The sequence below is a fragment of the Streptomyces sp. NPDC059567 genome (genome assembly GCF_042735655.1).
GTDB lineage: Bacteria > Actinomycetota > Actinomycetes > Streptomycetales > Streptomycetaceae > Streptomyces.
Window position 1 is genome coordinate 1 of record NZ_JBHWBS010000058.1, and the last position, 44,932, is coordinate 44,932.

Here is a 44,932-nt window from a genome sequence, read left to right on the forward strand (position 1 = left end):
GGCCGGGCGGGGGGGGGCGCGGACCGCGCCCCCGCCCGCCCCGCCACGATCCGCGGGGCGGGCCCGATGTCCTGTTCCTCCCCGCGACGGTGGGACCACCGCCGCAGCGTCTCGCCGAGCAGCGCCGACTTGCCGGCGCCGGGCGCGCCCGTGACGGCCAGTACGGAGGCCGCGGCGGGGTCGGCGCACCACGAGGCGACGGTCCGCAGGTCCGCTGCCCGGCCGGTGAAGTCGTGGACCACTTCGAGGAACCCCACCTTGTCCGGAGCCGGCATGAGTGGCGGTGCGTCGGGCGCCTCGTCGAAGCGGTGCTGCTGCCGGCGCAGGTCGGCCACCGTGGTCGCGCCGGCGAGCGGAACCCTGTCGCGCAGGACGAGCCGGAGCTCGGCGCTCGTCTCGCCGCCGACGAGCTCGGCGTGGACACGGTGGCGCATGAAGTGGCCCTGCAGGTCGCGGAGGGTGAAGACCTCGTCGAGCGAGGTCTTCGTGTCCAGGTACCGCTCCAGAACCTTGCGGAACGTGCCGAGATAGCCCTGCGCCTCCGGCTTTCCGGTGGCTATCAGCAGCAACGAGCGCGTCCGCGGCTGCTTGGAGCCGTTGAACATGCGGGCCACGTCATGCGCGAAGTTCTCCGAGTTGCATGCCTCCACCATCACCATCGCCCAGTGGCTCTCGTCCTGCTCGCGCCTGCGCTGCTCGGCGTGGACGTAGTGCGCGACCATCTCCGGAGTCACCCGGGCGTCGCCGCGCTCCTTGGAGCCCGGTACGAGCAGCACGGCACCCAACGTCGCCGCGCGGCCGTGGCCGAACCACAGCAGCGCGGACGGTCGGGACTCGTCGTCGCCACGACGCTCCCCGGCCCAGTGCGCGAGCGCCTCGTCGGCGTCGGTCAGGGACTCCACCGCGCGGCCGGCGAAGACGGGGGCTATGGTCTCCCCGCCCATGCGCCGCAGCACGGCAGCGGTCCGCTCGGCCTCGCCGACCGTGTCCTCGTCCGGGAGGCCGGCCACCGGCCCCACCGGAATCAGATGTACGTCGAACGAGTCCGCGACATCGGCCTCCATGTCGTCGAATTCCGAGGCCATGGCGTCAGAGGTGCCGCTCCGATGCCACCACGAGCACGAGCCGTGTCACCGGCTCGCTGCCGCCCACCACCTCGATCTCGTACAGCCCCGGCCTGGTGGCCACACAGGTCGCCGCCAGCCTCCCGTCCTGCCCGGGCACCGGCTTCAACTCCGGGTACAGGACCTCGTCGAGCCCGCTGACCTCCCTGGCGGTGCAGTGGAGGTCGAAGACGCCGTCCCAGCCGGACACCTCGATGGTGATCGGGGACCCGGGCTCGACCCATTCCGGTACGTCCAGATCGAACGTGCCGTTCCCGAGCATGGCCCCGAGCTCGTCGGGATGACGCAGCCCGCGCAGCATCCCGCGCGCCAGATCGACGACGGTGCGACTACGGGCGAGGGCGCCGTGCTCCTGGTAGACCGAGATGGCCTTCTCGCGGGTGCCAGGAAGATGCGCGGCGAACTGGTACACCGTGCCGTCGCCCTCGCGGTTCTCGCGCCGGGGCCGGCCATCGGGGTGGAACAGGACACGGTCGTCGGCCGGATCCCGTTCGAGGATCGAGTCCTGGCCGACGACGGCGTCCGCCTCCATGCGGTAGCTCTGCGGCGTGCGCTTGCCGAGGCCGACCACCATGCTGTGCTCGGGCAGGGTGATGCCCTGCCTGCTCTGCCGCCACCGCAGGGTCTCCTCGACAAGCTCGCGCCGGCCGCCCAGCGCCACGAGGTCGTCGGCGGTCGGCACCCGCGAGTCGAGGCCCAGGTCGAGCGCCCGGTAGGACGGGAGCAGGTCGTACACCCCGGGCATCGTCCGGGTGGCGTCCCGCAGGGTGGTACGGGGCAGCGGAAGCGGCGCGCCCTTGCCGGAGTTGAGCATGACGGCCGCCTTCACGGAACCGCTGAAGGGGGTGCCGACGGTCATGACCGCGCGGATGTCGGGCCGGAGATCGCCGCGGTGGAGAAGTTCACGCACGAGGAGCCCGCCCATGGAGTGGGCGACGAAGACGATACGGGCCGGTCCGGCCTCGGGATGGCCGCCGAGGTAGTGGCGGTGGGCGGCGTGCTCACGCCAGGCTTCGAGGTGCCGACGGGCCGCGGTCGCGAGCAGCCCCCCGTTGTGTTCGACCGAGAGCCGCCAGTCGTACGGGAACGCGAGCACCGCGCTGCGGTGCAAGGCCTCGTGGCGTAACTCGCTGACCAGGTGGTTGTAGGGCTGTGCCTGGCCGAGCCCGGGCATCGACTCGGCGATGTTCAGCACGCCGGTCGGCTCGACCCGCCCCGTACGCCCCGTGCGCTCCTCGTCCGAGACGGCGAGCTCGCGCAGCCGCCGGGCGTGCATGCGCGCGGTGTACTCGAAGAGCCGCCGGACGCCCCACAGTTGCTTACCGCTCTCGACATCCTTGAGCGCACTCCCCATGATGCCGGGCACGATGATCACGGCATCGTGCAGCAGCCGCTCGGGAATCCTCTGACCGCTCACGCTCCACGCCCCCCTCGAAGCCGCCGCCCCATACCGCTCCCCCTCGCGTCACTCCGTCGTGGTGGGCCACGAGGCTAGCAGAGGGGAATCGAAGGTCACCGTGGCTTGCGGCGCAGGCCACGAGCCCTTTGAAGCACGGCAGTTGCGTCCTTGCGCCCCTGTGCGCCCCCCCGTCGTGGAAGGGGGTGCGACGGAGGGCGCATCGGACCCCGCGGCGGCGAGCGACCCCTCGACCGCTCGTCGCCACTGCCGCGCCCGGTTCTCCGGCGCGCCGGCTTCTCAGTCCGCCTGCGCCGCCGCGGCGAGTGCGCGGATGGCGGTCAGATCGGCGTACAGGTTGTTGCCCGGGCACTCGGTCGGATAGCCGTCGCGGTGGCCGGAGATTCGGTTCAGGACGACCTTCTGGCCCTTCGCGAACTTCCCGTTGTCGACGGTCGAGGTCAGCTCGGCCGTGCCGGTGGCGCCGTAGCCGGCGAGGCCGAGCTTCCAGGCGGCCAGGCCAGCGACGGCCCGGAGGACGGGCTGCGGGGTGGGTACCTCGTTGTAGTTGCCGATGACGGCGACACCGGCGGTGTCCGTGTTGAGGCCGTAGGTCTGCGCGCCGACGATCGGCTCGTCGATGCCGCCCGCGCGGCCCTCGAAGACGGTGCCGCACTTGTCGACCAGGAAGTGGTAGCCGATGTCGTTCCAGCCCTGGCCCTGCACGTGGTAGAGGAAGATCGCGCGGATGATGTCCGCGGACTGCGCGCACGCGTAGTCGTTGGTGCCAGCCGTGTGGTGCGTGAACATCACCTTCGTGTCCGACGTGTACTTCGCCGGGCTCAGGACCAGCGACTCGTCCGCGCCCCACCCCGAGCGCGGGACGACGGCGGGCTCCGACGCGGCGGCCACGGTCACGGCCGCGCCCGCGTACGACGTCGTGGCGGCCGCGTCGCGCTCCGGGTCCACCAGCTCCACCCGCAGTCCGGTGGGCAGCTCCGACCCCGCCCCGTCCCGGCCCGTCACCCTGACCTGCACACCGTCGGACGGCCCCGTCCACAGCGGCTGCGTTCCCGCGCGCGACCCGGCGGCCTCGGTGTCCGTGCCGACCTCGGGCGTCCGCACATCGAGTTCCAGCTCGCGCCAGCCCGACCAGACACCGGTGACGATGTCGCGGGTACGGACCTGCGCCGTGCCGCGGAGCTCGGCCCGTGAGTCCGCCCAGGTGACGCCGACCATGCTGAACGGTGCCGTGCGCCGAGCCGGCAGTGCGCGCTGGGCGGGATCGGAGCCGTGCAGCGCGATGCTCCGGAGGTCGTGCGGGATGTGCGCCGCCGCCGGCACCGCCGGGGAGGTGACACCGAGGGCCGCGAGGGTCACGGCGGTCGCCGCCGCGACCCGGGCGGTGCGGCGGAGGAGGTGGGGGTTGTTCACGGGGCTCCTTCAGAGGCTGTGGGCGCTGCGGAGGTGGGGAGTTCACTGCTGCACGTGGTCCGGCCGAAGGCACCGGTGGCGGTGGCACGTTGGCCATGCGTGCCACCTGTGGCCAGGGGTCGGGGAAGCCCCGTTTCTTCCGCGCTTTCGGGCGCATTCGGCCCTGCCGGTTCTTTGGCCGTCGGTATGGCCGCGCTTTGCACACCATCAGATTCGACAAACGCCAGGCTAACGAAATAGGTGGGTATGGCGGCCTCAATCGCCTCGGGCGGGTCAGCAAAATACTCTGAATGCGTGAGCGATTGACGAGGCATCAGCTCTGCGACGAAGAATCCCTCCGCGGCCCGAGCTGCCCGTACGTTCCCTTGGGGCGAAACGTCTCGGGCGCGCGGAGGGAATTCCCGCATTCGAGACGTGCGAGGAATACGAGTCGGGCTCGTTCCGGGGAGTAGCCCGTCGCAAGAGTCCGGAACTTCGGCGCCCCCGGAATACGCCCGTACGGTCCCCGAGGCCATCCGGCGATCATGCGGGAGTTCCCCGGCGGGGGGCTCACAGCTCCTGATCGCCTCCGGTGCGGGCCGTGTAACGCCGTCGGGGCGCAGCCGGTCACGGTCGGGCAACAGGGGCTTCATAAGGTTGGCTGCCACGGGCCCGACCCGCGGGTTGTCGAGGCGGCTCCGCGCCGGGGCCGTCGATCGACGATCTGAGGGAGCGTTCCTGTGGCGGAGACGAAGGCTGCGAGCGAGAGGGTGCGGACGGTCTGCTCGTACTGCGGCGTCGGCTGCGGGATCGTGCTGGACATCGCCGAGGGCGCCGACGGCCGACGTACGGTCGCCAAGGCCTCCGGCGACAAGCAGCATCCGGCCAACGGCGGACGGCTGTGCACCAAGGGCGCGACCCACGCGGACATGCTGGCCGCTCCCGGCCGGCTGACCACGGCGCGGATCCGCGCCGACCGGGGCGCCGAGCCCGAGGCCGTGGACGTGGATGCGGCCGTCACCCGGACCGCCACGGCCCTTCGGGCGATCCTCGACGCACACGGCCCCGACGCACTCGCCCTCTACGTCTCCGGCCAGATGTCGCTGGAGGCGCAGTACCTGGCCAACAAGCTGGCCAAGGGGTTCATACGGACCAGCCGGATCGAGTCCAACTCCCGCCTGTGCATGGCGAGCGCCGGAACCGGCTACAAGCTGTCGCTGGGCGCCGACGGTCCGCCCGGCTCGTACGAGGACTTCGATCGGGCGGACGTCTTCCTCGTCATCGGCGCCAACATGGCCGACTGCCATCCGATCCTCTTCCTGAGGATGATGGACCGCGTCAAGTCCGCCGGAGCCAAGCTGATCGTGGTCGACCCCCGGCGCAACGCCACCGCGGACAAGGCCGACCTGTTCCTGCGGATCCGTCCGGGCACCGACCTCGCTCTGCTCAACGGCCTGCTGCACCTTCTGGTCGAAGGCGGCCGGACCGACCCGGACTTCATCGCCGAGTACACCGAGGGCTGGGAGGAGATGCCCGGCTTCCTCGCGGACTACCCGCCCGCGAAGGTCGCCGAGATCACCGGCATACCGGAGGCCGACATCCGGCGGGCCGCGCAGTGGATCGGCGCGGCCGGGGAGTGGACGAGCTGCTGGACCATGGGACTCAACCAGTCCACCCACGGAACCTGGAACACCAACGCCCTCGTCAACCTGCACCTGGCCACCGGCGCGATCTGCCGCCCCGGCAGCGGCCCGTTCTCCCTCACCGGCCAGCCGAACGCCATGGGCGGCCGCGAGATGGGTTACATGGGGCCGGGCCTGCCGGGACAGCGGTCGGTGCTGGTCGAGGAGGAACGCCGTTACGTCGAGGACCTCTGGGGAGTGCCGGAGGGCACCCTGCGCACCGAGGCCGGCCGCGGCACCGTCGAGATGTTCGAGCAGATGGCGGCCGGAGAGATCAAGGCATGCTGGATCATCTGCACGAACCCGGTCGCCTCGGTCGCCAACCGGCGCACCGTGATCGAGGCCCTGGAGTCGGCCGAACTGGTCATCACCCAGGACGTGTTCGCCGAGACCGAGACCAACGCGTACGCCGACATCTCGCTCCCCGCCACCCTCTGGGCGGAGTCCGACGGGGTGATGATCAACTCCGAGCGCAACCTCACCCTCGTCCAGGGCGCCGTCGATCCGCCCGGGCAGGCGCTGCCGGACTGGCAGCTCATCGCCCGTGTCGCCTGCGAGATGGGCTTCGCCGACGCGTTCACCTACGCGTCCGCGGAGGAGGTCTTCGAGGAGCTCCGGCGGGCCTGGAACCCCGCGACCGGATGGGATCTGCGCGGTGTCACCTACGAGCGGCTGCGCCGTGCTCCGGTGCAGTGGCCCGCGGCGACCGTGGACGGGCCGGACCGCAATCCGATCCGTTACGTGAACGACGGCGTCAGCCGGCCCCTGGTCGAGCGCCCGGACGGCAGCCGGCCCCGTCTGGTCTTCCCGACCGCGTCCGGGCGGGCGTCGTTCTTCGCCCGCCCGCACCTGCCCGCCGCCGAACTCCCGGACGACGACTACCCCTTCGTCCTCAACACCGGGCGTCTGCAGCACCAGTGGCACACCATGACCAGGACCGGAAGGATCGCGAAACTCAACAAGCTCGACCCCGGCCCCTTCGTCGAACTCCACCCTCAGGACGCCGGCGCACTCGGCATCGTGGACGGCGACGGCGTCGAGGTGGCCTCGCGGCGCGGCCGGGCGGTGCTGCCCGCGGTCGTCACCGACAGGGTCCGGCCCGGCGACTGCTTCGCGCCGTTCCACTGGAACGACCTGTTCGGCGAGTACCTCAGCGTCAACGCCGTCACCAACGACGCCGTCGATCCGCTCTCCTTCCAACCCGAGTTCAAGGCCTGCGCGGTGACCCTGACCAAGACGACGGCACCGCGCCCCGCGCCGGGCCCGGAAGCCGCCCGGCCGATCACCGGCGGTCGGCAGGACGCCGCGACCGAAGGGCATGCGCAAGGGGCCGTGACGACCCTGGCGCACACGGAGACGGCCTCGGCGGCGTCACCGCTCTCCGCCATCGCCGGTCTGCTCGGTCTGACCGACCTGACTCCTCCGGACCTCGCGGACCACGAGCGCCGCTACCTGGCCGGATTCCTGGCCGGAGTCGCCGCCGCCCCGCCCGGCACGGCCGTGCCGACGCTCCCCGCCGACGCCCCGTTCGAGCCGCCGAACGCCCTGTGGGTCGAGGGACTCCTGGCCGGAGTGTTCTCCCGGTCTCCGGGATCGTCGACGGTGCTGCCGGGGGATCAGGCGCCGACCACCACCGCGGGCGCGCGCACCCGGCGGACCGTCGTCCTGTGGGCGTCCCAGACGGGCAACGCGGAGGCGTACGCCACCACCATCGGCGGGCGCCTTGCCGACGCAGGCCGCCCGGTGGCCGTCCACAGCATGGCGGACCACGCTCCCGCGGCTCTGTCGTCCGGCACGGACGTGCTGGTGGTCACGAGCACGTTCGGAGACGGCGACGCCCCGGACAACGGGTCCGGCTTCTGGCAGGCCCTGAGCGCCGCCGACGCGGCACCCCTGCGGGACGTCCGGTACGCGGTGCTCGCCTTCGGCGACTCCGCCTACGACGACTTCTGCGGCCACGGCCGCCGCCTCGACGAGCGCCTCGCCGAGCTCGGAGCCGTACGCCTCCTGCCACGCGTCGACTGCGAGCCGGACTACGACGAGCCCGCCGGGCAGTGGCTCGACCGGGTGATCCACGCCCTCGCGACCCCCGCGGAGCCGGTGGTCGCGGCGTCGATCGCCGTCGTGGAGCGGGCGACGCCCGCGCCGCAGCCGAGCAAGGCCGACCCGTATCCCGCCCGGCTGTCCGGCAACCGGCTGCTCAGCCTGCCCGGAGCGGGCAAGGAGGTCCGCCGGTTCACCTTCGACCTGGGCGAGAGCGGGGTGGAGTACGAGGCGGGCGACGCCCTCGGCGTCTGGCCGGTCAACTGTCCTGAGCTGGTGGCGGAGTGGCTTGCCGTCACCGGTCTGTCCCCGGACGCCGAGGTCGTGCTGCCGGGCTCGGAGCCGATGCCGTTCGCGCAGGCCCTCCACCGCCATCTGGACATCACCCGCATCACGGCCGACCTGCTGCGGCTGGCCACCGAACGCACCGGCGACCGGGTGCTCAGGCAGTTGACGCGCCCGGACAACAAGGACGGCCTCGCGCGGTGGACGTGGGGTCGGCAGGCCGTCGACGTCATCGCCGAGTTCCCGGTCCGGCTCAGCGCCCAGGAGTGGACGGAACGGCTCAAGCGGCTGCAGCCGCGGCTCTACTCGATCTCCTCCAGCCCCCTCGCCGACCCGCGCGAGGTCGGCCTCACCGTCTCGGTGCTGCGCTACGAGGGGTTGTCGGGCCGGCGGCGCAAGGGAGTCGCGTCGACCTTCCTCGCCGATGCCGAACCCGGTGGCGAGGTACCCCTGTTCGTCCAGCGCTCGGCGCACTTCCGCCCGCCGGCGGACCCGGCCACGCCCGCGATCATGGTGGGCCCGGGCACCGGAATAGCCCCGTTCATGGGCTTCCTGGAACAGCGCCGGGCCCTCGGCCACCACGGCGCCAACTGGCTCTTCTTCGGCGAACAGCACCAGGCCACCGACTTCTACTACCGGCGGGAGCTGGCGGAGTTCCACCGGCAGGGCACGCTGAGCCGCCTCGATCTGGCCTTCTCCCGCGATCAGCGGGCCAAGATCTACGTCCAGGACAGGATGCGCGAGCACGGTGCCCACCTGTGGTCCTGGCTCCAGGACGGCGCTCACTTCTACGTCTGCGGCGACGCGAGCCGGATGGCCAAGGACGTCGACCGCGCCCTGCGCGAGATCGCCATCACCCAGGGCGGGCTGGGCGAGGACGAGGCCGCCGCGTATGTGAAGCAGCTCGCCGCCGACCAGCGCTACGGCCGTGACGTGTACTGACGGGGTCAGGTGCGGTCGATGTGCACGCTGGTCGACTTCACGCGGGCGGTGGCCTGCATGCCGACCTCGAGTCCCAGCTCCTCGACGGCCTCCCTGGTCAACAGGGACACCAGCCGGTGGGGACCCGCCTGGATCTCCACCTGCGCGGCGACGTCACCGAGCTTGACCGCGGTGACGATGCCGGGGAAGGCGTTGCGCGCCGAGGTGTACGAGGCGTCCTCGTCGCCGCTTCCGCCCTGGCCGACCTCGATGGAGAAGGCGGCCAGGTCGCGGCCGTCGATGAGACGGCGCCCGCTGTCGTCGCGATGGGTGGCGACCCGGCCGGCGTCGGCCCAGCGGCGGGCGGTGTCGGGGCTGACGCCGAGCAGACGCGCCGCCTGCCCGATGGTGTAGGACTGCATGGGCGCCACCCTAGGAGGCTTTGCCGGCGTCTGACGGATCCGAAGCCGAACCGTGCCCCGCACGTCGGCACGTGCGGGGGCGACAGCCGCGTCTCAGGACGTCGCGTCCGGTACGCGGCACGTGCCGATCCAGACGCTGGTGACGGCGCTGATGTACCGGGCGCCGCAGTGGTCGGACGGCACGACCAGCTGACAGCCCGCCTCGTCGAGCTCCGTCCCGTCCATGCGGGTGGCGAGCAGGATCGGGAGCGCCCCGAAATCGGTGTCGAACTCCGCCCACGCGAGCACGGCGTGGTGTCCGTCCCCGCCGGTGAACGCCACCAGGAACCTGGCGCGCTCCTTGCGGCGGCGGGGATCGAACGACGGCTCCACCGCTTCCAGCACCTCCCGCAGGAGCGGGCCGCGGAAGTGGTGCTCCTGCGGGCCGCTGGTCGCGCAGTCGAACGTCACCGTCGCCTCGTGCTGACCCCAGCGGCGCCGCAGGTCCGCGACGCTCAGGGTGAGCGGGCGGGCCACCTCCCCGTGGATGGTGAAGCGGCCCGTGCGGACGGGGTCGGTTCGGGGCGGCGCGGTGACGCTGCTCATGGGGCTCCCCTTCGGACGGTCGGTGCGGCGGCTGACGCCAGTGATACCCGTCCAGCTGTTGCGGAACCACACCTGCTCCCGAATCTGCCCGTATCGCCTCGCATTTGTGAGCAAGGTACGAAGAGCGCCTTGGGCTATTCCGTTCCATCGTCCGACGACGTGCACGGCGCAGCGCTCCGCGCCCGGTGACGGTCGAGTGCGCGCCAGACGCGGTCACGGGTGACGGGCAGCTCGGTGAACCGGATGCCGGTGGCGTCCCGCAGGGCGTTCGCGAACGCGGGTGCGACCGGGTTGAACGGGCTCTCGCTCATCGACTTGGCCCCGAGCGGGCCGATCGCGTCGGACGTCTCCATGAAGTGGACCTCCGTGCGGGGCACATCGGCGTACTGGGGGAGCCGGTAGCGACGGAAGGCGGCCGTCGTCACCTCGCCGCGCTCGTCCACCCGCACGGTCTCGAAGAGCGTCGCCCCGAGCGCCTGGGCGACGCCGCCCTCGACCTGGCCGCGGCACTGCATCGGGTTCATGACCTTGCCCGCGTCCGCCGCGTGGACGCTGCGCAGGATCCTCATCTCGCCGGTGTCCGGGTCGACGGCCAGCCGGAACCACTGCGCGTTGAAGGCGACCGAGCGCGGCGAGCCGCCCCAGTGCCCGTCTGCCGCCAGCTCCTCCAGCCTGCCCTTGTCGTAGGCGGCCTCGTACAGCTCCTTCAGGCTGACGATCCGGCCCGCGCAGTCGAGGGCCTCGGCCTCCAGCCTGCACAGGTGCCGCGCCACGCCCGTGTGCCGGGCCGCGAAGGTCCGCAGGCGCTCAGCGAGCGAGTCGGCCGCCAGCATCACGGCCTTGCCCGCCACCACCGTGCCGGCCGAGCCGAACGCGCCGGTGTCGTGGCGGACCACGTCCGTGTCCGACTGGCGGACCACGATCCGGTCGACCGTGGTGTTCAGCGCGCCCGCGGTGATCTGCTTGTGGACGGTGGTCGTGCCGTTGCCGAACTCCGCCGTGCCCACCGCGATGTCGTACGTGCCGTCGCGCAGCAGGCTGACCCGGGCATCGGCGAAGTGGCCGCCCGGCGGGCCGGTCGCGATCATCGCGACCGCCGTGCCCGTCCCGGTGAGCCAGCCCTCGGGGACGTCCTCGTGGCTGCGGTCCTCGGCGATCGCCTCGCGGACCACGTCCATGCACTGCTTCATCCCGTACGAGGCGATGAAGAGGTCCTCCTCGTGACCGATCGGGGTCACCATGGGGTCGCCGGCGCCGATGACGTTCTTCTCGCGCAGGACGAGCGGGTCCATGCCGAGCCGCACGGCGAGCTCGTCCATCACCGATTCGAGGGCGAAGAGGACCTGTCCCAGGCCGTAGCCGCGGAACGCGCCCGCCGGTACGCCATTGGTGTAGACGGAGTACGCCTCCACCTCCTTGTTCGGCGCCTTGTAGACGGCGAAGGACTCGCCGACGCTGTGGAACATGACGGCCGGGCCGTGGTTGCCGTAGGCGCCGGTGTTCGAAAGCACGCGGATGCGCAGCGCGGTGAGGGTGCCGTCGGCCTTGGCGCCCACCTTGATGGTGATCTTGAAGGGGTGGCGGGTGGTGGCACCGTGGAACTGCTCGGCCCGGGTGAACTCGAGTTTCACCGGGCGCCGCAGCTTCAGCGCGGCGAGGACCACGATGTCCTCGGTGAGCATCTCCTGCTTGCCGCCGAACCCGCCGCCCACGCGGCCCGCGACGACGCGGACCTCGTCCTCGTTCAGGTCGTAGAGGGCGCACAGCGCCCGCCGGGTCAGGAAAGGCGCCTGCGTGGAGGAGCGGACGGTGATGCGCTCGCCCTCGCCGTCCTCCTTGGGCTCGAAGTACGCGACGCTGCCGTGGGTCTCCAGGCTGGCGTGCTGCACGCGCTGGGTCAGATACGTCTCCTCGTAGAGGACGTCGGCCTCCGCGTAGCCCTCCGCCATGTTCCCGATCGTGCCGTGCACCTCGCCGCACACGTTGCTCTCGGGACGGGCGATCCGCGACTCCGGGCCCTTGGCGTGGATGACCGGGGCGCCCGGGAGCATGGCCTCCTCCGGGTCGATGACGTACGGCAGTTCCTCGTACGTGACGACCACCCGGCGGCAGCCCTCCTCGGCCGCCTGCTCGCTGTCGGCGACGACGGCCGCCACGCGCTGGCCGACGAAGCGGACGACATCGTCCAGGACGCGGGTGTCCTCCGGGTCCTCGGTCGGGTGCTCGTGACGGGCGGAGGAGTACAGCCGGTCGGGGGCGTCGTGGTGGGTGAGGACGGCCTGCACGCCCGGGACCCGGAGCGCCTCGGAGGTGTCGATGGAGACGATCCGGGCGTGCGGGTGCGGGGAGCGCAGCAGCTTCATGTGGAGCAGCCCGGGCACCTCGACGTCGAAGGTGTAGCGGGCGGTGCCGGTCACCACCTGGGGGCCGGCCGGTGCGCCGAGGCTCCTGCCCACGGCCTTTCCCGCACAGGGGCGTTCGGTGTGCTTCACCCCGCGTACGGCGTCCTCGATGGCGCGGTAGCCGGTGCAGCGGCAGACGTTGCCCTTGAAGGCGCGCGGCAGGTCGTCGAGCTTGCCGTCGTCGTGCTCGGTGCCCTCCTCGGCCTGGAGGGCGGCGGTGGTCATCAGGAAGCCGGCGGTGCAGAAGCCGCACTGGAAGCCCTGGGCGTCGAGGAACCGCTGCTGCACCGGGTGGAGTTCGCCGCCCTCCTCGGCGAGGCCCTCGACGGTGGTGACCGACCGGCCCTCGGCCCGTACCGCCGGATAGACGCAGCTGTGTACGGGCTCGCCGTCCACATGCACGGTGCAGGCGCCGCAGTCCCCGGCGTCGCAGCCCTTCTTCACCCCGAACCAGCCGCGCTCGCGCAGATACGTACGCAGGCACTGGCCGGCGCGCGGCTCGTCGTCGAAGGGTTCCTGGTTGACCTGGACACGGAAGCTCATCGTGCCGACTCCTGGGTGAGTTCGCGGCGGATCTCCTCCGCGAAGCGAAGGGCCATGTGCCGCCGCCACTCGGGCAGCCCGTGGATGTCGTCGAACCATTCCTGATCGGCGACGGCCGAGTCGATCGAACTCCGGAGGGCCTGCGCGGTCGGGGGGAGCGGAAACCAGAAGCGGAACGGCCTGGTCGTGGCGGCGGTGACGGTGACGGCCAGCGATCCGTCCCGTGGGTCGAGCGTGCCGATGACCAGCGCTCCGGAGCGCCCAAGCCCGTAGAGCGACGCCTGGCGGAACGCCGTCCGGCAGTTCAGGGCGTCGGCCGGAATCGTGATCGACCGCAGCAGTTCGCCCTCGGCGAGGTCCTTGCGCCCGGCGCCCGTGACGAAGTCCGTCACCTTACTGCGGCGCAGTGAACCGCCCTGGCCCAGCAGCAGGCATTCGCCGTCGAGTCCCGCCGTCAGCGAGATCATCGGCCCGGCCGGCAGGCCGTTGCACAGGTTGCCGCCGACCGTCGCCATGTTCCAGATCTTGAACGAGGCGAGAAACGCCCGGCATGACTGCTCGACGAGGAATGCCGCGGGGGCCGGGAGCGTACGGGCGTACCGGTACAGCCGTGCGACCGTGCAGGTGGCCGCTATCTCCAAGGACCCGTCCGGATGCCGTACGAGCGGTTCCCAGCCCATGCGGCTCAGGTCGATCAGCCGGCGGATGTGCGGCTGCGGCTCCGAGAAGAGATAGGTACCGCCGCCGAGCCAGGCGTCCCCCGGCCGCCAGGTCTCGCGACGGCGAGCGTCGCGTACGTCGAGCACCGTGTTCAGATCCATGTCTCCCCATGCCCTTTCGGCCACTTGCTTCCCGCCAGTGAAACCCGCGCGGTGGGGCGTAAACGACTGGTTGCGCACACGGAAAGCACCATCCGGACACGCCGGGGATTGGTTGATCAACCAAGAGGCATTTTCCTGAATCGCCTTAGCATTTACGATGCAGGAACACATTCTCGCCTTGTGAATGTGAGGTACTCGGATCGACCTGGTTCGCGCAGGGAGGCAGCGCATGCATGTCGGACACCTCCTCCAACTGGACAGCCTTCGCCTCGCCCTGGTCTGGGGCGACGAGGGCCTTCTCGGTCACGAGATCAGCGGAGTGACAGCCACCGACCTGGAGGACCCCACCCGCTTCCTCCAGCCGGGCGAGATCGTCCTGAGCGGGCTCGTGTGGTGGAACCAGGACGACAGCCGCGCCAGGACCGACCGGTTCGTCGCCGCACTGCGCTCCGCCGGCGCCGCCGCGCTGCTGGCCGGCGAGGAGACGCACGGCACGGTCCCCGCCGATCTCGTCGCCGCCTGCGAGGCGCACCGGATCCCGCTGCTCGCGGTGCCGTCGCGGACGACCTTCCGGGCCGTGACCGAGGCCGTGTACCTGCGGCAGTGGGGCGATCTCAGCCGCCGCCCCACCCTCCACCACGCCCTTCCGGAGAACGTGCGCAACGACCTGAGCCGCGTGCTCGAACGAGGGCCCACACCGGCGGAGCTCCTGGACCGCGCCTTCGCGCACCTCGGAACACCCCCCTGCCATCTGCTGACCAGCAGTGGCCGCACCGTCGCGCGGACCGCCTCCGCCCCCGAACTGACGGCCCACCAGGCCGCGAGCAGCCTCCACGACACGACGGGCACGACCCTGCGGGCCGGGACGGGCGGCACTCCGTACGACGCCTGGCACCTCTACCTCCCGGCTCCCGCCGAGACCCCGCCGCGCGTCCTGCACGAGATCGCCGAGGTCATGGCCCAGTACCGGGACCACCACGACCGCCGGCAGAGGGCGCGGCGAGAGACGGCCGACGCGCTCGTCCGTCTGATCGACACGCCCGCACCCGACACCACCGCCGTGGACGGCGCACTGCGCACCTGCGGCCTTCCGTCCCGGGACACGCGGTACCGCGTACTGGTCGCCTCGACCGACGACGCCGACGGCGGCGCGACCGCGGCCGACGCGCTCACCGAGGCACTGAGCCACCTTCCTTCCGCCTTCGCGGTCGGTACGGGCCGCGGTGGCGAAGCCATTGGTGTCCTCGAAGCCACCGCGGACGACGGGACCAGCGGCCGACTGGCGGAGATCTGGCCCCTCCTCGCCGCCTGCCATCCGCAGGGGGCGGTCGCGCCGCGCGTCGGCGTCAGCGCGCCCGTACCGCACGCCGACGGTCTGCGGCGAGCCCTCGACCAGGCACGCTACGCCTCCGCCGCCGCCGGGTCCGGAGCCGAGGGGCGGACGCGGGTCAGGGGCATGGAGGAACTGTCCACCGTCGAAGCGCTGTTGGCCGGGGTCCCCGCGGATGTCAAAGCCGTGTACACCACCACGACCCTGGGCCCGCTTCTGGACAGCACCAGCGCCTCCCACCGCGTCCTCCTGGAGACCCTGGAGGTGTTCCTCGGCCTCAACTGCTCCTGGGCGCGGACGGCCGAGACCCTCAACGTGCACGTGAACACGGTCCACTACCGGATCCAGCGCATCGAGGCCCTCACCGGACGGGACCTCTCACGCCTCGACCACAAACTCGATCTCCGTGCGGCGCTCCTGTGCCGCCGACCGCCGGTGTCGGGCGAGGTCCAGCGCGCGCGGTGAGAACGGCTCAGCCCGCGGCGGGTGTCAGGGACGGGTCGGAGAAGAACTCCGAGGGAGAGGTCACCCCGGCGACAACCCGGGCAAAGCCGTCCATGGTCTCCTGCCGCCCGGCGATGGCGCCGAACATCCGCTGCATCTCCGGAGTCGGCGGCTCGAGGCGGGCGAAGTCGGCGGTGAACTCGTACATCTCGCGGACGCGGCCGTCGCGGGCCTCCTGGTAGTCCCGCATGGCCTCCTCGAAGGGGCGCTGTCCGGTGAGGGCCTCGTCGACGGCCCGGGCGCACAGTTCCGCGTCCTGGAAGGCGTCCTGGATGCCCTGAGCGGTGATGAAGTCCTTGAGGTAGCCGGCGTCCCCCACCAGGGCCCAGCCCGGTCCGTACGGTGTGCGGAAGTAGTTCGGGACCGCGGTCCCGACGAAGCGTTCCACTCGGGTGGCCGACGCGATCCGTTCGGCCAGGGAGGGCGCCAGGGCGACGGTGGCCAGGTACTCGCCCTCGGAGTCGGTCCGGTTCGCCTCGAATTCGCTCATGGGCCAGCCGCAGATGAGCAGGGTCAGGCCGTCGTGGGTGGGCCAGCCGGCGAACCCTCGGTTGGGCCGCAGGAACGCCTCGAACCTGTCGAAGCCGAGCCCCGACCAGTAGGTGTAGTAGCTGGCCTGCAGCTTCGGCTTCTCGGCGTACGAGGCGGCTCCGACGCTGCGCGCGACGAGCGAGTGGGCGCCGTCCGCGCCGATCACCAGCCGGGCGTGCTCCGTCACCCGGGGGCTGTCGTGTTCGCGTCCCCGGATCCCGGTCACGGTGTCGTCCGCGCTTTCGCCCCCGTTCACCAGTTCCTCGACGGAGAACCCCTCGCGTAGCTCGGCGCCCGCCTCCACGGCGGCATCCACGAGGATCTTGTCCAGGACCGTGCGGCGCGGCGCGTACGAGCCGGAGAACCCGTACCCGGCCGGGGAACCGGCCAGGGTGAGCGGCCCGAGGTCGAAGGAGTACGTGGTGATCATCGGCAGGTCGCCGGCGGTCACCCGGCCCAGCAGGCCCCAGCGGTCCAGCGCCGCCAGGCCCGGCGGATGGATCAGATGCGTGGAGACGGTGTCGCTCGGGAAATGGGCCCGGTCCAGCAGGAGGACCCGGTGGCCCCGTCGTGCCAGCAGCATCGCGGTCGGCGCACCGGCGCAGCGCGCTCCGACCACGATGGCGTCGTAGGTCTTCTCGGGCATGGCGTCACCTGACGGTCGCTGTACTTCCACGCTATCCCCGCGCCCCGTCCGGCGCGTCCGGAAGGCGGCGGGCCACGGACGCGGCCGCGCGCAACGCCGGACGGCTGACGGGTGCGCCCGCGGGCGACCCTCAGCTCCCTGAGCACCCTCTCCCCACGCCGCTTCCACACTGCTCGCCGACCGGCTCGCCGGCGGGGAGATCCACGACGACCTCGCCGCGGTAGGGCGGGAGCGGCCGCGGTTCGCTCCCTCACTCCTCAAGGCTCCGACACTGCGCGTTGTCCGGGTGGTCGATCGGATCGCGGATCATCTCAACACCCGCGCGGGCTAAGGTCCGACGAGAACTGTGTGACGTCGCCCCCGGGCAACGGAACTTTCGGAGAAAGCGAGACACGGGCATGAACGTCAGCGCGCACATGGAAGCCGTCTACACGGAAGTCTGCCGGCGTAACCCCGGCGAGGCGGAGTTCCACCAGGCGGCGGCCGAGGTCCTCGACTCCCTGGCACCGGCGGTCGAGCGGCACCCCGAGTACGTCGACACCGGGCTCCTGGAAAGGCTCTGCGAGCCGGAGCGGCAGCTCATCTTCCGCGTTCCCTGGGTCGACGACCAGGGCGCCGTGCACGTGAACCGAGGCTTCCGGGTGGAGTTCAACAGCGCCCTCGGGCCGTACAAGGGAGGGCTGCGCTTCCACCCGAGCGTCAACCTCGGCATCGTGAAGTTCCTCGGATTCGAGCAGATCTTCAAGAACGCGCTGACCGGGATGGCGATCGGCGGCGGCAAGGGCGGCTCCGACTTCGACCCCAAGGCCCGCTCGGACGCCGAGATCATGCGGTTCTGCCAGTCCTTCATGACCGAACTCCACCGCCACCTGGGCGAGCACACCGACGTTCCCGCCGGAGACATCGGCGTGGGCGGGCGGGAGATCGGCTACCTCTTCGGCCAGTACAAGCGGATCACCAACCGCTACGAGTCCGGCGTCCTCACCGGCAAGCCGGTCGGCTGGGGCGGCTCTCACGTCCGCACCGAGGCCACCGGCTACGGCGCGGTCTACTTCGCCCAGGAGATGCTCGCCACGCGCGGCCACGGCTTCGACGGGCGCCGGGTCGTGGTCTCCGGATCCGGGAACGTGGCCGTGTACGCGGCGGAGAAGGTGCGGGCTCTGGGCGGCCGGGTGGTGGCCTGCAGCGACTCCTCCGGATACCTCGTCGACGAGGAAGGCATCGACCTGGAGCTGCTCAAGGACGTCAAGGAGGTGCGCCGCGCCCGGATCTCCGCCTACGCGGAGGCGAAGCCGACCGCGCGGTTCTCGGCCCGCGGCACGGTGTACGACGTGCCGTGCGACATCGCCCTGCCCTGCGCGACCCAGAACGAGCTGGGCCGTGACGACGCCGTGGCCCTGGTCAAGAACGGGGTGCTCGCCGTCGCCGAGGGCGCGAACATGCCCTGTACCCCCGAGGCGGTGAAGGTGTTCCGCGAGGCCGGGGTCCTCTTCGGCCCCGGGAAGGCCGCGAACGCGGGCGGCGTGGCCACCTCGGCGCTCGAGATGCAGCAGAACGCGGCCCGCGACAGCTGGACCTTCGAGCAGACCGAGTCCCGGCTCGCCATGGTCATGCGCGACGTCCACACCCAGTGCCGCGCCACCGCCGAGGCGTACGGCGGCAACTCCGAGGACTACGTGCTCGGCGCCAATGTGGCCGGGTTCCTGAGGGTGGCTCAGGCCATGACCGCCCAGGGCATCATCTGACGGCAGCGGCCTCCGGGCAGTCCGCCCTTGAGACGCTTCTGAGACAGTCCGCCTGCGTGCGCCGCACCGGCGCGCGCAGGCGGGCCGTCACACGAGGTCCCCGGTGCTCTCCTTCGCGGGGAGGGCCTGTTCCGCCCAGATGACCTTTCCCTCGCGGTTGTGCCGCGCGCCCCAGCGCTCCGTGAGCTGGGCGACCAGCAGCAGGCCGCGCCCGCCCTCGTCGAAGGTCCGGGCACGGCGCAGGTGCGGAGCGGTGCTGCTGGCGTCGGATACCTCGCAGGTGAGCGTGGACTGGAGGATCAGCCGCAGCTTGACGGGGCCCTTGCCGTAGCGGATCGCGTTGGTCACCAGTTCGCTGACGACGAGTTCCGTGACGAAGGACAGCTCGTCCAGCCCCCACGCGGTCAGCTTCTCGGCTGCGAAGCCGCGGGCCTCGGCGACGGCCGCGGGGTCGGGCGGGATGTCCAGCGTGGCCACCTGGCCGGGGTCGAGCGCCCGCGTTCGCGCCACCAGAAGGGCGACGTCGTCGGAAGGGTGGCTGGGCAACAGCGCGGCCAGTACACGGTCGCAGATCTCGTCCGGCGACTCCGGCGACTCCACGGACTCCGCCGACTTCGACGCCGACTCCGACGCCTCGGCGAGGATGTCGCACAGCATCGTGCGCGCGGTGTCCACGTCACGCGTACGGCTCGCGATGAGGCCGTCGGTGTACAGAGCCAGAAGACTGCCCTCCGGCAGTTCGAACTGGGTGGTTTCGAAGGGGAGTCCGCCCAGGCCGAGGGGCGGACCGATCGGCATGTCCGGGAAGGCGACGGCGCGGGAGGCCGGGGCCTCGGCGCCGGAGGTCGGGGGAGTCACCACGGCCGGTAGCACATGTCCGGCGCTGGCCAGGGAGCACAGCCGCGAGACGGGGTCGTAGACCGCGTACAGGCAGGTGGCGCTGGTCTCGCCCGCCTCCTGCGCCTCCTCGCGCTGAAGCCGGATGACCACGTCGTCCAGATGCGTGAGCAGTTCGTCGGGCATCAGATCGATGTCGGCGAAGGCGCGGACGGCCGTGCGCAGGCGGCCCATGGTGGCGGCGGCGTGGAGGCCGCGGCCGACGACATCGCCCACGACGAGGGCGACGCGGGCTCCGGACAGCGGAATGACGTCGTACCAGTCACCGCCCACACCCGCGCGGGATCCGCTGGGCAGGTAGCGGGAGGCCGTCTCCACGGCCGACTGTTCCACCGCGCGCTGCGGCAGCAGGCTGCGCTGGAGGGTGAGGGCGGTCGAACGCTCGTGGGTGTACCGGCGGGCGTTGTCGATGTACACCGCCGCCCTGGAGGCGATCTCCTGAGCCAGGAGGAGATCGTCGTCGTCGAAGGGGGCCACGGTGCGATGGCGGAAGAACTCGGCGAGGCCCAGGGTGTGTCCCCGCGCGTGCAGGGGCACCAGCAGCACCGAGTGGAAGCCATGGACGCGCAGGGCGTCTCTCTGGTCCTCGGACGGTGCCAGCCACACGGGGACGTCGGAGGCGGCGATGCGGTGCAGGAGGGACTGCCTGTCGGCCAGCGCGCGCGCCGGGTGCGATCCCGGCGGGTAGGTGTGCCGGTCACCTGTGGCGACAGCGGAGTCCGGGCAGCCGTCGAGGACGGACCGCTGGGCGATGCGGCACAGCACCGGAGCGTCCGGTGACGGATACGCGGACTCGTCGCGGAGGACGGAGTCGAGGAGGTCCACGGCGACGAGGTCGGCGAAGCCCTCGGTACCGACGTCCGCCAGTTCCTGACAGGTACGGGCGGTGTCGAGCGTGGTCCCGATCCGCGTGCTCGCCTCGTTGGTCAGGATGAGCCGGCGCTGGAGCAGCCGGTCGTGCTCTGCCTGGTAGGCGGCGACGACTTGCTCGGAGCCTTGGTCGACGTACTCGAAACCCATCGACATCAGTCTGGTCCAGGCGGCGTTGATCAGCTCCCAGTCGTCGGTGAGACGGGTGGCCGTCTCCTGCGCCAGCTGCAACAGGGCGACGTGGCCGAGCCGGTAGGCGCGCAGGAGCTTGCTGACCGGTACCCCGCTCCGGGCGAACCTGCCGGCGACCTCCAGGGCAGCGGAAGGTGTCCTGGCCCGGGCCACGTCGAGGCCGTTCTCCAGGACATCCAGAAACATGGTGACGTGCCCGGTCGTTTCCTCCAGGGCCACGGAGGCGACGTCCTCGTACTCCCACAGCTCGGGAAGCTCGCTGCGTATCCGTCGCAGCAGCACGTCGGCCGACTGGTTCGCCCGTGGCCTGAGCTCCTGAGCCAGACGACGAAGAAATACATCGACATCTGTCGCCATACCGGAAACGTACCGAAGGACCGGGGCCCCCGCCCCTCAGAGGACCCTGACAGTTCCGCCGCGAAAGCTTTCCGAACACGAACTCGATGCGGGATCGAATCTCGCTGACGCGGCCTGTGGCGACGACGACCTGAGCGAACCCCGCCCCGCGCAGCCGGGCCGGGCGTGGAGGCGGCCGCTCGGGGGTGTGGCCGGCCCCGCGTCGGCGTGCTCGTACGGGTCGGCGGGACATCCGCCGTACGCTGCGGCTGTCCGAGGGCCCCTTCGAAAGCGCGGATGCTCTTGCTTGCCGTCACCATCATCGCGGGCATTCTCTTCACCTGGTGCGTCCTGTCGCACCGGCTCGCGCGATGGAGCATCACCGCACCGATCGCCATGATGGTGGCGGGCATCGCCCTCACCAGCGGCTCGGACCCGCCGCTCGTCTTCGACTTCGGCGACATGGAGGGCTTCGAGCATGCGGTGGAGGTCGTCCTCGCCCTCCTGCTCTTCGTGGACGCGACCGAGGTTCCCGAGGGAGTCATCCGCCGGGAGAGGAACGTCGTCGCCCGCCTCCTGGGCGGCGCGCTGCCGCTCACCCTGGCCGCCGCCTTCCTGACCGCGCTCGCCTTCTTCCCCGACCAGCCCGGATGGGTGCTCGCGGCGCTGGCGACCGTCGTCGTCCCGCTCGACCTGGCGCCCACCGCGGCCGTGGTGCGGGACAAGCGCATCCCGGCACGCCTGCGGGAAGTCCTCAACGTCGAAGGCGGCTTGAACGACGGAATCGTCTCCCCGGTGTTCCTGCTCTGCGTCGCCGCCGCCGTCGAGTCCCACACGGAGAGCGACGACTACGCCGAGGCCGTCCTCGACGCCGTCGGGGCGGCGGGCTGGGCCGTCGGGGCCGGCTCGCTCGTCGGCTATCTGGCCGGGTGGCTGCTGCGCCGGTCCTGGGCCAGGGGCTGGACGCAGCCTGCCGCGACGAGGCTCGCGGTGCTGAGCGTGCCCGTCGCCGCGTACACCCTCTCCTCGTTCCTGGACGGCAACGGCTTCGTCGCCTCCTTCGTCGCAGGGGTCTGCATCGCACCCGTGATGCGGCATCTGCCGAAGGACGCGGTGGTGATGACCGACGACCTGGTCACCCTGCTGACGCTCGCCCTGTGGTTCCTCTTCGGCCAGATCGTCAACGACGAGTTCTGGGACGGCTTCCACCTCTCCGTCATCCTCTACGCCCTCCTCGCCGTCACCCTGGTGCGCACGGTGCCGGTGATGCTCGCGCTGATCGGAACGGATCTGTCCCCGACCGACCGGCTCTTCCTGGGGTGGATGGGGCCCAGAGGTGTGACCTCGGTGGTCTTCGGCCTCCTCGCCGCGATCCAGCTGCCCGCCGCCGGAGGCGGTGACTTCATCTCCCGGGTGATGGTGATCACCGTCATGGTCAGCATCGTGCTGCACGGCGTGAGCGCCGAGCCCATCGGCCGCCTCTACGCCCGCCGGCGCGCCAGGCCCCAGGGGTGAAGTCCCCTCTTCGGGAACCCACGGCCGTCGTGGAGCGTCACACAGGGCGAGGGCGATCATCGCCGACGCATGCACCACTCACGGAAGAGAGCCGCCCATGCAGTCGAGTGAAGACACCACCTTCGAGACCAGCCTCCCCGACGGCCGGCGCATGACGCTGTCCCTGCCCCCGCTCGACGCCCCCGGGGCCACGGGGGGCGTCGACGGCCTGCGTCCCGTCCGTGCCATGTACGAGGGGCGCGGCGAGGAGCCGCACGACCTCCCTCCCGTCCCGGACCTGCGTGCGCTGAACCTCGCGGTCCTCGGCATGGGAGCCTGAGCCCGCTCGCGGACATGGCTCCCATGCGGGGGAGCAGTCGCTACTTCCAGATCTCGGCGACCCATTCGGGGTGGTCGACGAACGGGTTCCGGTTCTTCTGGATGCCGAAGATCTTGTCGTTGCGGGACTTCTCGAACGCGTCCGGCGGGTCCGTGTCGTTCCACTGCTTGAGGACCGGGAGGCGGCCCATCGCCGGCGCGGAGCCGTTGTCGACCTGATCGTTGGGTTCGAGGTCGGGGAAGCCGTCGCCACCGTCGTAGCGCACGGCCATGTAGAGGATCATGCGGGCGACATCGCCCTTGACCTCGTCCCGGGGTTCGAACGAATCACCGTCGGAGAGGCTGCCGGGGGCCTCGTCGACCGGGGCGCCCCCGTTGTCGAAGTCGAGGTTTCCCCTGGTCGAGTTGACGGTGACGTCCTCGGGGCGCAGGTGGTGAATGTCGGTGCCCGGGCCTGTGGACGTGCCGAAGTCGCCGTGCGACTTGGCCCAGACGTGCTCGCGGTTCCAGTCGTTCGCGTCGCCGCCGTTGGTGTCCTTGGCCTGCGAGCGCCCGGAGTAGAGCAGGACGACGTTGTCCGGGTTCTCCGGGTCCTCGTCGGTCGTCTTCAGCGCGTCCCAGACCTCGCCGTAGGAGAGTTTGGTCTGCTCGCTGATGATCGTGTGGAGGGCGTTCTTCAGCTCGGCGCCGGTCTTGCCGAGCGCTCCTTCGTAGTACGTGTCGTCCAGCGGCGCGGTCGCCGGGGCGGACGGGCCGGCGCCGGACGGGGAGGGCTGGGCGCCGGAGGCGTAGGCCGCGGTGGAGACGGCGACCGCGGCGATCGCGGCGATGCTCAGGACGGGACGCCGCCAAGGGCGCTGCCTGTGGTGAGCGGACATGTGTGGGGGGTGTCCTCTCGCTCGGCGGGCACGGCGCCTCGTTCCGGCGATCGGCAGGCCCGGACGTGGTGCCCGACAGACGGATCACGGTGGGTGGTTCAGCGAGAGCTTGGCATGTCCCGACCATCAACGCGTGGACACGGCGCACCCGTCCTGTGATGACACCGTGGAGAGCGTCGGCTTCGCGCGGAGTGTCCGGTGCCGCGCCGAGGGCGGGGTGCTCGACCGTGAAACCCGATCGGGCACCCCGCCGTTCGGGCCCTCGGCTACGGGGCGTCCACCAGGATCCGGCCGTCGGTGCGGACGAGGGAGGCGGCGCCGTTGGCGTACGCGGACTCCACCCGGGACCGCTCGGTCGCGTTCGGGACCGCGTTCACACAGCTCGTACCGGCGCTCGAACCCGACATCAGCTGTGAGCACGGGCCGGGCTTGGTGTCGGGCAGGCCCAGGCTGTGGCCGAGTTCATGGGCGGCTATGCGGGTCTTGTCGTACCCCTGGGCCACCGCCTGGCTCCCGAGTTCGACGCGGACCTGCCTGCCCGGGCGGACGGGACCGAGCGTGGCCTGCGGCCATCCGGTGGTGGCCACGATGACGATCTCGGCGCGGGTGCCCGGTGCGGCCTCGACGAGCCTCACGTTGGCCACGTTCGCGTTCCATGAGGCGACTCCGGCGGTGATCGCCGCCTCCCAGCCGCCGGCCCGGCTGTCGTCGTAACGAAGTGTCACCACCGCCGACGCCCTCGCCGTCGACGGTGTCGGGGTGGGCGCGGCGGTCGCCGCCGTCGCCGTGGCCAGGATGACGGCCGCGGCGGTGGTTCCCGCCTTCAGCCATGTGCAGAGCGGCATTGCTGCTCCTTCACTCGTGGGGGCTCGGAACCGTCGCGGAACCGAGAGTGCGGGAAGAGCGGCGCTGGTGACTGGTCGACCGGGGTGGTCGGTTGCCGATCCTCCCGGGGCCCTCCGAAGGTATGCCCTCACACCCTCATCCGTCATGCACCTGTCATTCCTGATTGCTCGTCAACTCTCGTGCGGAACTCGGCGGTTCGATCCCCGTGTCGTGGTGGAGTCGCGAACCTCTCGCGTGTTACTTGACGGTAAGGAATGATGGTCGACGACCATTCACACGGCCGGGGCTGAGGTAGCGGTGACGACTTTCGACGAACGAACGACGGTGCACGCCTTCCGGGACGACGCCCTGGGGGAGCACGACGCCGTCGGCCTCGCCTCGGCGATCAGGCGCGGCGAGGTCAGCGCCGCCGAGGTCGCGCGGGACGCGGCCGAGCGGGTGCGGGCGGTCGAGGCCCGGCTCCACGCGGTCCAGGTGCACGTCGACCCTCCGGCGCACACGGCCGGCGCGGGCGGTGTCTTCGCCGGGGTGCCGACCTTCGTCAAGGACAACACCGACCACCAGGGACTGCCCACCGGTCACGGCAGCGCGGCCTTCGTCCCGCGGGCCGCCCGACGGCATGCGCCCTTCGCCCGGCAGTTCCTGAGCAGCGGGGTCACGGTGCTGGGCAAGACCCGGCTGCCCGAGTTCGGGTTCAGCCCGACCACGGAGTACGAGGGCGCCGAGCCCGTTCGCAACCCCTGGAACACGGGCTACTCGTCGGGCGGTTCGTCCGGCGGAAGCGCCGCGCTCGTCGCGGCCGGGGCGGTACCGATCGCGCATGCCAACGACGGCGGCGGCTCGATCCGGATCCCCGCCGCGTGCTGCGGACTCGTCGGACTCAAGCCGACCCGCGGCCGGGTCGTGGCGAACGCCCAGAGCCGTCAACTGCCGCTGGACCTCGTCTCCGACGGCGTCGTGAGCCGCTCCGTGCGGGACACCGCCGCGTTCCTCGCCGCCGCGGAGAGCCACTGGCGCAACCCGAAGCTGCCTCCCCTGGGCCTGGTCGAGGGCCCCTCCGGGCGGCGTCTGCGGATCGGCTTCCTGCTCGACTCGCCGAACGGTGTCCAGGCCGACACCGCCACCCGGGCGGCCGTCACGGAGACCGTGGCCACCCTCGAACGGCTCGGCCACACCGTGGAGCCGGTGGAGCTGGCCCTCGACCCCAGCTTCACCGAAGACTTCCTCACCTACTGGGGGATGCTGTCGTTCCTCCTCGGCGTCACCGGCCGGACCCTCGGCACGGACTTCGACCGGCGCCGCATGGACGGCCTCAGCCAGGGCCTGCGCGAGGCGTACCTCGAACGCTGGCAGAGCACTCCGGGCGTGCTGCGGAGGCTGAAGCGGACGGTGCGGGCGTACGCGGGGGCCTTCCGCGGTCTCGACCTCATCCTCTCTCCCGTGCTCGCCCACACCACACCGGCCATCGGCCACCTCAGCCCGACCGTTCCGTACGCGACGCTGATCGAACGGATCCTCGCGTACGTCGCCTTCACACCGGTCAACAACGTCGTCGGCACACCGTCGATCTCGCTGCCCGCCGCGAGCGCCACGGAGGACGGACTGCCCATCGGCGTCATGTTCTCCGGACGCCCCGGCGGTGAACGGACGCTGCTGGAGATCGCGTTCGCGCTGGAGGCGGAGCAGCCCTTCCGGCGTATTCAGGACGTCTGAGGGCACGTTCCCGACAACGCCCCGCGGGTCTGGCGGGCTGCGGCGGGGCGGCGGCGTCGAGGGCGGAGGGGTGCCGGTGATCGCCGCCGATGCCCAGGCGCGATCGGTCGCTCCCGCCTCCGGCATCGAGCCCCAGGTCAGCACGGTCGATCGACCTCGTGCAGATGGAGCCCGAGGCCGGATACGCGAGGACATTGCGTCCATTCGGCTGGTGGATGCGACGCACGTGGCCCCACCCGTTTTCCGGTCCGCTAGCGTCGGTCGTGACGCAGCTCACAGAAGTGACGGCTGTTCCGCTTTCCGGCTTTGCGAGGCGTGCTTCCATGACCCTGTCCATTCGCAACCAGCTCCCCGGCACCGTCACGTCCGTCACCGCCGGTGAGGCCATGGCGTCGGTGAAGGTGCGCCTGGCGGGCGGCCAGGACATCACCGCCGCCATCACCGCCGACGCCGTCAAGGAGCTGGGCCTGGCCGCGGGCTCCGCGGTCAAGGCGCTGGTGAAGTCGACCGAGGTCGCCCTCGCGACCGGCCCCGTCGACGGCATCTCCATCCGCAACCAGCTCGCGGGCACCGTCACCGACGTGTCGACCGGCGGCGCCATGGGCTCGGTGAAGGTCACCGTCGAAGGCGGCGACCTGACCGCCGCGATCACCAAGGACGCCGTCGAGGACCTCGGCCTGAGTGGGGGCAGCTCGGTCGTCGCGTTGATCAAGTCGACCGAGATCTCCCTCGCCTCCGCCTGATCACCCTCCGCGGCACAGCCGAGGGCCGGACCCGTGTCGCCGCCCGCCACCCCGTGTGGTTGGTGCCGGGGGCGTGTCAGAGGGCCACGACCGTCGCCTCGGTGGCCTTGACGCTGGTCCAGACGGACACCCCGTCGGCGAGGCCGAGTTCGGCGGCGGCCTGCGGGGTGATCTCGGCGATGAGATCGGGTGCCTGGTCCGACGTCACGAGCACCCGCAGTCTGCTGCCGCTGGTGGTGATCTCGCGTACGGTGCCGGGCCAGACGTTGCGGGGGCTGCCGCCGGGCTTCTCGCGGTGGACGGCCACGGCTTCGGGCGGGATGACCGCGAGGGCCTCGGTGCCGGGCGTGAGGGGGTCGGCGGTGATGAGCATGCCGCCGCCGCGCAGGGTGAGGCCGCCGGTGGTGGCGGTGCCGGGCCAGGCGTTGCGGCCGAGCATGCGTGCGACCCACGGGGAGTGCGGATGGCGGGTGACCTCGGCAGGGGAGGCGTCCTGCAGGGCGCGGCCCTCGTCCAGGACGAGGACGCGGTCGGCGAGGGAGACCGCCTCGACGGGGTCGTGGGTGACGATCAGGCAGACGCCGCCGAACCCGGCGAGGTGGGTGCGCAGGGTGTGCCGTACATGGGCGCGTGTGGTCTGGTCGAGCGCGGCGAGCGGTTCGTCGAGGACGAGGAGGCGGGGCCGCGCGGCCAGGGCCCTGGCCAGGGCGACCCGTTGGGCCTGCCCGCCCGACAGCTGGGTGGGACGGCGGTGGGCGAGGTGGCCGACGCCCAGTCGGTCCAGCCACCGCCGGGCCTCGCGGCGGGCCTCGGTGCGAGAGACGCCCTGGGCCCGCTGCCCGTACGCGGTGTTGGCCAGGGCCGTCATATGGGGGAAGAGGGCACCGTCCTGGGGGACCCAGGCGACCCCACGGCGGTGCGGGGGCAAGTCGGTGACGTCGATGTCGCCGAGCCGCAGCGTGGCGCGGGCCCGGGGCGTCAGCCCGAGGAGGGCGCGGAGCAGCGTGGTCTTGCCGGCGCCGTTGGGGCCGACGACGGCGATGGTGGTACCGGGCTCGGCGTCGAGCGTGAGCCGGGTGAAGCCGGTGACCTCGGAGCGCAGGGACCAGCGTCCCCCGCCGTCCTCCTCCGCGGTGACCGCGGAGGGGGCGTCGTCCGGAGCCGGTGCGGGCTCCTCGGCCCGGCCGTCGGGAACCCGGAGGGTGCGGCGGTCCGACGGTGTCCCCGTCCAGCGGCCGCGCAGGGCGATGAGGACGGCCATGGCGATGGCGAGCAGGAGGAGGGAGACCGAGGTGGCCGCCTCCGGCTCGTCCTGAAGGAGCAGGTACACCTGGAGCGGCAGGGTCTGGGTGGTGCCGGGGAGGTTTCCGGCGAAGGTGATCGTGGCGCCGAACTCGCCGAGCGCCCGCGCCCAGGTGAGTGCCGCACCGGCGATCAGACCGGGCGCGACCATGGGCAGTGTGACGGTGAAGAAGACCCGGACCGGTGAGGCGCCGAGCGAGGCCGCCGTCTCCTCGTAGCGCGGGCGGAGTCCGCCCAGGGCTCCTTCCAGGCTGATGACGAGGAAGGGCATGGCGACGAAGGTCGCGGCGAGGACGGCACCCGACGTGTGGAACGGGAGGGTGATGCCGAAGGTGTCCTCCAGCCACGGGCCGAGGAGCCCGCGGCGGCCGAAGGCGAGCAGCAGGGCGACACCGCCGACCGTCGGCGGCAGCACCATCGGCAGGAGGACGAGCGACCGGACGAGCGCCTTGCCGGGGAAGGACACGCGGGCCAGCAGCCATGCCAGCGGGACGCCGAGGAGCAGCGAGAGCCCCAGCGCCCAGAACGACACCACCATCGAGAGGCTCAGGGCCTCGACCGTCCCCGGGGCGGTGAGGTGGTCGACGAACTCGACCCACTCCGTCCGTACGAGGATGCCGACCAGAGGGAGCGTCAGGAACGCCACGGCCAGGAACGCGGGCACGGCCAGCGTGAGGGGCGGGCGGGCTCCGGATGTACGGGCGCCTGATCGTTTCATCGAATGTCCTGGAGACGGAGGAAGAAAGGGGCTGCCCGTCCCCCCGGTACGGGCAGCCCCTCGTGTTCGGAGGAGGTTACGGCTTCTGGAAGCCGGCGTCCTGAAGGATCTTCTGCGCCTCCGGCGAGCTCAGCCAGGCGACGAACGCGGCCGCGGCCTCGGCGTTCTTGGAGCCCTTGAGAGTGGCGGCGGGGTACTGGGCGACGGCGTTCTGCGCGTCCGGGATCTCGACGGCGTCGACCTTGTCCTTGGCGCTCTCGGCGTCGGTCCTGTAGACGAGACCGGCGTCGGCCTCGCCGAGCTGCACCTTGCTGAGCACGGCCCGGACGTTGGGCTCCTGGGAGACCGGCTTCACCGTGATCTTCTGGGCATCGAGGATCTGCTTGCTGTACTTGCCGGCCGGGACCTCGGGCGCGGCGAGGACGACCTTGAGCTTGGTGTCCGCGAGGTCCTTGAGGTCGTCGACCTTGTGGGGGTTGCCTTCGCCGGTGGCGATGACGAGCCGGTTCTTCGCGATGACCGTCGGTGTGCCGGTGTCGGCCTTCACCTTGCCCATGCTCTTGGTGTCGGCGGTGACCAGGGCGTCGGCGGGGGAGCCCTGCGAGACCTGCGCCACGAGCTCCTGCGAGCCGGCGAAGGAGAAGGTGATCTTCGTGCCGGGGTGCGCCTTCTCGTACGCGGCGCCCGCGGTCTTGAACACGTCCGTGAGGGAGGCCGCGGCGAGCACCGTCAGATCGGCCTTCGGCGCGGCGCTCGCGGAGCCGGAGGCCGTGGACCCGCCCGCGGCCTTCTTCGTGTCGTCGTTGCCACAGGCGGCGAGGGGGACGAGGAGGGCCGCGGTGAGGGCGGCAGCGGCGGCACGGCGTCTGGTGAAGGTGAGGGCCATGAGGGTCTGAGCTCCTTGAGGACGAAGGGAAGGTGCGGGTGGAAGGGCCGGCCGCGCCGACGGCCGCGGTCACCCGGTAGTGCGAGAGGGTTCAGGTGCGGTCGACGTGCACGCTGGTCGACTTCACGCGGGCGGTGGCCTGCATGCCGACTTCCAGCCCCAGCTCCTCCACGGCCTCCCGGGTGAGGAGGGAGACGAGGCGGTGCGGTCCGGCCTGGATCTCGACCTGGGCCGCGATGTCGCCGAGCTTGATGGCGGTGACGATGCCCGGGAACGCGTTGCGCGCCGAGGTGTAGGACGCGTCGTCGTCGCCGTCGCCATGGGCGATCGCCACGGAGAACGAGGCCAGCGACTTGCCGTCGATCAGACGCCGACCGCTCTCGTCGCGATGGGTCGCGACACGGCCCGCGTCCGCCCAGCGCCGCGCCGTGTCGGGGCTGACGCCCAGCAGCCGCGCTGCCTGGCCGATGGTGTAGGACTGCATGTGCGATACCGTAGGGCGATGAGGCTCGCATCTGCAACAAAGCCGTACGACTCTCCATCGCGAATGAGAGAGGCATTGGAGGAAGGGACGAAGGCAGACGCCCGTGGTCTCACCTGCCGGACGCGAGGGGTGTGACGTCGGGCGGGCAGCGACCGCGCGGCCCGGCCTCCGCGGTCCGTCCCGGTCGGCGCGGAGCACGGCGGGAATGTCCACACTCGCGGCTACGACAACCTCGCCGTGGAGCGAGCGACGCCACGGGCTGGGACCTGACCGGCTACTACCCCGTCACCGCTTCGGGCCTGTCGCGGATCGCGCGCTCGGCCTGGACACACCGCTCGTCGACGCCGGCCCGTCCCGCGCACAACCCGTGGGTGCCTGCCAAGACCCACGCCACCCCGCTCTACGGCAACCGGGACCGCGACGCCTTCCCCGGTGACCCCCTCGACGACAAGGCCCGCACCGGCAGCAGCATCAAGAAGCGCCCCATGGCCGGCGACGTCGTCGACGGCTCACGCACCGAAGTCTCCCGCCTCGTCCGGCGACGAGAATGCCCCCGTTTCGACGGATGGTTCGTGGAGTTCGGCCCAGACCGTCTTGCCTTCGTCTCCGTAGCGCACGCCCCAGCTCTCCGAGAGCGTCGCGCAGATGTGGAGTCCGCGTCCGCCCTCGTCCACGGCCCTGGCGTGGCGCAGGTGCGGTGCCGTGAGTGCGGTGTCGTCGACCTCGCAGGTCAGTGTCGACTCTCCCCGGATGAGGCGGAGGGTGATCGGGGCGGCCCCGTAGCGGACGGCGTTGGTGACCAGTTCGCTCACGACGAGTTCGGCGGCGAACGGATCGACCGCGAGCCCCCATGCACGCATGCATGCTTCCGCCTGCTTTCTGGCACGGCCGACGGCCTGGAACTCGGCCGCCACATCGCACTCCCACACGTCCCGCGCGGGCAGCCGCCGCGTGCGGGCGACGAGCAGAACGCGGTCGGGCGCGAGCAGCCCCTCCACATCGTCCGCCATCGCCTGCGGGCCGCGCCCCGGGTGGCCGAGCGCGGCCGCCAGCCGGTCGACGGTGGGCCCCTCCTGCTCCGACAGCGCGGGAGAGGCCAGGCAGATCGTGCTCCCTTCCGGCAGGACATGGCCGGCGCTGGCGAACGGGGGGCCTTCTTCCCCCAGAAGGTGTCCCTCGGCCACGGGGCTGGTGTCCACGGTGCCGTCCGGACGGACGATCGCGAGCAGCGAACGGCCGGCCCGGGCGATGTCGAATCGTCCGCTGACGGGGTCGTGGACCGCGAACGTGCAGTGGACCGTCGGCTCGTGAAGCCTCTCCGCGTCGCCCTGTTCCCGGGCGAGTCGCAGAACCGTGGAGTGCAGGCGCGCGAGCAGTTCGTGCGGGTCGAGATCCAGGGTGGTGAGGCTGTGGACCGCGGTCCGCAGCCGGCTCATCGTGGCGACGGTACTCAGTCCGGGGTGCTCGACCTGCCCCACCACCAGAGCCACGCGCGCGCCGGGGAGCGGCATCGTGTCGAACCAGGATCCGCCCCCGCTGCCGGCCGACCGGTGCCGTTGGGCGATCTCGGCGGCCCGCTGCGTCTGCCGCTCCGGCCTGAGGGGCCAGCTCTCCAGAGCCGTCATGACGACGTGTTCGCGGGTGAAGCGCAGCGCGTTCTCCAGATGGACGGCGGTGCGCGTGGTGATGCCCTTCGCCAGGTCCACGTCACCAGCGGTGAAGGGGCTGCCGCCGGGCCGGCGCTCGAAGGCGACCATCCCGAAGATCTGGCCTCGCGTCGACAGCGGCGCGACCAGTCGCCGGGTGGCGACGGTGTCCGCCGGGCCGGGGCGCTTCGGCACGGAGGGCGGCAGGATGACGGGGGAGGTGGGGAAATGCGCGCCGAACAGCCCGGGCAGCAGGATCGAACCCGCCGGTGGGACAGGGCAGTCGTGGTGGGAGCTGCCCGCCGCGGTGCAGCGCAGCAGGATCTCACCGCCACGGGACAGCAGCTCGGGCGCCTTGCCCTGCAGAACGCCGTCGGTGAGCGCCACCACGGCGCTGTCCGCGAAGTCCGGTACGGCGACGTCGACCAGTTCGCCGGCCGTGCGCTCCACGTCGAGACTGCTCCCGATGCGTTCCCGGGCCTCGTGCAGGAGGCGCAGTCGGGCCTGCGCGCGCTCCCGGTCCGTCACGTCGACCGTGGTCGCCACCAGCCCCAGAGCCCGGTCCGCCTGGTCGCTCAGGCGGTGGACCGACATCGAGACGATGTGCTCGCGTTCGGGGTCCGCGAACGGTCTGCTGCTCAGGAGGACGTCGCGGACCGGCCTCCCCGTGACGAGCACCTCCTGCAGCAGGGACTCGTCGAGGTGGATCCCCATCGGCGCGTATGCCTCCACCGCCGGAAGGCCGATGACGCTCTCCTGTGGGACACCGCGCATGCCGATGGCCACGGGGTTGATCCGCAGGACCCGCAGCTGCGGGTCCAGGATGTGCAGGCCGATGTCCGCCTGCGTGAACACGGCGTCCAGGATCGCCTCGCTCATGCCCGGCGGTCCTTCGTCCGCGGCCCGGACCGCCCACGCCCGTTCGGGGCTCCGTTCCGTGAACGGCGCGATCGTCCACGGCCGCCCGGAGCCCTCGGAGCCGAGGAGGCCGAACACACCCTGCCCCAGGGCGTCCGCCGCCGGACGGCGGAAGAGGCGCTCCGCTCCTTTGCTCCACTCCACGACCCGGCCGTGTACGTCCAGGGTGAAGAGGGGGTCATCAGGCACTGAAATCGTCACCCGCCCTTGTCGCAGCCGAAGTGCCGGCCCTGCCGTCGCCTACTCGCGGGCGAGCCCCCGGCACCAGCGCGTCCGGGTCGGCACCCGGAGAGTCCGCGGGGTCGAGGTCCCGCTCGGCGACCGTGACGTATCCCGTGTCCTTCGTGAACCGACGGAACTCCGCGACCGTCACGGGATGCTCGTCCGTCCAGAACGCGTCCACGGGCACCGGACGCACCGGCCGTTCCTCGGGATGGAACGCGTCCGACCCCATCAGGAACGTTCCGCCGGGGATACGGACCATCCCCTTGCGCGGAACCGCCGTCCGGGCCTGAACCGTGCTGCTCATACGCCCACGGTGCCCCAACCCCGCCCGTCGGCCGCGCAGCGACGCGCACCGGAGACGGGCACGTTCTGGAGGCCGAGGCCATGCGCTGTACGGCGCTGGAGCAAAAACGGGTCGGATGACCTGTTTCTGAGTAGGCTGCCGCCAGGCACGTGAGCGTGCCGATCCATGTGCTCGAACTCAGCTGCTCCGGCGCAGGCCGGAGCGGGGCGGAAGTCGACAGAGGGTGACAGGTACACGATGAAAGCGGAGCAGGCGCAACCGTTGGAAGTAGTGGGTCTCGGAGAGTTACTGCGCCCCGTCCGGTCGCGGCTGGGCGCGGCGATCGGTCTGCAGGCCGTCGGGGCGGTGGTCGCCGTGGTGCCGTTCGCCACGGTGGCCGAACTGGCCAGGGTGCTTCTGGCGGAGGGCCCGGCCGACAAGGGCGCGGCATGGACGGTCGCCGCCGTGGCGGCCGGCGCGCTGATGCTGTGGCTGGCCCTGAACACCGTGGCGGGGGCGATCGCCCATGCCGCGGACCTGGATCTCCAGCTGTCGGTGCGGCGCCGGCTGGTCGACCGGCTCGGCCGGGTGCCACTGGGCTGGTTCACCGATCGCGGAGCGGGCGGAATCGGGCAGGCGGTCCAGCACGACGTGGACACGATGCACCACCTGGTGGCCCACTCCTTGCTGAACCTCACCGCGAGCGTGGTCACCCCGCTCGCGACGCTGGTCTACCTGTTCGTGGTGGACTGGCGGATGGCGTTGATCCTGATGATCCCGCTGGTGATCGGAGTCGGGCTGTTCGTCCGGATGATGGTGAGCCTGGACGCGCAGACCGCCGCGTACGAGGAGGCCCAGGAGCGCATCGTCTCCAGGGTCATCGAGTTCGTCGAGGGCATCGCCGTGGTCAAGATGTTCGGCCAGGCGCGGCGAGCGCACCGGCAGTACGCACAGGCCGCCGACGACTTCACGACGTTCTTCATCGCCTGGATCTCCAAGGGCTACCGGGCGACCGCGGCCTCGGCGCTGGTCCTCGGGCCGGTCACCCTTCTGCTCACCGTGCTGGCCGGCGGTACGGCGCTCGTCTCGTCCGGTTCCCTGGACCCGCTCGACCTGCTGCCGTTCGCCATCCTCGGCCTGAGCGTGGCCGCACCCCTGCAGGCGCTCGACTTCCACGGCCACGACATGGAGATGGCCGGGTCGGCGGCCAAGCGCGTGGGCGCCCTGCTCGCCGCGCCGGAACTCGCGATCCCCGACTCGCCGCGGCGGCCGGAGACCGACGGCGGTGTCCGGGTGGAGCTGTCCGGCGTGGAGTTCGCCTACGACGCGGACCGGCCGGTCCTCAGCGGCATCGATCTGACCCTCGAACCCGGCAGCGTGACGGCCCTCGTGGGGACCTCGGGTTCGGGCAAGACGACACTGGCGAAGCTGCTGCCGCGGTTCTTCGACCCGACCGCCGGCACCGTGACGATCAGCGGTGTCGACCTGCGCTCCATCGCGCCTGACCAGCTGTACCGGCTGGTGTCGTTCGTCCTGCAGGACGTGCGGCTGCTGGACGCCGACGTACGGGACAACATCCGGCTCGCCCGTCCCGACGCGGACGAGGAGACGGTGCGCCGCGCCGCTCGGGCGGCTGCCATCGACCAGCGCATCGAGGCGCTGCCGCGCGGCTACGACTCGATGGTCGGCACGGAGGTCCGTTTCTCCGGCGGCGAGGCACAGCGGGTCTCCATCGCCCGGGCGATTCTCGCGGACACCCCGATCGTGGTGCTCGACGAGGCGACCGCCCATGCCGATCCCGAATCGGAGGCGCTGATCCAGGACGCGCTGTCGGAGCTGGCCGTGGGGCGCACCGTGCTGGTCGTCGCGCACCGGCTGGCCTCGGTGGTCGGCGTCGACCGCATCGTGGTGCTCGAACAGGGCCGGATGGTCGAGCAGGGCACGCACGAGGAGCTGCTCGCCGCCGGTGGACGGTACGCGCGGATGTGGGCCCTGCAGGAGCACGCCGGTGTCGAGCACGCCGGTGTCGAGCACGCCGGCGTCGAGGACGCCGACGGCCACGACGCCTACGCGGGCGCCGGCATCGTGAAAGAGGAGGAGCGATGATCCGTCGGCTCTTCACCGCACTCGGTCCGAAGCACGACCGCGCGCTGCGTCGGCTGCTGGCCCGGTTCACCGTCGCGGCGGCGCTGCAAGGCGTGGCCTTCGTCATGCTCGTCCCCGCCCTGCGGGAACTGCTCGGCGACGAACCGGAACGAGCCTGGCCGTGGGTGATCACCCTCGCCGTGCTGTGGCTCGGCTACGCGGCGGTGAGCTACCCGGCGACGCTGGCCGGTTACGGTACGGGGGCGGCCATGAGTCGCGACCTGCACCACCGGATCGGCGACAAGGTCGCGCAGCTCCCGCTGGCCTGGTTCACCCCCGACCGCGTCGGCGGACTCGGGCGTCTGGCGTCCCAGCGCGTGGTCGACATCATGGGTGTACCGGCCCACCTGCTGCGCCAGTTGGTCGATACCTTCGTCACGCCCGCGGTCGTGGTGCTGGCGATGTTCCTGTTCGACTGGCGGCTGGCCCTGTCGATGTCCGTCGCCGCGGTAGCGGTCGCACTGGTGTACCGGGTGGCCGGCCGCGGCATGGCGGCGGCCGACCAGGAGGCGGACCGCATCCACGCCGACGCCGCCGTGCGGATCGTGGAGTTCGCCCGCGCCCAGCCGGTGCTGCGAGCCTTCGGTCGTACGACGCAGGGGCATGCCGCGCTCGACGACTCGCTGGTCGCACAGCATGCGGCCGGTCGGCGGATGCTGCGCGCCGGCCTGCCTGGCCTCGTCTGGCTCGCCTTCATCGCGCAGGCGTCGTTCATCGTCCTGCTGGCCCTGGGAACCGACCTGGCGCTCGGCGGTTCGCTGGCGGCGGCCGAATTCATCGCGCTGCTGGTGCTTGCGGCCCGGTTCGTCGAGCCCGTCATGCTCACCTCCGAACTGGGTGGTGCGATCCGGGTCGCCGAGAACGCGCTGACCGAGATCAACGAACTGATCGACACGGAGACGCTGCCCGAACCGGAGACGTCGCGTCGGGCGGACGGCGCCGATGTCGAACTCGACGACGTGCGCTTCGGCTACAACGGCTCCGCGGTCCTGGACGGACTGTCGATGCGGGTGCCGCAGGGCCGGGTGACCGCACTGGTCGGTCCGTCAGGCGCCGGCAAGACGACCGTGATCAGGCTGATCGCGCGGTTCTTCGACCCGGCCGCCGGCGCGGTGCGGGTCGGCGGCGTGGACGTGCGCGAGATGCGGACCGAGGACCTGACGTCCGTCATCTCGGCGGTCTTCCAGGACGTCTACCTCTTCGATGGAACGATCGTGGAGAACGTGCGTCTCGGCAGGCCCGACGCCACCGACGAGGAGGTCCACGCCGCGGCCCGCACCGCGCGCGTCGACCAGATCGCCGACCGGCTGCCGGGCGGCTGGGACGCGCCCGTCGGGGAGGGCGGCAGCCGGCTCTCCGGCGGCGAGCGGCAGCGCATCTCGATCGCGCGGGCGCTGCTCAAGGACACCCCGATCGTGCTGTTCGACGAGGCGACCGCGGCGCTCGACGCCGAGAACGAACACGCCCTGCAGCAGGCGATGTCGGCACTGGCGCGAGACCGCACCGTGCTGGTGATCGCGCACCGGCTGCACACCTTGCGCGAGGCGGACCACATCGTGGTGCTCGACGAGGGCCGGGTCGTGGAGGAGGGCGTCCACACCGACCTCATCGCCCGTGACGGCCGGTACGCCCACTACTGGCGGGAACGCCGCCGTGCGCAGGGCTGGCGCCTGACCGGATCCGCCGCGGCTCGCTGACCGGTGGTCCCACTCGGCCGGACACGGACGGCGTCGGCGCCGTCCGTGTCCGTGGCGAGGCGGGGCGATGGGCGGTTCAGGCATGGGCGCGGTCGGCACGGACCGGCGGGACGTGTGGCGTACCCATGCCGTGGGCCGATCACCGTCGCCCGGATAGGGTTGAGCGGTGACGACGACAGTTGCCCCGTTGGGAGGGCCCAACGGATGAGAGAGGTTCATCAGGAACGGGCGATCGCGACCCGTCAGCACATCGTCGAGAGCGCTGCGGCCGTGTTCGACACCGAGGGGTTCGCCGGCGCGAGTCTCGGGCGGATCATCGAGCAGGCCGGGACCACCAGAGGCGCACTGCACTTCCACTTCCCGACCAAGGACGCCCTCGCCACCGCCGTGCTCAACGAGCACAACAGCCGGATGACCGCCGTCGTGGAGGTGGTCACGCACAGCGAGGCGAGCGCGCTCGAGCAGATCGTGGCGATCTCCAAGACGACGTCGCGGATGATCGACGAGGACGCCGTCGTGCGGGCCGGGACGCGTCTGCTGATGGAGCTCACCTACACCGGCGAACTGCCCCTCGCGTACCGGGTGTGGATCGACGCGTGTGAGGACCTGGTCCGCAGGGCCATCGAGGACGGCGACATCGTGCCGGCGGTCTCCCCGCAGGCGGTGGCGTACCTGGTGATCTCCAGCCTTGCCGGAATCCAGATGGTCTCGTCGGTGCTGTCCGGCCGCAGTGACCTGGACCAGCGCGTCGACGAGATGTGGGAGGTGCTGCTCCTCGGTCTCGTCCCGGCCGACCGCCAGAGGAAGGTGGCCGACCTGCTGAGATCCGCTCCCCGCGAGCGGAACTGACGCCGCGCTGCCGCGACTTTACGCCGGAGCCTCAGGAGCGGCCCTGGGGACGGTCAGTCCTGCAGACTGAGCGCCGGGCGGAAGCTGTGCACCTCTTCCGCGAACCGGCTCCACAGGACTTCCGAGCGCAGTTCGCCCGCGAGCACCTGGGGCAGGAACTGCGTCACCGTCATCGCGTACCTGTCCCATTCCTCGCCTCCCTCTTCGTTGATCATGAGGGTCCATTCGTCCGGCTTCTGACCGGGGCGCACCAGCCAGAACAGGCACTCGCCGTTGTCGGTGGTCGCCCAGGGAATCAACCGGTTTCCGGGTTCTTCCATCTCGGACGGCTTTTGCTCGTACTGCCAGAGTTCTTCGTACGCCTCGTCCACCAGGGCACGCCATGTGCGTGTTGATGAAAATGGCCTGCTCAGTGCGTTGCGGGAGCCGTAGCATCCCCGAATGCGAAGCATCGAAGCCCTGATCCCGCAGGCCGGACGCGACGACATCGCAGGCCTGCGGGAGATCGACGCGGAGGAACTCGCCCGGTACGCGGCGGACCCCGCGCACCCGTGGTGGCGCCGCAGGCCCTGCGTGATCGCGCTGACCGGCCGGGTCCCGGAGCGGTACGTCCCCCAGCTGACCGCGCGCATCCACGATCCCCGGGACACGGCCGAGGTGCGCAGGGCCCTCCTCGACCTGCTCGCGGATCGGGCGGATCTGCTGCCCTGGCTGCGGCACGAGGACCGCCGTGCCGACAACTCGTACGGCATGGCCGAGGCTTTCCTGAAGGCGCGGGGCCTGCTCGGCGATCGCTCGGCCGCGCGCGAGCTGGCGACTCTCGCCGCCTCGCCGTGGCAGCGCGCCCGCGTCGCGGGCGAAGCCGGTCTGGACGGGCTGGTAGACCGGTACGGAACGGACGCGATCCTGGCCGAACTCGGCGTGGAGCGACCCGAGGACCGGGCGTTCCGCGTCCTGATGCGGCATCGCGCCGACGACGACGTGACCGACGCGCTCGCGGACCCGGACCGGGCAGTCGCGTACCTTGCGCAGTCGCTCGCGGCCGACGCGGACCGTCTGCGCGCCTACCTCGACGAGGCGCCGACGACCGAGGCGAAGCTGTGGGCGGCGTACGCGTTGCACGGCCTCACCGAGGAACTGGCCGAGACCCGGGCGGTCTACGAGCGCCTGGGGCGCCCGCGGGTCCAGGTCGAGGGCCTCGACGAGGAACTGCGCGGCGTGATCGTCCACGAGTACGGTCACGGCTGCGAGCGCGCGAGCGATCCGCGGTGGCGGATCGAGGCTCTGTGCGACGAACCGCCCGCCCGCCCCGACGTGGACGACCAGCTCCGCCGCGCGATGTCCGCCCTCACGACAGCCGGCCTCGCGCCGAAGTCCCCGGTCTCGTGCGGCGAGGACTACCAGCAGGGGGACGGGACCTACTACGTGATCGAGGTCGGCGAGGACCGTGTCCTGATCAGCACCCTCGGCCCGTTCGCGACCGCCGAGGACGACGACTCCGCCGGCCGCCGGGCGCTCGAACCGGCGGGCTTCCGCTGGATCGATGCGGAAACCGGCGCGATCCGGGTCACGGATCTCTGCGTCTACTACTTCGGCCGACGCGAGCCCCTCACTGTCGAGACGCTGCTGTTCTACTGGCAGGACTAGGCAGTGTCCCGTGGATCACCGCATGAGTTGGTTGGTCAATGAGTCACTTCATGTACGACGTCATGGGCGGGACGGTCGACGAGCCTGATCCGGAGACGATGAGGCGAGTGCTCGATGGTCTGGCGCAGGCCGATGACGAGCACCCCGATGTCTCGCTCACCCATGAGAGCGGGTGGTGCCTCAGCGCTTTCGGTGGCGGTCGGCTGGTCTGGGAGAACCCGGACGAGGATTCAGTGGTCCGGGGTGAGATGCGCGGTGTCGCCCGCGAGGAGACTCTGTCCTGGGGCAACCACCGCCGCCGCTACCCCACAGCCAGCACCCTGGCCCCTCGGACAGCAGGGCGGGCTGGCATCCCTCTGGGCGGCCTGTTCTTGTTGTGTCAGCTTGGGTTGGCATGTTCCCAGGCCTGGATGATTTCGCTCGGGATGCGGCCACGTTCGGGCAGGTCGTATCCGTTGGCTCTGGCCCAGGCGCGGATGGTGCTTGTGTTGACGGGGCCTCTGGTGGGGCTTGCGGCCGGGGCGGTGCTGCGGAGGCTTGAGGGGGTGAAGGCGGTTCCGCCTTCGAGGAGGTCTTTGGGGAACAAGGGAACCTCTGTCGTTCCGCTGAGGACGGCGACGAGGAATTCGGTGAGGGTTCCGTTGTAGGTGAACCAGGGGGCGCGCAAGGCTTCGTTGACGGTGACGGTCCAGTCGTCCGGGGCGCTTGAGGGCTGTGTGATCCAGAAGAGGTAGTCCCCGTTGCCGGTGACGCCCATGGCGAAGAGATTCTGCGGGTCGTGTGGCAGCGGCCAGGGGTGTCGGGCGGCTTGTCTGACCTCTTCGATCTGTTCGCGCAGACGAGTGGGCATGGGGCCGGTCAGGTCAGCCCATTCGCTGGCGGCATGGGGCTGGTACAGGGTGATGAAGTTGCAGAACTGGCCTGGCCCGTAGGTGGCGATGACTTGCTTGTAGTCCTCGGGAAGCTCCATGCCCAGAGTGGCTTCGACCCGGGACCAGTCGGGGGGCGGGGGGACAGAGGCCGGGGGAGGGGACAGTGTTGTGAGAGCGGTGAGGGCTGACATGGGATTCCTTGGCTGCTATGGGCGGGGCTCATGGTAGGCGGGGTTGTCGAGGAAGACTTCGTCGTCGAACATGAGCTTTCCATTCCGGTCCTTTTTGGTCCCGAAGGCCTCGATTTGGATGGACTTCGGGGGTGAGTCAGGATCGTTGTTCCCAGTGCCGTACTCCAGGTACACGTTGTACTGGACGATGTCGCCGTCGTAGACAGCGTCGTACACGCTCTGTTCGAACATGCTCATCTTCGGCGTGTTCGTGGGGTTCTGGGAGATGGTGAACAGGTTCTGCGGAATGTCGCCCGACCCTCCGAGCTGCCGCGCCAGCATGTGCCCGCGGGCTTGCCCCTTGTCCGACTGGTAGCCGGGCGGGAGGATTGAGTTCCGGGCGTGGGTGCCTTCATCGAGCATGTTGCGGGTGATGACGGCGCGCATCTCGTAGGGGCGGCCGTGCTCGTCGAGGGTCCACCTGACTTGCCCTCCCCACGTGGGATCCGCCTCACAAGCGGCCAAGCCCAGCGGGTCCGACAGCACGAACGGGTTGGGAACATAGGCGTAGGGGTTGATCGCGGGAGCGATGCCCAGCGGATCCGGTGAGAGGTACCGGCCAGTGTCGGGGTCGTAGTAGCGGTTGAAGTTGTAGTGCAGGCCCGTCTCAGGGTCGAAGTACTGGCCGGGAAAGCGCAGCGGGGTGTACGCAGTGCTCTTCGTGTTCCACTGCGTGGCTCCCCATGTGGTGCTGCGGGCGCGCCAGGCCAGGGACCCGTCGGCTGAGACCAGTTCGGTGGGGCTGCCCACCAGGTCGGTGACGATCGCGAAGAACCGGCGGTCGGTCTCCTGCAGCTCACTGTTGATCCTCGATTCACGCTGGCTCAGCGGCCGCGAACCGGCGTAGTCCCACACCAAGGTCGCGCCTTCGCCGTGCTGCTCGGCCAGCAGAGCACCATCCCAGGAATAGGTCGTGGTTTCTGCGACCTGCTCGTTCCGGTCGAGGTGCTGTTTGGCGAGGCGGCGCCCCAGCGCGTCGTACAGGTAGCGCCAGCGAACCCCTTCGGGGGTCTGTACCTGTGTGAGGCGGTCTTCCGCGTCCCAATGGAAGTGCCAGGTCAGCGTCGTGCCGCTGAGGGTCTTTGTCCTGCGAAGTGTGAGGCGGCCTTGCCCGTCGTAGCTGTACCGGGTGCGTCCTGCCCGGACGAGGCGGGTTCCTTCGTACTGGCGGTCACCGGCGGCCGACTGACCCGGTGCCTGGGCTGACAGAGCCGTGTGGCTCTGGTCGCCGGCAGAGTTGTAGGCGTACCGTTCCGTCCACCCGCGGGCATGCACTTCTCTCACTCGACTGGCTGCGTCCAGGGCGAATGTGCGTCGTCCCGTCAGGCTGTCCTCGATAGTCGTAGGCACGCCGTCGGCCTGGTAGGTGAAGTTCCTGCGCACTACGGGAGACTGGCTTGTGCTCAAGGCCATGTGCGCGAGACGCCCGACCGGGTCCCAGTCCTGCCGGAGCTCCAGATCGTCGCCGATGAACCGCGCGGTCTCGCGTCCTAGCGCGTCCCGCTCGAACCGGAAGGAGTGCTCCCCGGCCGCGTAGGACGCAAGGCCGGCCGCCGTGTAGCGCAGGCAGCTTTCGGCACCCGAGGGCGTACGTCTGCTGACCCGGCGACCAAGGGGGTCATAGGCGAACGACATGGTGCCGCCGTTGACCGTTTCGGCAACGATGCGCCCTGCATGATCCCTCTCTATTTCGATGCGTGAGTGCGCGTTGACGATCTGTGAGACGCGGCCGCTCTCGTCGTGGGTGAATACCGAGCCTGAGCCGTCGTCGTGCCTGATCTGGGTGACACGGCCGAGTACGTCGCGGTCGAAACTGATGCTCTGTCCGGCGGCGTTCGTCCGCCGGACGATGTACCCAAGGGGATCGCGCTCGTACGTCAGGGTGCGACCGTCGAAGTCGCTCTCGGCGACGAGCCTGCCTGCCGCGTCGTAGGTGTACTCCCACACCAGACCGTCGGCGTTGGTGACCCTCGTCAGCCGCAGCTCAGTGTCGTGGGTGAAGTGGTAGCTGCTGTCCTCGCCTGTGTGGGTGCTCAGTAGCAGGTCGAAGTGGCCGGAGGAGTGAGTGGTAGTGCGGCCCATCCGGTCGGTGTGCGACACGAGGTTGCCTTCGCCGTCCCAGGCCCATTCCTCACGGCTGCCGTCCGGCAATTCGCGCCAGGTGAGTTTTCCCTCCACGCTCCAGCCCTGGCGCACGATGCCGCCCACAGCGTCGATGACCTTGATGACGCGGCCGAAGGCGTCGCGTGTGCATGCAGTGATCGAACCGTCGGGCCGGGTGATCTGCGCCGGAAGACCGGCCGCATCGGTGGTGATGGATGTGACGGCTCCGAGCGCATCCTGTACGAGACGCAGGTGCCCATGGCGGGTGAAGGCGTACGTCGTCTGGGCACCGGTCGGGTCGACGGATACGGTGAGATTGCCCAGGTCGTCGTAGCCGTAGCGGCGAGATATCCCAGCCCGCTCGGTGATCACCTCAGGAAGATTCAGTTCGTTGTAGATGGCGGTGGTCCGCACACCGTCCGGAGCGACGAGACCGATGAGATTGCCACGTTCATCGCGTTCGAAGCGGGTGATGCGCCCCTGTGCGTCGGTCTGGACGATCAATCGGTCCCGGGAGTCGAACTCGAACCGAGTGTGGTGCCCCAGGGGATCGATCTGGGCGGTGACTTGGAGGCGGTCGTTGATGACGTATGCGGTCGTCGCGCTCTGCGAGTTGGTGTACTGGGTGATCCGGTCGCCGGTTTCCGGGTGGGTGCCGTATGCGAAGGTCGAGGACAGATAGCCGTCAGGGCCTATGGTGCCGACGACGCGCCCGTCGGCGTCGTAGACGTACCGGAACGTCGAGTCGTTGCGGTCGGTCCACGAGGTGATACGGCCTTCGGGGTCGTAGGTGAAGCGCAGAGGTAGGCCGGAGGAGTTGATGACCTCGGAGAGGTTGCCCAGGCCGTCATAGCCGTATCGCATGACAGTGAGGGGTCCCTCAGGGGTACGCAGGGCGAGTTCGCGGACGCGGGTGCCCTCGGCAGTGAGCTGGACGGTGTAGCCGCTGCTGTGGGTGACCGCGGTGGGCGTGCCGTCGGGGCGGCGGGAAAGGGTGATCCGGTTGTCGTTGCGGTCGGTCAGCTTGGTCAGCCAGTAGGCGGGTGAGGTGCGGTAGGGGCTGCCAGTGAAGGAGCGGGTCAAGCCGGTGTGGGGGTCGGTGACCGTGTATGTGCTCACGTCTTCGTCCTGGCCGCCGTGGACCAGGGGAATAGGGGGGCCTTCCAGAGGGAGGACCGGGGCGTCGTCCGGGCGAGGGAGGCTGGGATAGATCAGGGTGGAGCCATCCTCGCGGGCCCAGATCGCCCCGGCGCCGAGCGTGTCGAGTTCCAGGCGCTCGTCGAGTGTGGAGGCCCAGCTGCGGCCGAAGAAGTTGCCGTAGCGGTACTCGGAGAGATGAGTGCGGCGAAGGACCAGAGGGAGGATGCCCGGGAGGGAGATGTCTGTGTGGGAGAGGGTCATCTCACCCGTCGCGACATCGACCGGATCGTTCGCGCACTTCTTCTTGTTGAGCTCGATGCCGTGGCGGCGCGGATCGGACTTGACGTCGCGCAGGGACGCGGGCTTCATATGGGCGGAGCCGCTGCCATCGCGGTCACGCCGGTTTGCTCCACCACCGCTTCCCTTGTCCTTGCCGTCTTTGCCGTCGTCTTGCTTGCGTTGGCGGGCGAGGCGGTCGCGGGTGTCGTCGTCGTTGTTCTTGTGGTCCTTGGATATCTGTTTGACGGCCCTGGGCAGGGTCTCGCCGACGTGGTCGCCCATGGTCTTGGCGGACTTCACCAGGGCGCCCATGGCCTTCTCGATGACCGGGTCGAGGGCGTCGGCGATGTCGTCCCGGCCCTTGTTACGGCCCTGAGCGGTCTTGGCCTTGGTGAGCTTGCCGGCGGTCTTGCCGTGGATGCCGACACTCACGCCGTTCAGCTTCGTGCCGGCGTTGTCGTGCTCCTCGTGCTCGATGTGGAAGCCCTTGCCCTTGCCCCCACCACCGCCGCCTCCGGCGGAGGCGAGGTTCAGGCCTTCCTTGGCCCCCTGCACGCCCTCGTTGAAGCCGTCCTTGCCGGCCTGCTTGGCCTGGTCGACGTCCACGCCGTCCTGCAGACCCAGCGCGGTCGCCCCGAGCTGGACCACGAGATCGGCGGCCATGCCCTCCAGCGCCGCCACGGCCGGCTCGGTCATCACCCCGACGATGTGCCCGACCGCCTCCTCCATCGCCCCCGTGATCAGCTTCAGCAGCTGCTTCTTCGTGAACGCGATCGCGCCGGCGCCCAGCAGCGCCGACAGACCACC

At 70.9% G+C, this 44,932-nt stretch carries 29 protein-coding genes and 1 pseudogene; 11 read left to right on the forward strand and 19 right to left on the reverse strand.

The genetic code is table 11. The features are described 5' to 3' along the window. From ACFVZW_RS23730 to ACFVZW_RS23740, 3 genes and pseudogenes are all read right to left on the reverse strand, one after another. Positions 1-1,085 (reverse strand): annotated as a pseudogene (locus ACFVZW_RS23730) (hypothetical protein); the annotation flags it as partial. Positions 1,086-1,089: 4 nt separating this feature from the next. After that, the gene (locus tag ACFVZW_RS23735; protein ID WP_384524566.1) at positions 1,090-2,541 is read right to left on the reverse strand and encodes a hypothetical protein; all 1,452 of its coding nucleotides are present in this window, start codon (positions 2,539-2,541) and stop codon (positions 1,090-1,092) included. A 279-nt stretch (positions 2,542-2,820) separates the two neighbouring features. Continuing rightward, complete coding sequence (locus ACFVZW_RS23740) at positions 2,821-3,954, reverse strand: N-acetylmuramoyl-L-alanine amidase (RefSeq protein ID WP_384524569.1); 1,134 nt, start codon at positions 3,952-3,954, stop codon at positions 2,821-2,823. A gap of 719 nt (positions 3,955-4,673) precedes the next feature. Between ACFVZW_RS23740 and ACFVZW_RS23745 the strand changes: the two genes are divergently transcribed. Continuing rightward, positions 4,674-8,885 carry a molybdopterin-dependent oxidoreductase gene (locus ACFVZW_RS23745; protein WP_384524572.1) on the forward strand — a complete coding sequence of 1,404 codons (4,212 nt, stop codon included), beginning with the start codon at positions 4,674-4,676 and terminating at the stop codon, positions 8,883-8,885. 5 nt (positions 8,886-8,890) lie between these two features. On the opposite strand, the gene ACFVZW_RS23750 is transcribed toward ACFVZW_RS23745, so the two are convergent. The 4 genes from ACFVZW_RS23750 to ACFVZW_RS23765 form a co-directional block, all read right to left on the reverse strand. Then, positions 8,891-9,286, reverse strand: coding sequence for a molybdopterin-binding protein (locus tag ACFVZW_RS23750; RefSeq protein ID WP_384524575.1), 396 nt, complete (start codon positions 9,284-9,286; stop codon positions 8,891-8,893). 93 nt (positions 9,287-9,379) lie between these two features. Then, positions 9,380-9,871: a molybdopterin-dependent oxidoreductase gene (locus ACFVZW_RS23755; RefSeq protein WP_384524578.1), complete on the reverse strand. Its 492-nt coding sequence runs from the start codon at positions 9,869-9,871 to the stop codon at positions 9,380-9,382. Positions 9,872-10,005: 134 nt separating this feature from the next. Beyond that, positions 10,006-12,816: a molybdopterin-dependent oxidoreductase gene (locus tag ACFVZW_RS23760; RefSeq protein ID WP_384524581.1), complete on the reverse strand. Its 2,811-nt coding sequence runs from the start codon at positions 12,814-12,816 to the stop codon at positions 10,006-10,008. Then, entirely contained in the window at positions 12,813-13,637 is an 825-nt protein-coding gene (locus ACFVZW_RS23765; protein WP_384524584.1) for an FAD binding domain-containing protein, read from the reverse strand. Before ACFVZW_RS23765 ends, ACFVZW_RS23760 begins: the two co-directional genes overlap by 4 nt. 229 nt (positions 13,638-13,866) lie before the next feature. Here ACFVZW_RS23765 and ACFVZW_RS23770 point away from each other — a divergent pair, with 229 nt between their 5' ends. Continuing rightward, complete coding sequence (locus ACFVZW_RS23770) at positions 13,867-15,432, forward strand: PucR family transcriptional regulator (protein WP_384524587.1); 1,566 nt, start codon at positions 13,867-13,869, stop codon at positions 15,430-15,432. 7 nt (positions 15,433-15,439) lie between these two features. On the opposite strand, the gene ACFVZW_RS23775 is transcribed toward ACFVZW_RS23770, so the two are convergent. Further along, a complete protein-coding gene (locus ACFVZW_RS23775; RefSeq protein WP_384524590.1) occupies positions 15,440-16,648 on the reverse strand; it encodes an NAD(P)/FAD-dependent oxidoreductase in 1,209 nt (402 codons plus the stop codon). A 398-nt stretch (positions 16,649-17,046) separates the two neighbouring features. Here ACFVZW_RS23775 and gdhA point away from each other — a divergent pair, with 398 nt between their 5' ends. Further along, positions 17,047-18,393, forward strand: a complete 1,347-nt coding sequence (gene gdhA / locus ACFVZW_RS23780; protein WP_384524593.1) for an NADP-specific glutamate dehydrogenase — start codon at positions 17,047-17,049, stop codon at positions 18,391-18,393. Positions 18,394-18,480: 87 nt separating this feature from the next. Here the strand turns inward: gdhA and ACFVZW_RS23785 are convergent, their stop codons facing one another. Further along, complete coding sequence (locus ACFVZW_RS23785) at positions 18,481-20,709, reverse strand: SpoIIE family protein phosphatase (protein ID WP_384524596.1); 2,229 nt, start codon at positions 20,707-20,709, stop codon at positions 18,481-18,483. 276 nt (positions 20,710-20,985) lie between these two features. On the opposite strand from ACFVZW_RS23785, the gene ACFVZW_RS23790 reads away from it, so the two are divergent. Both ACFVZW_RS23790 and ACFVZW_RS23795 read left to right on the forward strand, forming a co-directional pair. Next, positions 20,986-22,203 carry a cation:proton antiporter gene (locus ACFVZW_RS23790; RefSeq protein ID WP_384524599.1) on the forward strand — a complete coding sequence of 406 codons (1,218 nt, stop codon included), beginning with the start codon at positions 20,986-20,988 and terminating at the stop codon, positions 22,201-22,203. A gap of 97 nt (positions 22,204-22,300) precedes the next feature. Further along, entirely contained in the window at positions 22,301-22,522 is a 222-nt protein-coding gene (locus ACFVZW_RS23795) for a hypothetical protein (RefSeq protein ID WP_384524602.1), read from the forward strand. Between the two features lie 40 nt (positions 22,523-22,562). On the opposite strand, the gene ACFVZW_RS23800 is transcribed toward ACFVZW_RS23795, so the two are convergent. Together ACFVZW_RS23800 and ACFVZW_RS23805 are read right to left on the reverse strand one after the other, a co-directional pair. After that, positions 22,563-23,399, reverse strand: a complete 837-nt coding sequence (locus ACFVZW_RS23800; protein WP_384524605.1) for an endonuclease I family protein — start codon at positions 23,397-23,399, stop codon at positions 22,563-22,565. Positions 23,400-23,665: 266 nt separating this feature from the next. Further along, complete coding sequence (locus ACFVZW_RS23805) at positions 23,666-24,244, reverse strand: snapalysin family zinc-dependent metalloprotease (protein ID WP_384524608.1); 579 nt, start codon at positions 24,242-24,244, stop codon at positions 23,666-23,668. Positions 24,245-24,542: 298 nt separating this feature from the next. Between ACFVZW_RS23805 and ACFVZW_RS23810 the strand changes: the two genes are divergently transcribed. Both ACFVZW_RS23810 and ACFVZW_RS23815 read left to right on the forward strand, forming a co-directional pair. After that, complete coding sequence (locus ACFVZW_RS23810; protein ID WP_384524610.1) at positions 24,543-25,958, forward strand: amidase; 1,416 nt, start codon at positions 24,543-24,545, stop codon at positions 25,956-25,958. Between the two features lie 323 nt (positions 25,959-26,281). Next, a complete protein-coding gene (locus tag ACFVZW_RS23815; protein WP_384524613.1) occupies positions 26,282-26,701 on the forward strand; it encodes a molybdopterin-binding protein in 420 nt (139 codons plus the stop codon). A 76-nt stretch (positions 26,702-26,777) separates the two neighbouring features. On the opposite strand, the gene ACFVZW_RS23820 is transcribed toward ACFVZW_RS23815, so the two are convergent. The 5 genes from ACFVZW_RS23820 to ACFVZW_RS23840 all read right to left on the reverse strand — a co-directional run bounded on the left by ACFVZW_RS23820 (position 26,778) and on the right by ACFVZW_RS23840 (position 33,184). Further along, positions 26,778-28,721 (reverse strand): ABC transporter permease, encoded by a 1,944-nt coding sequence (locus tag ACFVZW_RS23820; protein ID WP_384524616.1) that lies wholly within the window; start codon positions 28,719-28,721, stop codon positions 26,778-26,780. Between the two features lie 76 nt (positions 28,722-28,797). Continuing rightward, the gene (modA, locus tag ACFVZW_RS23825) at positions 28,798-29,607 is read right to left on the reverse strand and encodes a molybdate ABC transporter substrate-binding protein (RefSeq protein ID WP_384524619.1); all 810 of its coding nucleotides are present in this window, start codon (positions 29,605-29,607) and stop codon (positions 28,798-28,800) included. Positions 29,608-29,698: 91 nt separating this feature from the next. Then, positions 29,699-30,091 (reverse strand): molybdopterin-binding protein, encoded by a 393-nt coding sequence (locus ACFVZW_RS23830; RefSeq protein ID WP_384524622.1) that lies wholly within the window; start codon positions 30,089-30,091, stop codon positions 29,699-29,701. A 509-nt stretch (positions 30,092-30,600) separates the two neighbouring features. Beyond that, positions 30,601-32,844: a SpoIIE family protein phosphatase gene (locus tag ACFVZW_RS23835; RefSeq protein WP_384524625.1), complete on the reverse strand. Its 2,244-nt coding sequence runs from the start codon at positions 32,842-32,844 to the stop codon at positions 30,601-30,603. Next, positions 32,837-33,184, reverse strand: coding sequence for a formylglycine-generating enzyme family protein (locus tag ACFVZW_RS23840; protein ID WP_384524627.1), 348 nt, complete (start codon positions 33,182-33,184; stop codon positions 32,837-32,839). Before ACFVZW_RS23840 ends, ACFVZW_RS23835 begins: the two co-directional genes overlap by 8 nt. A gap of 270 nt (positions 33,185-33,454) precedes the next feature. Between ACFVZW_RS23840 and ACFVZW_RS23845 the strand changes: the two genes are divergently transcribed. From ACFVZW_RS23845 to ACFVZW_RS23855, 3 genes are all read left to right on the forward strand, one after another. Next, positions 33,455-35,269 (forward strand): ABC transporter ATP-binding protein, encoded by a 1,815-nt coding sequence (locus tag ACFVZW_RS23845; protein ID WP_384524630.1) that lies wholly within the window; start codon positions 33,455-33,457, stop codon positions 35,267-35,269. Continuing rightward, positions 35,266-37,005: an ABC transporter ATP-binding protein gene (locus ACFVZW_RS23850; RefSeq protein ID WP_384524633.1), complete on the forward strand. Its 1,740-nt coding sequence runs from the start codon at positions 35,266-35,268 to the stop codon at positions 37,003-37,005. The genes ACFVZW_RS23845 and ACFVZW_RS23850 overlap by 4 nt, the downstream gene beginning before the upstream one ends. Positions 37,006-37,209: 204 nt before the next feature. Further along, positions 37,210-37,854, forward strand: a complete 645-nt coding sequence (locus ACFVZW_RS23855; RefSeq protein ID WP_384524636.1) for a ScbR family autoregulator-binding transcription factor — start codon at positions 37,210-37,212, stop codon at positions 37,852-37,854. A gap of 53 nt (positions 37,855-37,907) precedes the next feature. On the opposite strand, the gene ACFVZW_RS23860 is transcribed toward ACFVZW_RS23855, so the two are convergent. Further along, complete coding sequence (locus ACFVZW_RS23860; RefSeq protein ID WP_384524639.1) at positions 37,908-38,225, reverse strand: hypothetical protein; 318 nt, start codon at positions 38,223-38,225, stop codon at positions 37,908-37,910. 70 nt (positions 38,226-38,295) lie between these two features. On the opposite strand from ACFVZW_RS23860, the gene ACFVZW_RS23865 reads away from it, so the two are divergent. Beyond that, the gene (locus ACFVZW_RS23865) at positions 38,296-39,501 is read left to right on the forward strand and encodes a hypothetical protein (protein ID WP_384524642.1); all 1,206 of its coding nucleotides are present in this window, start codon (positions 38,296-38,298) and stop codon (positions 39,499-39,501) included. A 379-nt stretch (positions 39,502-39,880) separates the two neighbouring features. Here the strand turns inward: ACFVZW_RS23865 and ACFVZW_RS23870 are convergent, their stop codons facing one another. Then, positions 39,881-40,564 (reverse strand): histone-like nucleoid-structuring protein Lsr2, encoded by a 684-nt coding sequence (locus tag ACFVZW_RS23870; RefSeq protein WP_384524644.1) that lies wholly within the window; start codon positions 40,562-40,564, stop codon positions 39,881-39,883. A 15-nt stretch (positions 40,565-40,579) separates the two neighbouring features. Beyond that, positions 40,580-44,821, reverse strand: coding sequence for an RHS repeat-associated core domain-containing protein (locus tag ACFVZW_RS23875; RefSeq protein ID WP_384524647.1), 4,242 nt, complete (start codon positions 44,819-44,821; stop codon positions 40,580-40,582). Between the last annotated feature and the right edge of the window lie 111 nt (positions 44,822-44,932).

Excerpts from the sequence above, each read along its gene's own strand:
- ACFVZW_RS23750 (WP_384524575.1), bottom strand. The coding sequence starts at position 9,286 with ATGCAGTCCTACACCATCGGGCAGGCGGCGCGTCTGCTCGGCGTCAGC.
- ACFVZW_RS23755 (WP_384524578.1), bottom strand. The coding sequence starts at position 9,871 with ATGAGCAGCGTCACCGCGCCGCCCCGAACCGACCCCGTCCGCACGGGC.
- ACFVZW_RS23760 (WP_384524581.1), bottom strand. The coding sequence starts at position 12,816 with ATGAGCTTCCGTGTCCAGGTCAACCAGGAACCCTTCGACGACGAGCCG.
- ACFVZW_RS23765 (WP_384524584.1), bottom strand. The coding sequence starts at position 13,637 with ATGGATCTGAACACGGTGCTCGACGTACGCGACGCTCGCCGTCGCGAG.
- ACFVZW_RS23770 (WP_384524587.1), top strand. The coding sequence starts at position 13,867 with ATGCATGTCGGACACCTCCTCCAACTGGACAGCCTTCGCCTCGCCCTG.
- ACFVZW_RS23775 (WP_384524590.1), bottom strand. The coding sequence starts at position 16,648 with ATGCCCGAGAAGACCTACGACGCCATCGTGGTCGGAGCGCGCTGCGCC.
- gdhA (WP_384524593.1), top strand. The coding sequence starts at position 17,047 with ATGAACGTCAGCGCGCACATGGAAGCCGTCTACACGGAAGTCTGCCGG.
- ACFVZW_RS23785 (WP_384524596.1), bottom strand. The coding sequence starts at position 20,709 with ATGGCGACAGATGTCGATGTATTTCTTCGTCGTCTGGCTCAGGAGCTC.
- ACFVZW_RS23790 (WP_384524599.1), top strand. The coding sequence starts at position 20,986 with ATGCTCTTGCTTGCCGTCACCATCATCGCGGGCATTCTCTTCACCTGG.
- ACFVZW_RS23795 (WP_384524602.1), top strand. The coding sequence starts at position 22,301 with ATGCAGTCGAGTGAAGACACCACCTTCGAGACCAGCCTCCCCGACGGC.
- ACFVZW_RS23800 (WP_384524605.1), bottom strand. The coding sequence starts at position 23,399 with ATGTCCGCTCACCACAGGCAGCGCCCTTGGCGGCGTCCCGTCCTGAGC.
- ACFVZW_RS23805 (WP_384524608.1), bottom strand. The coding sequence starts at position 24,244 with ATGCCGCTCTGCACATGGCTGAAGGCGGGAACCACCGCCGCGGCCGTC.
- ACFVZW_RS23815 (WP_384524613.1), top strand. The coding sequence starts at position 26,282 with ATGACCCTGTCCATTCGCAACCAGCTCCCCGGCACCGTCACGTCCGTC.
- ACFVZW_RS23820 (WP_384524616.1), bottom strand. The coding sequence starts at position 28,721 with ATGAAACGATCAGGCGCCCGTACATCCGGAGCCCGCCCGCCCCTCACG.
- modA (WP_384524619.1), bottom strand. The coding sequence starts at position 29,607 with ATGGCCCTCACCTTCACCAGACGCCGTGCCGCCGCTGCCGCCCTCACC.
- ACFVZW_RS23830 (WP_384524622.1), bottom strand. The coding sequence starts at position 30,091 with ATGCAGTCCTACACCATCGGCCAGGCAGCGCGGCTGCTGGGCGTCAGC.
- ACFVZW_RS23840 (WP_384524627.1), bottom strand. The coding sequence starts at position 33,184 with ATGAGCAGCACGGTTCAGGCCCGGACGGCGGTTCCGCGCAAGGGGATG.
- ACFVZW_RS23850 (WP_384524633.1), top strand. The coding sequence starts at position 35,266 with ATGATCCGTCGGCTCTTCACCGCACTCGGTCCGAAGCACGACCGCGCG.
- ACFVZW_RS23855 (WP_384524636.1), top strand. The coding sequence starts at position 37,210 with ATGAGAGAGGTTCATCAGGAACGGGCGATCGCGACCCGTCAGCACATC.
- ACFVZW_RS23865 (WP_384524642.1), top strand. The coding sequence starts at position 38,296 with ATGCGAAGCATCGAAGCCCTGATCCCGCAGGCCGGACGCGACGACATC.
- ACFVZW_RS23870 (WP_384524644.1), bottom strand. The coding sequence starts at position 40,564 with ATGTCAGCCCTCACCGCTCTCACAACACTGTCCCCTCCCCCGGCCTCT.
- ACFVZW_RS23875 (WP_384524647.1), bottom strand. The coding sequence starts at position 44,821 with ATGACCGAGCCGGCCGTGGCGGCGCTGGAGGGCATGGCCGCCGATCTC.